At 39.3% G+C, this 57671-nt stretch carries 56 protein-coding genes, 3 pseudogenes and 1 riboswitch (1 of these 60 only partly in view); of the genes and pseudogenes, 13 read left to right on the top strand and 46 right to left on the bottom strand.

Annotated features, from left to right (window positions below):
- From J7E67_RS00585 to J7E67_RS00525, 13 genes are all read right to left on the bottom strand, one after another.
- A protein-coding gene (locus J7E67_RS00585; RefSeq protein WP_214730630.1) for an aromatic ring-hydroxylating oxygenase subunit alpha crosses the window boundary here: on the bottom strand, positions 1–207 show its beginning. It extends 1098 nt beyond the left edge of the window; 207 of the gene's 1305 nt are visible here — the first part of the coding sequence; the start codon lies at positions 205–207; the stop codon falls past the left edge of the window.
- A 103-nt stretch (positions 208–310) separates the two neighbouring features.
- On the bottom strand, positions 311–1093 hold the full coding sequence (nadX, locus tag J7E67_RS00580; protein WP_214730628.1) for an aspartate dehydrogenase: 783 nt from the start codon (positions 1091–1093) through the stop codon (positions 311–313).
- A 15-nt stretch (positions 1094–1108) separates the two neighbouring features.
- Positions 1109–2554 carry an aldehyde dehydrogenase family protein gene (locus tag J7E67_RS00575; RefSeq protein ID WP_214730626.1) on the bottom strand — a complete coding sequence of 482 codons (1446 nt, stop codon included), beginning with the start codon at positions 2552–2554 and terminating at the stop codon, positions 1109–1111.
- A 12-nt stretch (positions 2555–2566) separates the two neighbouring features.
- A complete protein-coding gene (locus J7E67_RS00570; RefSeq protein ID WP_251026475.1) occupies positions 2567–4258 on the bottom strand; it encodes a thiamine pyrophosphate-binding protein in 1692 nt (563 codons plus the stop codon).
- A gap of 22 nt (positions 4259–4280) precedes the next feature.
- Positions 4281–5072: an SDR family oxidoreductase gene (locus J7E67_RS00565; RefSeq protein WP_214730624.1), complete on the bottom strand. Its 792-nt coding sequence runs from the start codon at positions 5070–5072 to the stop codon at positions 4281–4283.
- 17 nt (positions 5073–5089) lie between these two features.
- Entirely contained in the window at positions 5090–6004 is a 915-nt protein-coding gene (locus tag J7E67_RS00560) for a VOC family protein (protein WP_214717844.1), read from the bottom strand.
- Between the two features lie 134 nt (positions 6005–6138).
- On the bottom strand, positions 6139–6672 hold the full coding sequence (locus tag J7E67_RS00555; RefSeq protein ID WP_214717842.1) for a cupin domain-containing protein: 534 nt from the start codon (positions 6670–6672) through the stop codon (positions 6139–6141).
- A gap of 160 nt (positions 6673–6832) precedes the next feature.
- Positions 6833–8110, bottom strand: a complete 1278-nt coding sequence (locus J7E67_RS00550; RefSeq protein WP_214730622.1) for an MFS transporter — start codon at positions 8108–8110, stop codon at positions 6833–6835.
- Between the two features lie 283 nt (positions 8111–8393).
- Positions 8394–9185 (bottom strand): IclR family transcriptional regulator, encoded by a 792-nt coding sequence (locus J7E67_RS00545; protein WP_214730620.1) that lies wholly within the window; start codon positions 9183–9185, stop codon positions 8394–8396.
- 86 nt (positions 9186–9271) lie between these two features.
- A complete protein-coding gene (locus J7E67_RS00540) occupies positions 9272–10072 on the bottom strand; it encodes an alpha/beta fold hydrolase (protein ID WP_214730618.1) in 801 nt (266 codons plus the stop codon).
- 211 nt (positions 10073–10283) lie between these two features.
- Positions 10284–10418: a YjcZ family sporulation protein gene (locus tag J7E67_RS00535; protein WP_214717830.1), complete on the bottom strand. Its 135-nt coding sequence runs from the start codon at positions 10416–10418 to the stop codon at positions 10284–10286.
- Positions 10419–10562: 144 nt separating this feature from the next.
- The gene (locus J7E67_RS00530) at positions 10563–11270 is read right to left on the bottom strand and encodes a DUF421 domain-containing protein (protein ID WP_251026474.1); all 708 of its coding nucleotides are present in this window, start codon (positions 11268–11270) and stop codon (positions 10563–10565) included.
- Positions 11271–11518: 248 nt separating this feature from the next.
- Entirely contained in the window at positions 11519–12322 is an 804-nt protein-coding gene (locus tag J7E67_RS00525) for a prohibitin family protein (protein WP_214717826.1), read from the bottom strand.
- Between the two features lie 336 nt (positions 12323–12658).
- Between J7E67_RS00525 and J7E67_RS00520 the strand changes: the two genes are divergently transcribed.
- Genes J7E67_RS00520 through J7E67_RS00510 form a run of 3 tightly spaced genes read left to right on the top strand, consistent with a single transcriptional unit; the run spans position 12659 to position 15047 of the window.
- Positions 12659–13672, top strand: coding sequence for a multicopper oxidase domain-containing protein (locus tag J7E67_RS00520; protein ID WP_214730616.1), 1014 nt, complete (start codon positions 12659–12661; stop codon positions 13670–13672).
- Positions 13673–13693: 21 nt separating this feature from the next.
- Positions 13694–14860, top strand: a complete 1167-nt coding sequence (locus J7E67_RS00515) for a ZIP family metal transporter (protein ID WP_214730708.1) — start codon at positions 13694–13696, stop codon at positions 14858–14860.
- Between the two features lie 16 nt (positions 14861–14876).
- On the top strand, positions 14877–15047 hold the full coding sequence (locus J7E67_RS00510; protein ID WP_088089754.1) for a twin-arginine translocase TatA/TatE family subunit: 171 nt from the start codon (positions 14877–14879) through the stop codon (positions 15045–15047).
- 70 nt (positions 15048–15117) lie between these two features.
- Here the strand turns inward: J7E67_RS00510 and J7E67_RS00505 are convergent, their stop codons facing one another.
- The 4 genes from J7E67_RS00505 to J7E67_RS00490 form a co-directional block, all read right to left on the bottom strand.
- Positions 15118–15804, bottom strand: coding sequence for a DsbA family protein (locus tag J7E67_RS00505; RefSeq protein WP_214730613.1), 687 nt, complete (start codon positions 15802–15804; stop codon positions 15118–15120).
- A gap of 48 nt (positions 15805–15852) precedes the next feature.
- Positions 15853–16257, bottom strand: coding sequence for a DoxX family protein (locus J7E67_RS00500; protein WP_214730611.1), 405 nt, complete (start codon positions 16255–16257; stop codon positions 15853–15855).
- A 216-nt stretch (positions 16258–16473) separates the two neighbouring features.
- Positions 16474–17334 carry a M56 family metallopeptidase gene (locus J7E67_RS00495; protein ID WP_214730609.1) on the bottom strand — a complete coding sequence of 287 codons (861 nt, stop codon included), beginning with the start codon at positions 17332–17334 and terminating at the stop codon, positions 16474–16476.
- 1 nt (position 17335) lies between these two features.
- A complete protein-coding gene (locus J7E67_RS00490) occupies positions 17336–17752 on the bottom strand; it encodes a BlaI/MecI/CopY family transcriptional regulator (protein WP_168240919.1) in 417 nt (138 codons plus the stop codon).
- Positions 17753–17985: 233 nt separating this feature from the next.
- Here J7E67_RS00490 and J7E67_RS00485 point away from each other — a divergent pair, with 233 nt between their 5' ends.
- On the top strand, positions 17986–18855 hold the full coding sequence (locus J7E67_RS00485) for a cation diffusion facilitator family transporter (protein ID WP_214730604.1): 870 nt from the start codon (positions 17986–17988) through the stop codon (positions 18853–18855).
- Between the two features lie 181 nt (positions 18856–19036).
- On the opposite strand, the gene J7E67_RS00480 is transcribed toward J7E67_RS00485, so the two are convergent.
- The 7 genes from J7E67_RS00480 to J7E67_RS00450 form a co-directional block, all read right to left on the bottom strand.
- Positions 19037–19465, bottom strand: a complete 429-nt coding sequence (locus J7E67_RS00480) for a protein-tyrosine phosphatase family protein (RefSeq protein WP_214730603.1) — start codon at positions 19463–19465, stop codon at positions 19037–19039.
- Between the two features lie 75 nt (positions 19466–19540).
- Complete coding sequence (gene arsC / locus J7E67_RS00475; protein ID WP_214730602.1) at positions 19541–19960, bottom strand: arsenate reductase (thioredoxin); 420 nt, start codon at positions 19958–19960, stop codon at positions 19541–19543.
- 11 nt (positions 19961–19971) lie between these two features.
- Positions 19972–20613, bottom strand: a complete 642-nt coding sequence (locus J7E67_RS00470; RefSeq protein WP_214730601.1) for an aquaporin — start codon at positions 20611–20613, stop codon at positions 19972–19974.
- A gap of 30 nt (positions 20614–20643) precedes the next feature.
- On the bottom strand, positions 20644–20991 hold the full coding sequence (locus J7E67_RS00465; protein WP_214717927.1) for an ArsR/SmtB family transcription factor: 348 nt from the start codon (positions 20989–20991) through the stop codon (positions 20644–20646).
- 292 nt (positions 20992–21283) lie between these two features.
- Complete coding sequence (locus J7E67_RS00460; protein ID WP_214730599.1) at positions 21284–22111, bottom strand: putative bifunctional diguanylate cyclase/phosphodiesterase; 828 nt, start codon at positions 22109–22111, stop codon at positions 21284–21286.
- Entirely contained in the window at positions 22086–23342 is a 1257-nt protein-coding gene (locus tag J7E67_RS00455) for a sensor domain-containing protein (protein ID WP_214730597.1), read from the bottom strand. The genes J7E67_RS00460 and J7E67_RS00455 overlap by 26 nt, the downstream gene beginning before the upstream one ends.
- 582 nt (positions 23343–23924) lie before the next feature.
- Positions 23925–24698: a phytanoyl-CoA dioxygenase family protein gene (locus J7E67_RS00450; RefSeq protein WP_214730595.1), complete on the bottom strand. Its 774-nt coding sequence runs from the start codon at positions 24696–24698 to the stop codon at positions 23925–23927.
- Between the two features lie 119 nt (positions 24699–24817).
- Between J7E67_RS00450 and J7E67_RS00445 the strand changes: the two genes are divergently transcribed.
- A complete protein-coding gene (locus J7E67_RS00445; RefSeq protein WP_214730593.1) occupies positions 24818–25711 on the top strand; it encodes an AraC family transcriptional regulator in 894 nt (297 codons plus the stop codon).
- Between the two features lie 65 nt (positions 25712–25776).
- Here the strand turns inward: J7E67_RS00445 and J7E67_RS00440 are convergent, their stop codons facing one another.
- A complete protein-coding gene (locus J7E67_RS00440) occupies positions 25777–26673 on the bottom strand; it encodes a DMT family transporter (RefSeq protein WP_214730591.1) in 897 nt (298 codons plus the stop codon).
- A 186-nt stretch (positions 26674–26859) separates the two neighbouring features.
- Positions 26860–27642 (bottom strand): LamB/YcsF family protein, encoded by a 783-nt coding sequence (locus J7E67_RS00435; protein WP_214717802.1) that lies wholly within the window; start codon positions 27640–27642, stop codon positions 26860–26862.
- A 272-nt stretch (positions 27643–27914) separates the two neighbouring features.
- Here J7E67_RS00435 and pxpB point away from each other — a divergent pair, with 272 nt between their 5' ends.
- The 3 genes from pxpB to J7E67_RS00420 all read left to right on the top strand — a co-directional run bounded on the left by pxpB (position 27915) and on the right by J7E67_RS00420 (position 31036).
- Positions 27915–28649, top strand: a complete 735-nt coding sequence (pxpB, locus tag J7E67_RS00430; protein ID WP_214730590.1) for a 5-oxoprolinase subunit PxpB — start codon at positions 27915–27917, stop codon at positions 28647–28649.
- Positions 28646–29641: a 5-oxoprolinase subunit C family protein gene (locus J7E67_RS00425; RefSeq protein ID WP_214730589.1), complete on the top strand. Its 996-nt coding sequence runs from the start codon at positions 28646–28648 to the stop codon at positions 29639–29641. The genes pxpB and J7E67_RS00425 overlap by 4 nt, the downstream gene beginning before the upstream one ends.
- A gap of 426 nt (positions 29642–30067) precedes the next feature.
- Positions 30068–31036: an SMP-30/gluconolactonase/LRE family protein gene (locus J7E67_RS00420; protein WP_214730588.1), complete on the top strand. Its 969-nt coding sequence runs from the start codon at positions 30068–30070 to the stop codon at positions 31034–31036.
- A gap of 375 nt (positions 31037–31411) precedes the next feature.
- On the opposite strand, the gene J7E67_RS00415 is transcribed toward J7E67_RS00420, so the two are convergent.
- From J7E67_RS00415 to J7E67_RS00395, 5 genes are all read right to left on the bottom strand, one after another.
- On the bottom strand, positions 31412–32419 hold the full coding sequence (locus J7E67_RS00415) for a MupG family TIM beta-alpha barrel fold protein (protein WP_214730587.1): 1008 nt from the start codon (positions 32417–32419) through the stop codon (positions 31412–31414).
- Positions 32416–33777 (bottom strand): PTS transporter subunit EIIC, encoded by a 1362-nt coding sequence (locus tag J7E67_RS00410; protein ID WP_214730586.1) that lies wholly within the window; start codon positions 33775–33777, stop codon positions 32416–32418. Before J7E67_RS00410 ends, J7E67_RS00415 begins: the two co-directional genes overlap by 4 nt.
- A 109-nt stretch (positions 33778–33886) precedes the next feature.
- A complete protein-coding gene (locus tag J7E67_RS00405; protein WP_214730585.1) occupies positions 33887–34741 on the bottom strand; it encodes a MurR/RpiR family transcriptional regulator in 855 nt (284 codons plus the stop codon).
- Between the two features lie 23 nt (positions 34742–34764).
- Complete coding sequence (murQ, locus tag J7E67_RS00400) at positions 34765–35673, bottom strand: N-acetylmuramic acid 6-phosphate etherase (RefSeq protein ID WP_214730583.1); 909 nt, start codon at positions 35671–35673, stop codon at positions 34765–34767.
- A gap of 150 nt (positions 35674–35823) precedes the next feature.
- Entirely contained in the window at positions 35824–36687 is an 864-nt protein-coding gene (locus J7E67_RS00395) for a Cof-type HAD-IIB family hydrolase (protein ID WP_214730581.1), read from the bottom strand.
- A gap of 190 nt (positions 36688–36877) precedes the next feature.
- Here J7E67_RS00395 and glcD point away from each other — a divergent pair, with 190 nt between their 5' ends.
- Together glcD and J7E67_RS00385 are read left to right on the top strand one after the other, a co-directional pair.
- Entirely contained in the window at positions 36878–38290 is a 1413-nt protein-coding gene (gene glcD, locus J7E67_RS00390) for a glycolate oxidase subunit GlcD (protein ID WP_214730579.1), read from the top strand.
- Positions 38287–39609 (top strand): (Fe-S)-binding protein, encoded by a 1323-nt coding sequence (locus J7E67_RS00385; protein ID WP_214730577.1) that lies wholly within the window; start codon positions 38287–38289, stop codon positions 39607–39609. Before glcD ends, J7E67_RS00385 begins: the two co-directional genes overlap by 4 nt.
- 141 nt (positions 39610–39750) lie before the next feature.
- Here J7E67_RS00385 and J7E67_RS00380 read toward each other — a convergent pair whose 3' ends face one another.
- The 4 genes from J7E67_RS00380 to solA all read right to left on the bottom strand — a co-directional run bounded on the left by J7E67_RS00380 (position 39751) and on the right by solA (position 45368).
- Positions 39751–40941, bottom strand: a complete 1191-nt coding sequence (locus J7E67_RS00380; RefSeq protein ID WP_214730575.1) for an AraC family transcriptional regulator — start codon at positions 40939–40941, stop codon at positions 39751–39753.
- A gap of 80 nt (positions 40942–41021) precedes the next feature.
- Positions 41022–42578: a histidine ammonia-lyase gene (hutH, locus tag J7E67_RS00375; protein WP_214730573.1), complete on the bottom strand. Its 1557-nt coding sequence runs from the start codon at positions 42576–42578 to the stop codon at positions 41022–41024.
- A 30-nt stretch (positions 42579–42608) separates the two neighbouring features.
- The gene (locus J7E67_RS00370) at positions 42609–43988 is read right to left on the bottom strand and encodes an MFS transporter (RefSeq protein WP_214730571.1); all 1380 of its coding nucleotides are present in this window, start codon (positions 43986–43988) and stop codon (positions 42609–42611) included.
- Positions 43989–44219: 231 nt separating this feature from the next.
- Positions 44220–45368 carry an N-methyl-L-tryptophan oxidase gene (gene solA, locus J7E67_RS00365; RefSeq protein ID WP_214730570.1) on the bottom strand — a complete coding sequence of 383 codons (1149 nt, stop codon included), beginning with the start codon at positions 45366–45368 and terminating at the stop codon, positions 44220–44222.
- A gap of 365 nt (positions 45369–45733) precedes the next feature.
- On the opposite strand from solA, the gene J7E67_RS00360 reads away from it, so the two are divergent.
- A complete protein-coding gene (locus J7E67_RS00360) occupies positions 45734–45991 on the top strand; it encodes an aspartyl-phosphate phosphatase Spo0E family protein (RefSeq protein WP_214717785.1) in 258 nt (85 codons plus the stop codon).
- Positions 45992–46210: 219 nt separating this feature from the next.
- Here the strand turns inward: J7E67_RS00360 and J7E67_RS00355 are convergent, their stop codons facing one another.
- The 11 genes and pseudogenes from J7E67_RS00355 to J7E67_RS00305 all read right to left on the bottom strand — a co-directional run.
- Complete coding sequence (locus tag J7E67_RS00355) at positions 46211–46354, bottom strand: GapA-binding peptide SR1P (RefSeq protein ID WP_214717777.1); 144 nt, start codon at positions 46352–46354, stop codon at positions 46211–46213.
- Positions 46355–46434: 80 nt separating this feature from the next.
- Positions 46435–46716: a 6-phosphofructokinase gene (locus J7E67_RS00350; protein ID WP_214730706.1), complete on the bottom strand. Its 282-nt coding sequence runs from the start codon at positions 46714–46716 to the stop codon at positions 46435–46437.
- Between the two features lie 156 nt (positions 46717–46872).
- Complete coding sequence (locus J7E67_RS00345; protein ID WP_214730568.1) at positions 46873–48201, bottom strand: MFS transporter; 1329 nt, start codon at positions 48199–48201, stop codon at positions 46873–46875.
- Between the two features lie 310 nt (positions 48202–48511).
- Positions 48512–49540: a zinc-dependent alcohol dehydrogenase gene (locus tag J7E67_RS00340; RefSeq protein ID WP_251026473.1), complete on the bottom strand. Its 1029-nt coding sequence runs from the start codon at positions 49538–49540 to the stop codon at positions 48512–48514.
- A 267-nt stretch (positions 49541–49807) separates the two neighbouring features.
- Positions 49808–50518 carry a FadR/GntR family transcriptional regulator gene (locus tag J7E67_RS00335; RefSeq protein WP_308161317.1) on the bottom strand — a complete coding sequence of 237 codons (711 nt, stop codon included), beginning with the start codon at positions 50516–50518 and terminating at the stop codon, positions 49808–49810.
- A gap of 235 nt (positions 50519–50753) precedes the next feature.
- Positions 50754–51512 carry an SDR family NAD(P)-dependent oxidoreductase gene (locus tag J7E67_RS00330; protein ID WP_214730566.1) on the bottom strand — a complete coding sequence of 253 codons (759 nt, stop codon included), beginning with the start codon at positions 51510–51512 and terminating at the stop codon, positions 50754–50756.
- Positions 51513–51545: 33 nt separating this feature from the next.
- A pseudogene (locus tag J7E67_RS00325) lies at positions 51546–52492 on the bottom strand (transketolase family protein).
- Positions 52492–53367, bottom strand: coding sequence for a transketolase (locus J7E67_RS00320; RefSeq protein WP_214730564.1), 876 nt, complete (start codon positions 53365–53367; stop codon positions 52492–52494). Before J7E67_RS00320 ends, J7E67_RS00325 begins: the two are co-directional and overlap by 1 nt.
- Before the next feature lie 272 nt (positions 53368–53639).
- Positions 53640–54299 (bottom strand): annotated as a pseudogene (locus J7E67_RS00315) (5'-methylthioadenosine/S-adenosylhomocysteine nucleosidase); the annotation flags it as partial.
- A riboswitch (purine riboswitch) is annotated at positions 54278–54389 on the bottom strand. Its footprint overlaps the pseudogene before it by 22 nt.
- A 65-nt stretch (positions 54390–54454) precedes the next feature.
- Positions 54455–55402 (bottom strand): magnesium/cobalt transporter CorA, encoded by a 948-nt coding sequence (gene corA, locus J7E67_RS00310; RefSeq protein ID WP_214717765.1) that lies wholly within the window; start codon positions 55400–55402, stop codon positions 54455–54457.
- Positions 55403–55525: 123 nt separating this feature from the next.
- A pseudogene (locus J7E67_RS00305) lies at positions 55526–55693 on the bottom strand (GNAT family N-acetyltransferase); the annotation flags it as partial.
- A 120-nt stretch (positions 55694–55813) separates the two neighbouring features.
- On the opposite strand from J7E67_RS00305, the gene J7E67_RS00300 reads away from it, so the two are divergent.
- Both J7E67_RS00300 and J7E67_RS00295 read left to right on the top strand, forming a co-directional pair.
- On the top strand, positions 55814–56104 hold the full coding sequence (locus J7E67_RS00300; protein ID WP_214730562.1) for a c-type cytochrome: 291 nt from the start codon (positions 55814–55816) through the stop codon (positions 56102–56104).
- Between the two features lie 244 nt (positions 56105–56348).
- On the top strand, positions 56349–56948 hold the full coding sequence (locus tag J7E67_RS00295) for a reverse transcriptase-like protein (protein ID WP_214730560.1): 600 nt from the start codon (positions 56349–56351) through the stop codon (positions 56946–56948).
- The last annotated feature ends 723 nt before the right edge of the window (positions 56949–57671 follow it).

The raw sequence follows: 57671 nt of genomic DNA, 5'->3' as shown, positions 1-57671 counted from the left end.
GAAATCATTTTTATTGGGGATTTCTGATTCATGACCAACAAACAGCCATGTTTTTAAAAACACCTTTTTATGTTCAATATCATAGATTTTTGGATTTCCTAATAGAGAGGCAGGAATCGCGCCAATTTCCGGCTGAACGGATTCACTTAAGTATTCAACTACATCTTTTTGCGACATGTCTTCTAGATTTATGTTTGTTTTAACCATCAACTATTCCCCCTAACACTATTTTTCCTATACTTTTTCCAGGAGAATGAGATCAAAAATCATCGGGTTTCCCCTGTTTTCTTCCATATAATAATTTTAACACTTATCCCACTTTAATGACCGCATCTTTATTTTTCAATGCGGACAGCACACTTAATGCAGCCAAGTAACTTGTTTTGGGATTATTAGGCATCGGATCATTTTCCACTTTTAGTGATAATGTTCCGAAAGACCCTGTTGCCTCAATCGAATGACTATTTTTCCTCGCAGTCGGATCAGAAATAATTTTCACACCTGTTTGCTCTGGTCCGAGGCCCGCCAAAGACAAGATGATCGATACATTAATATTCTTTGGGAATAATTCAATCGCTTCAGATGCAGAGCCCTCGAACATCACTTGTTCTTGGTCGGCAGGAGCACCAGGCAATGCTTGTGGCGGTTTCCTAGTAATAATGGAAACGGATTCTAGTTCACCGATCGATTTCGCCGCTTTTAGAATATCTAATCCGCCAATGGCACCCGATGGTAAATAAATTTTTGTACTGCTTTCTTGACATATTCTTTCTAGATTTTGAAAAAAATCTACATCGGCTAAGGCGCCAACACTGGTTAACACTAAATCTTTACCACTTGCTAAGATCGCCGCTGCATAATCTTTCACCACTTGAATGGTCGCCGCTTCAACAACAAGGTCAATATTAGACTGGATAAGTGATTGAATATCCGAATAGTTTTCTACTGCAAACTCAGCAGCAAGCTCCACGGCTGCTTGCTGATTCCGTGTATAAATACCTACAATTTTACCATCTGAAAGAAGACCATCAATATTGATGCTTTGAAGGAGGAACTTTCCAATATTTCCTCCGCCAATTAATCCTATTCTCATCTGACGCCCTCCTTCTTAATTGGCCAAACCGTATGAATCAGCAAAATATTCGAGTCCGCAATGTCTCGTCTCACGGGACAAGCCGCTTTCTTTTAGTCCAGGAAAATCAAGATGGAGATCCTGGAAAACCGTATGATTATTATGAAAGACGGCGCCTGCTTCTAATCGATCAGCTAATTTCACGGCGAGTAATTCATCCTCCGTCCAAACAGACGCTCTTAACCCGAATTCACTGTCATTAGCAAGCCGCACAACTTCATCTACATCTGAAAATGGCAAGATCGGAATAACCGGGCCGAATTGTTCGGCACGAACGATTTCACTCTGTTGGTCTACACCGGTAATGATCGTCGGCATAATAAAATATCCTTGTTCCCACGATTCCGGATCCAACTGAATTCCTCCCGTAATGACATTTGCCCCTGCTTCAACGGCACGATTGATCAGTCCGTTTACATAGTCATATTGGGATTTGTTATTTAAAGGACCCATCTCAACATCCGGTTGAATCCCATTCCCTACCCGAATGCGACTGAATTCCTTGGTCAATTTTTCAACGACTTCTTCATATCGAGATTCATGAACATAGATTCTTTTGATCGCGGAGCACACCTGCCCTGCAGCGCGAAGGACACCGAACCTGAGGCGCTTGATTGCTTCGTCATCCAATTTCGCATCAGCAAGAACAATCGCTGGATCATTTCCGCCCAGTTCCATGTATAGTTTCTTCACCGTACCGGAAGCGGCACGCATGATTTCCTTGCCCGTTTCGGTACTGCCAACGAACGCAATCGTGCGAACCCGTGGGTCAGAACAAAGTGCATCCCCAATCACACCGCCAGAACCAGTCACCACATTGATAACCCCATCTGGAAAATAGGAAGCTACTACTTTTAAGAAAGTCATAATCGTTAATGGACAGCTGGTTGCAGGCTTAACGACCACCGTATTTCCTGACAACACAGCGGGAATGACTCGCTTAAAGGTAAGAATTAGCGGTGAATTCCACGGCGAGATGATCGCTGCAACCCCGCGCGGACGCTTGCGGATTTGCACGTTTTGTTTGCCTGGTAAGCTTTCAGGTTTCCACCAGTCTAGTAATTCTTCTGCCCCTTGTTTCATAATATCGACTACTCGGAGCAAATCCTTTTTCGCTTCAACCAGGACCTTGCCATTCTCACGAACTAGTAAACTTACATTCTCTTCCACGATTGATTTAATCTCATCAGCTGCGAGCTTCATCCGGTTTGCCCGATCTTCAATTTCACTTTGAGACCAGCTTTCATATGCTTTAACCGCTGTTCCCACCGCTTGTTCTACATCCGCTTTTGAACATAAGGCAACTTCGCCGACTACTTCACTCGTATGTGCTGGATTGATGACATTTGCTGTTTTTTCCGCTTGAATCCACTGCCCGCCAATCAGATATTTTCCTGAAACATATGGATATGTTGATATCACGTTAATTCCTCCCTACAACTTTTTCGGTTTGAACGCATCTGCTGCACCTGGAGGACCTCCAAATGGTTTTGCCATTGGTCCGACCGCTTCCATATCGACAACAATCATGGTTGGTTTTTGGTTCGCAACTGCCTTCTCCAGCTCAGTGACAAATTCTGTGGCTGAACCGATCCGTGAGGCATCAAATCCCATCGATTGAGCTAATAAAACAAAGTCAGGACTCAATAAATCAACAGCAACCTGTCGACCATAGGCCGCATCTTGAATATTTCGGAGCACCCCATAACCAGCATCATCAAACAGGACCACAATCAACGGCAGTTTCTCTTGAGCAGCGGTAGCCATTTCGCCGACATTGACCATAAATCCGCCATCTCCAGCCATTAGCACAACCGGACGATCCTTAAAGCCCATTTGCGCACCGATTGCTGTTGGCAGCCCCTGACCGATCCCCCCGCCCGACGCGTGAATCGATGTTCTAGGTTCATAGATTTCAAATAAGCGGCTTCCCCACACATTCGCCTGAACGGTTACATCCCGGACTAAAATCGTGTTATCTGGTAACACTTTTCGCATGCCATCGAGAATTTGTTCATATGGGCCAAGTGTCGCTCGTAACTGGGTGCGCAATTCTTCACGAACAGACTGCACTTCATCAAGATAGGAAGGATCCGGAACGATTGATTTCTGCGATAATGCCTGATTTAATCCTTGTAAAACTTGTTTCGCGTCCCCTACAATTCCATAGGTGGCTTCATAGTTGCGATTAATCGCTTGCCAGTCTGCATCAATCGAGATATGTTCTTTTGGAACGGAGACTTTCCAGTTGGCTGTTTCATTCCCTCTAAACCTGACCCCAATACTGATCAATAGGTCAGCATCATTCAACAGGTTTTTCGTTAATTCATTTGCTGCAAAGTGACCGATACATTGTGGATGATTTTCAGGTATACTTCCTTTTCCAGATTGGCTTGTGATCACGGCCGCCCCAATCTTTTCTGCTAACTCTTGAACCTGTTTTGACGCACCAGAGGTAATCACTCCTCCTCCTGCCCAAATAACCGGCCGACGAGCATCACTAATTTTGGTTAATGCCTCTTCAGGAAAGGTTGGAATGGATTGATTGGTTGGAGCTGATATTCTAATCTCTTCAATCGAATGATTAGGAATAATGGCAGATTGAAAATCAATGGGGATTTCAAGTGTTACTGGTCCTGCCGGATAGGCAAACGCCTCTTTGATGGCTTGTCTGACGACTCCAGATGCCTGCTCTGGTCTTCTTAAGCGAACGGCTTTTTTACAAGACCCTTCCATCATCGACAACTGGTCTTTACATTCATGGATATAGCCTCTGCCTGTTCCTAAGTAAGGCGAAGCCACTTCACCGGTAAGATGAAGAACTGGTACACCTGCGGCCCATGCCTCGATTAAAGAACCTGCCGCATTTCCGGCACCTGTTCCTGTACTCGTAATCACGACTCCCAATTTACCCGTTGCTCTGGCATAGCCATCTGCCATATTTGCCGCGCCGCTCTCACCGCGCGAACAGACTAAATGAATGCTTCCTTCCCGGAGAATCGCATCATAGATCGGCATATTGTGGATACTGACAATTCCAAACGCTGTTTCTACTCCAGCACGAACAAGTTCTTGGACCACTGCGTCAGCTGTTGTAAATTCCATTTGCTTTAGTTCACTCATCATTCATTCCTGCCTTTATTTATATTTAAAGCGCTTTCCCGAGCGCTCCCGCTGTTTCAATTGTTGAACCCGATACGTAACTTGCTTGCTCTGAGGCTAAAAATAAAATCACACTGGCTACTTCTTCTGCTTCGCCAACTCTTCCTAAAGGGATATTTCGCTTTTTCGCTAAGTCTGCATAATAATCTTCAGCGTTGATATCAGGGGCATTTTCCAATCTTCTTCGCTCCCATTGATCGGTACGAATCAACCCTAAGCTCACTGAGTTGACTAAAATATTATCGGAAGCAAGCTCTTGCGATAGAGTCTTACTTAAATTCAATAATCCGGCTCTCGTTGCCGCCGTTGCAATCATATGTCTTTCCGGCTCTTTCGCTAATGTAGCATTGATATTTATGATGCGGCCGCCGCCATTCTTAACCAAATAAGGATGAACCGCCTTCACTGCATAAATAATTGCAAAGTATTTCAACTGGATTTGCTGCTCCCATTGTTCATCCGTCACATCAAAAAAGTAACCCATGACACTTTGTCCAGCAGCATTGACAAGGATATCAATCCCGCCAAAGTGTGTGGCTGTTCCGTTGATAAACGAGTTGACATCATCCTTATTAGTCACGTCACAGGTTGCTGCGAAAATCGAATCGGCTGTTCCAAATTTCAGCAGGTGATCATAGGCTTTTTCTTTCCGCTCGATATTTCTGCCGCAAACCGCGACGCGAGCACCTTCCTGAAGAAACATTTCTGCCGTCTTTAGGCCAACTCCAGAGGTTCCTCCCATGATGACCGCTACTTTATCCTTTAATCCTAAATCCATCCTGACACCCCTTCCAGCTATACCAAAGCTTTTACATCTACCCAACCTGGATCTGGCTCTCCACCCATCGCGGCCCGTGTTTCCGGCTTCGGAGGTCCGGCGATTCCCCATTGGTCCATTAAATGAGGCACTCGCTTCCAAACACGCGCTCTCCATTCTGACTCATCTTCAATCGTTTCCAAATAACAGGTATACTCCATCACAAACTTCCCTGGATCTTGGAAGTAACAAAAAATATTATTTCCAGGACCGTGGCGCCCTGGGCCCCAAATCTCTTGATAGCCTGCTTTTCTGACATTACTGATTCCTCGCATCACTTCATCCACCGTATCCACTTCGTAGGCAATATGATTAACGGAGGCGTGAGCATCCTGATTGAAGGCAATCGAGTGGTGTTTCCTGTTACAGCGTAAGAAGGACATTTGGTGCTCGCTCCAGTCGGTCACCTTAAACCCTAAGACATTCGTATAAAAGTCAGTAATCATATCAAGGTCTTTCGTATTCATGACGACATGGTTCAGTTTGACTGGATCGACATTTTTCTTGTTCCAAATCGAGGTATGAATTTCCACCCAGGCGGATAATTCGATACAGCGATTTTCTGGATCGACAAAACGCAAGCCATAGCCTTTTCCTTCCTCATCCAAATAACCAGGCGGGGAAACAATCTTCACACCTTTTGAAGCAAGGATTTCTGCTGCTCTGTCGACTGCGTTTTTATCCACCATACCGAATGCAATATGGTGCAGCCCTCTTTTTTCTCCTGCATGCAAGCTTAATATATGGTTTTCAGGGCCGGCCCCGCGAAAGTAAACAGACTGTTCATCTTGAGAAACTTTATCCAAGCCCCAAATTTTCTCATAAAATTCAGCTTGTTCCTTGAGAACGGGGGTAATTAAGCTTATATGCCTTAAATGTGTGATTCCTAACATCCTGCCACCTCATTTTTTCGTTTAAAGTCAACAAGGATGATCCCGCATGAAAATAAGAGGACCATCCCTGTCAAAGAACAAATTCTTAAGTTTCAGGGAGTATGTTCGCTGAGAAACATCTGCCTATTGAAAAATTATTTTCCGTTAATAATTGCTTCTCTCTCTTTAGCCCGCTTAAGACGAAGTTCCTCTAATGCGCTTCCTTTTGGATAGGTCGGTAAATTCGGCTTAACAGCACCCAGCATAACAAGCATTAATGCCTCTTCATCACTATCATTGCGCAGTCCGCGATAGACTCCAGGAGGAGAACTGATGCAATCTCTTTCATTTAAGACGATTTCATGGACTTCACTTTCACCCTCTTCTTGGATCAGTGCGGTCACACTGCCTTTAATGACAAAGAAAACTTCTTCCACATCATCATGTAAATGAAGCGGTCCCTTACAGCCAGCAGGTAAAACCATTGTACTTAATGTAAAGTGTTCTGCTTGAATGACATTGGCATCATTATTCGCTGTTGCGCCGCGGCCGATATATCTCATCTGTGCTCTACGATAAGCTGGGTCAACTTCCTCTTGAAATTTCAACACGTTCCAGTCTAAAGAGCGATCATTTAACCTCGCCACATATTTTTTCTCAAACGCTTCTACTGAAAATTTTTCAGACATTTACAACACTCCTTTTTTGATTATGTTTTATATATAAAACAATGTTTCCTTTATAGACTAATATTAAATCCCAATACTATAATTGTCAATTATAAATATTGAGAATATTTAATATTTGAAACTATGTTTTATATACGTAACAATTGAATAAATTAACATATTATACAGTCACCTGATTGGGAGGTAGATTCTCAATCTTTAGCTCTGCTGCTTCCCTTTTCAATGTAAATAGATACGCAATGAACCCAAGCGTAGCTGCGATAATCAACATCACAATGGAAGGTCCAAAGTCCCCACCGGCAATATCAACCATCCAGCCCATAATATAGCTTGAAAACCCGCCAAGAATGTTAGTAAATCCCATCAATCCCGCCGCACGTCCGGCTGTTTCAGGCGTCGAGAATTTAACCATGAATAAATTACTTAAATGGAATACCCCCCCTTGTGTACCCATCGCTAAGCCCATGCATACACCGGCCATAACTGGCTGCGGAGAAAGAATGGCCGCAGTTAAAAATGATGCCGTCAATAGAAATAGAATCGTCGCCAGTAAACCAGGACGCTTGGTTTTATCCGCTAAAAATCCGCAAATTAATACGAATCCTAAAGCAAACAGCCAAGATAATGAGGTAATTCCTGTCATTGCCTCCCTTGTGAAACCCTTCGCTCCGACTAAATAAGTAGGAAGCCAAATACTAATACCAAAAAATAAGAACGATGATACTAACATTCCGAACCAAACAATCCAATAACGGTAGTCTTGAACAAAGTTTTGTTTTTTTGTTGATACTTTGGAATCTGACTGGCGAATATACGCCAATTCCTTTGGATCTAATCGTGGATGTTCTTCAGGAGTATCACGAGTAAGGAAGATAAACATTGGAAGAACGATTAATAGATTAAACCCTGCTAAAATGAAAAAGGCGGCTTGCCAATGGAAGGTCGCAATCACAAGAGTTAAGATTATGGCTCCACATGCAGGTCCTAAATAGTTTCCTGCCAGCCATGAGGATTGTGCCCGGCCAAGTTCACGCTGATGAAACCAGTTGGAGATAAACTTTCCGCAAATCGGAATCATCATCCCCTCACCAATACCAAGGATGACACGGCTCAAGATAAACATTTCGTAGGAAGTGGATAAACCGCCAATAACCATGGTAATTGCCCATACAACAAGACCGATGATTCCTGTCTTTCTTGCACCAAGCTTGTCAATGATAAATCCCCAAAAGATATTAGATAAGGCATAGGCAATGGTAAAAATAAATGTGATCATCCCAATTTTCGCATTCTTATCTGCACCAGTTAATCCAAGATCGTTTAAGAAACCTTGATCCGTTTGAATAATTGAAATACCTAATTTATCTATTTGTCCAAAAAACCAAAAGACGAAAATAGGCATGGCAATATAAATCCAACGTTTATTCGTTCTCAGCATTAAAGAGCCCCCTTTTGTTTTAAATCAGATGAATACGCTTCCATAAAATTTTATTATTTTTTATATAATACTTCAATGGCCCAAACGGACTCCTTATCCCTCCTTTTCTATTTTTTGCAGTAAAGATTGTGTTTTATATACAAAACATAGTTTATTACTAAGTTTATTTTAAAGTTTTTATAATATTACGTCAACAAAAATCATCCATTTTGTTTCGCAAAATAAAACACGTTTTATATATAAAACAAATCAACAAAAAAAGCTTGCGAATTCCGCAAGCTTTTTAATCAATTTTTGAGTGGTAGCCCATAAAACCGGATAGTATTTCGGAAGCTTCCAGCACTTTAGGTAAGGCTATTTTTTCAATAAATTCTTGATTGAAGGTAGCTTCTGTTGCGACTACATTGATCGCTGCCCTGACTTGACCCGAGCGCTCAAAGATAGGAGCAGCAACCGATTGAATTCCATGATGGAATTCACCCTTGGTAATCGCATATCCCTTTTGCCGAATCGTAGCTAATTCTTGTTGAAAATCCATGTAATCTGTTTGCGTTCTTTCCGTATATGGTTTTAAATTGGAGCCAAATAATATTTGGTTTAATTTGTCTTGGGATTGATAGGCCAGCTGTACTTTTCCATTGGCGATCGCATGGGCGGGCAGTCTCAACCCAATATTCACATTAACTGCTGAGACTCCTCGGACTGGTGCACTGCCAACATAAACAACTTCTTGACCATCCAATATCGATAAATGACAGGATGCCCCAGTTTCATCCCTTAATTTTTCTAAGTATGGCTGTGCAATTTCAGGGAGTTTTAAGGTACTTAAATAGGCAAAGCCTAATTCCAACACCTTTGGGGTTAAACTGTAGCGCTTCGTATGTTCATCTTGATAGAGATATCCAAGTGTTTGGAGTGTATACAATAACCGGAACGGAACCGTTCGACTTACATCCAATTCTTTCGCGATTTCAACCAAGGATAATGTGGGGCGCTCTTCACTAAATAGCTTTAAAATTTCCAATCCTCGCACTAAGGCATTGGCATTATAGCGTTCCTTCTCATCTTTTGCCATCAGCATTTCACCATCTCATTGTTATTAATTTTCTTATACTACAATCATATCAAAGTTCATGCAAAGAGGGGTAATCTCGTCTTGATTTATACTTTCACCAAGGAGGTCAGAAAGTCTAGAACGATTGCATTAAAGTTATTGGGATCTTCTTGATAACACAAATGACCAGTCCCAGGGATGGTAACAAATGTTGAATCCTTAATGGCATCATGAAAAATCTGCGATTCACTAACCGGTGTTACTCTATCTAATTCTCCGCAAATAACAAGGGTAGGTGTAGTGATCGAAGATAGAATATCCATTTGATTTAAAGAAAAAAGTGAATAGGCGACAGAGCGGAATCCCATCGGTCTGATTTGCGAATAGATTCTTTCTGCCTCTTTCTTTATTTCCGGATCTGGCTGTGGTGAAAGAAGTTCCTTTACACGAAGCTTCGCCAGTTCTGCCGGATCTACTGTTTCAATATTATGTAGACGATTTTTTAATTTCCGTTCATTCTCTTCTTTACTCAGGGCCGCTGCCCCTCTTGTTGCATCTGAAATAATTAACGCATCAACCATTTCGGGAAAGCGGTAACTAAAATCGAGTGCAATTGCCGACCCCATTGAATGTCCTAGCAGCGTGACAGATTCATAGTTTAATTTTTCGATAAATCCTTTTAAAACGTCAGCAAATTGCTTAAATTCCTTAAATTCCACTTTTGGATCAGAACTTTTTCCATACCCAGGTGCATCCCATGCAATCACCGTGAATTGCTTAGATAAGCCCTTTAATTGCTTTTTCCATGATTGAGAGTTGTTCCCCATTCCATGTAAGATAATTAACGGGGCTCCCTCTCCTTCGGTTTCATAATGAATCATTAAATCTTCTACTTGTAAAAAAGGCATATTCTCCCTCCTAAATCCAATTGTTTTATAAGTAAAACATTGTTTTATATTTTCTATAATAAAACAACTGCAGGATAAGTCAACGGAATTTTCAGAAGTTCCTGAAATCTTTATAAAGTCTTCAAAATCCCATGGACGATATTAATGAAGTATAGTTTCAACCAAAAAAGCCCTTATAGGGCTTTTTTTAGTTAAGACTAATCGTATTTTCTTAGAAACAGATTGAGGCTCCAACGATTATTAACAAGATAAACAATACAACGATTAAAGCAAAACCGCCCCCGAAGCCGACACCGCCGTAGCCATAGCCACCACAAGAACCACCAAATCCACCATATCCAAACATTTTATACCCCTCCTTAGACTTATTCCCTACAATTTATGTTAAGAAATAAGAATCGGAAGGGCTCTTTCCCTAGGATTTTGATAAGGACAAACAAATTTCTATTTCATATAGAATATGTAGGCTCCCCAGCCAACTATACTTAATTTAATTATCTCTCCCTGGTTTGTAGTAATATGGATCGCCTTTATGTTCCTTCATTTCATTATTGTCTATAAATAACTTTCCATCTTCTAAAAAAGTTGCTAATAGAATATTCTCTACTTTTTCACCCGATTTTTCGAGCTCGTCAATTAGCCAACCACGATCTAATTGCAGATATTTTAAATTATGGTAAACAATTTGACCGTCCATGATCAGTGGGATAGGAAGATATTCTCTCTTTACCTGTAACTTTAAATCATTAGGTTGAACTGGTCGGTATTCCGACTTGGGGATAACACTAATACTTCCTGTTTCCTCCATCACTGCAATGGCAATGTTTTGAGTATCAGTGTACCCTTGTACTCTTAAATATGACAATAACTCAATTATTGTCATACGCACCTTTTTCAGCCCTTTTCGATCGATATCCCCGTTATGAATTAATACCGTTGGACTTTCATAAAGAATCCATCTTAATTTATTATGTAAGGATAAACGTATAAAGATTTTATATAGAATGACTGTGATTCCAGCATAGGTAATTGCCATTCCCATATTTTTAACCTCTATAGGGGAACTGATGATATTGGTTAGGACAAGAATATACAATAAATCGAAACTGTGCATTTGAGCTACAGCTTTTTTTCCCGTCAACCTTAAAAACAAATATCCTACCACAAAAACCAAAAATGCATGGTAAATTGTTTCCAAATTTGCATCTCTCCTTATAAATCCTAACAAGCGCCGTAACAGAACTAAAGTTATCTATAGTATTAGAAGTTTCATTCCTGTCTAAACCTCTTAAGAATGGTTGCAATACATATTGCGATCTCCGATTTCGCCTCGAACACTTTGGAAACGGCAATTCACCATAGAAAAAGAGAGGCCCATTGCCTCTCCTTTATCACAGTATATTGTTGAAGTATAATCAGCATGGTTTTCGAGAGACATATCCCAGCTTATTTTTTCGAAAGTCCCTCCACATCAACAAATGGAGTGGCTCCGCCTGTTACACTTGGCAAGCGGCCATCCCATTTTTCCAAAGCTTTTTCTTGGACTTCAATTTGCTTTAATTGGATTAATTCCGCCGTTACCTCTTGTTTTTTCAATCGTAAGGCTTCAGCCTCTGCACCAGCTTGAGCAATTTTCTGCTCGGCTTCGATTTTGATTCTTTCGAGATCTCTTTTTGCACGTAACGCATTTTGCTCCGCGGTTTGTTTCGATTCAATTGCTTTATTGAATTCTTCACTAAAAGCAAATTCTTTGATATTGATATCTTCAAGAATCATATAATATTTTGTTAATTTACTTGCGAGCATATCTTTCACTTTTGCTGATACTTCCGGTCGTTTGGAAATTAATTCTTCCGCTGTGTACTGGGCGGTGATTGCCTTTAGTGATTCGGCAATCGCTGGGTCAACGATTCGGGTACGATAATCCAAGCCGATTTCTTGATAGAGCTTATTCACCGCTTCTGGATCAGCAGAATAATTTACTGCCACCATGGCGGTGACCATTTGCAGGTCCTTTGAGGCAGCTGTTTGCGAGCTTTCTTCTTTTTGGACCCGGACTTCAATGGGTTGAACGGTTTGAATAAACGGAATCTTAAAATGAAATCCTTCCGTTAAAATCGTCGGTTTAACGGCCCCTAATTGTAGCAGAACTCCTCTATATCCAGAATCAACGGATGTACTAGAAAAAAAGCCAACCACGATAATAACCAGCGCAATAATTCCGCTTACTATAGATTTCGTATAGTACATTTTGATCCCCCCTTTAAGATAACCTTATGAAAATAGTTCCATATTTATACAGGGAACAAACAGGAGAAAGCAAAGAACTATTGCAATGTTAGCCGCGACTAATTATTTTATGATTTTCTATCCAACAAAAAAATGCCTATTTTCATTTAACTGAAAATAGGCATTAAGAACTGATTATTAGTATATGAAAAGTTATTCCAATGGTCAAACAATTATTTGAATGTTTTTAATAAAAACTTATATTTGGTTATTGACAATAAGTTTGTCTTTGTCATAGAGTATTGGCAAACACAAATAAATTTGCACGAAGGAAACTTTTTAAGAGGAGGTCAAAGAATGGCGGAAAATAAAATTTCTAGGCGAGATATTTTAAAAATGGGAACTACTGGAGCACTAGGGATAGCAGGCAGTATTTATTTAAATAAAGTGGCACCCTTTACAGGTGTAGTTCATGCAGAGAATCATGCTTCCAATCACAATAGTCATTCTGCAAATCACACCAATAAGTATGATTCTTCAAAAACAGAGGGTTATAAGATGGCTGAACGTCTTTTAACCGAATTTGATTATGGAAAAGCAACAAAACTTTCAGACGGTCGGACTTTACGTGAATATGAAGTTGTAGCGATTGACAAGGAAATTGAAATTGCAAAAGGAATTAAGTTTCCAGGGTGGACCTATAATGGGACGATTCCAGGTCCCACATTCCGTTGTACCGAAGGGGATCTTTTACGCTTTCATTTTATAAATGGAGGGAGTCATCCACACTCTATTCATTTTCATGGGATTCACCCCCCAGAAATGGATGGATTAGACCCTATCGCTCCTGGTAAATCATTTACCTATGAATTTGAAGCAAAGCCATATGGCTTACAACTTTATCATTGCCATGTTCTACCGCTACGACGACATATTCATAAAGGGTTATACGGTAATTTTATTATAGATCCAAAAACTCCAAGGGAACCTGCACTAGAATTAAATATGGTCATGAATGCTTTTGATTTAGATTTAGACGGTGCAAACGAATTTTATACGGTGAATGGGTACGCTTTTGCCTTTATGAATCATCCAATTAAAATCAAGAAGGATGAACTTGTCCGCATCTATTTAAGCAATTTAACCGAGTTTGACTTACTAAACTCCTTCCATTTACACGCAAATTATTTTACCTATATTCCAACTGGTAGAAACGACAATCCGACTCAATTTACTGATACCATCATGCAATGCCAAGGGGAACGTGGAATCATTGAAGTTCGCTTTCCGTACAAGGGAAAATATATGTTTCACGCTCATGTTAGTGAGTTTGCAGAACTTGGCTGGATGGGATTCTTTGAGGTTGAATAGAAAGGAGTGATCATCATGTTTATGAAATCAAAGTGGTTAATTACAGGTCTTATTCCACTTGTTCTGTTACTGCTTGTATTGGGGTGGGTATTTAAAAATGGGGCTGGAGTGGAACGAGATCCTGCTGCTCCAATAGAGGTTCTAAATGTTGAACAGATTAAAATTGTACCTTCAGGATTTGAGCTAGATGTCAGTAATACTGGCCCAGAGACATTGACCATATCTCAAGTGATTGTGGATGATTCTGTATGGAATTTTTCGATGACTCCAGATTCCACACTGAATAGGTTTGAAGAGGGAAAAGTAACGATTAATTATCCATGGGTTGAAGGTGACCCCCATACTATTCTATTAATATCTGAGAATGGAATCATAACGGAAGCTGGTATCGATGCAGCAACATTAACTCCCAAATTTTCATGGGATAATGTACTGAATTACGGATTTATTGGCTTCTATGTAGGGATTGTACCGATTACTCTTGGATTATTGTGGTTTCCATTTATGAAGCGTTTGAAAAAAAGTTGGATTAATGCCATTCTTGCTCTCACAGTTGGCCTCCTACTATTCTTATTTTTTGGTACGTTATTTGATGGATTTGAAATAGGAGCAGAAGCACCGTCAGTATTCCAAGGAAACATGGTTGTGATTATATGTACAGTTCTTTCATTTCTTTTACTGGTTGGATTTGATCAATATCAAAACCAAAGACAAAAACGAACGGGTTATTCTCCACTAGGAATTTCATTATTGATGGCCACAGGGATTGGCCTTCATAATTTTGGTGAAGGCTTGGCTATTGGATCTTCTTTTGCTCTCGGAGAAGCTGCATTGGGCACTTTTTTAGTAATCGGTTTTACTTTGCATAATATAACTGAAGGGATTGGGATTGCTGCTCCACTATTAAAAAGCAAGCCCAAATTTAGTTCATTTGTTTTATTAGGTACGATTGCGGGTGCTCCCGCCATTTTGGGAACTTGGTTCGGTGGTTTTATCTTCTCACCAATCTGGGGTGCAGTATTTTTAGGAATTGGTGCGGGTGCCATTTTACAGGTAATATTTGTTATCTCCAAAATGCTGATGGAAGAACAGAAAAAGAATAATGAACCAGTTGTATCATGGATGAATTTTTCTGGATTTACGCTTGGAATATTAATCATGTATTTTACGGCTTTTTTCGTAAAATAATCAGGAGGAATTTGAAATGGCTAATATAGGAATTGGTGGTGCATTATTGATATTTGTGATTGCATTAATTGTTTTTGGGCCGAAAAAACTCCCAGAGCTCGGTCGTGCCGTAGGATCTACACTTAGAGAATTTAAACAGTCAACAAAGGGCATAATGGATGATGACCACGATAAAGAAAAGAAATAAATTTACGAGGTGGCTCATCGATTAAGACGATGTACCACCTTTTTTGATGTATTACTTTTTATTCTAGAAATTACTCTTCCTTTGCTGCTTCGTTTACTCGCTTCTTGAAATCGTCATAGGTGTTCCCTTCAAATTTCATACCATTAATAAAAATCGAAGGGGTACTTGTAATACTTAACTTATTAGCAGCACTCATATCTTTTTCCCATGCCTCTTTTGATTGGTCATTTTTAAAGGCATTAACCACTCTTTTCACCTCTGCTTCAAAGACAATTTCGCTTAAAGTGTCCTTAAGAAAAGACTCTGAATATATATCCATTTGCTCTGCCTCAGTATCATCAGGCTGTTTTTCATATAATAGTTCATGGAACTTCCAAAACTTTTCATTTCCCAGTTCCTTAAAGACGGTTTCCGCAAATTTTGCAGAACGAGTAGAATCTACATTGATAAACGAATAATTCATGAAATAAAACGAAGCTTTTCCTGTATCGATAAAATCCTTTTCGATATTCGGGAGAAGTGTGTCATTAAAATTTTTACAATAAGGACATTTATAATCACCAAATTCAACTATTTTTACTGGGGAAGACTTCTCTCCTAAAAATGGCTGCCCCTCATAGTCTATTGCTTCTTTTTTAGCCGTATTTGATAAAAAAATTATACCGACTAGACAAACAGCTATTAAACCAATCACCCAAAATATAAATTTAGATGATTGATTTTTCGATTTTTTTGTTTTTTTGTTTCCTGAAGACATCTTTTCACCCTCTATTTAAGCTTTTAATCTCTCTATGAATTTACATCTTTATTGTGGATTTTTAGAGAACAATTTTGAATCAAGAGAAAGAGCAGAATTTGAATTTAGGAATATATATACTGCCATGACCGCAAAGGCAAGATCCAATTCAAACCCAGCACCTTGTCCATTTCCCATGAAACCTGCTGCCAATTTTACTTTCCAAATGGCTCCAATCATGATGAATACAAAGAGAGCTGCGATATATCGTGTTCCAAATCCAATTGTTAACAACAGTCCCCCTACTAATTCAATAATGGCGACTATGTACCCTATAAAACCTGGAATTCCTAAACTATCAAACCAACCTATAGTATTTTCAATCCCATTTTGAAACTTTGAAACACCATGAATAAAGAATGATACCCCTAAAAATAACCTTAGAATTAGTGTCCCGACTTCTGATTTTTTCAATTTACTTTCTCCTTTCAAAATCTAAATGTCTTTAATTTCACACTACTAACCGTAGTGTTAAAAGGTAACATATTCTCCCTTTTACATGAAATAACTTAATTAACACTACCTATTGTAGTGTTAATTGTTGTAATTGGTCAAGAGATAATATTTTTCTACATATTAATCTATTAACCAATCAATAAATAAAGGATTGGACTTTACCTCCAATCCTTGTTAGGCAATAACTAATAGGAATAATATTAAAATAAATACATTTAAAGAGATAACGATTGATCGTGTCTGAACTTTAACGGGAATGGATTGTTGCGGATTAATCAATTGTTGAAGCCTGTAATCGACTGTAGTATCCGCAAAATGCACAATTGCTGGAGTAAGATTTGAATTAACTTTTAGTTGCTTCTTCTTAATTAGCTTTAATAAAGCACTTCCTAATCCAAGTTCTGAACCCATCCGATTAATAGCATATTCATCTGCAACTAGTTCAATCATAATCCGATAATTCTGATAGGACCATCTCGTAAGAGGGATATACCATATAGATTCTGAAATGATTTGTAAAATAAAAACCTTAACTCCATCATAATACCTTTGGTGGGAAGTCTCGTGGTAGATGACTGCTTCTAATTCCTTTGAATCTAACATTTCAGTTAATGTGGTAGAAAGGACAATTACAGGTTTCAAAAACCCAAATGTAAATGCCAAAGGCTCTTTATAATCGATAACAACTATATCATCATTATTTCTATTATAGGTTTGATTCAATTGTTTGGATTTATCGTTATTAATAAGTAGTTGAATTTTATTTTGAAATGAACTTAATAGCAAGATTTGCTGAACGATTTTTTTACAAATGATGAAAACGGTATACAAAATATAAGCATTCACAATTAATAAGATTGCATAATAGGCAAATGTGCCTTTTTCAAATAGGCTAACGCAAAAATTAAAGATATTAAATAGCTCTAATGGGCCAAATAGAATATTTAATAGGTACATAGATATTTGAACAAACAAAATGATCGCAAAGAAAAGGGCTAAACCTAAAACGGCAATTGATTTATGTTTCCAGACCATTTTACTTTCTGCCCTTTTTTAATTGTTCAATTTTTTGTTCCAGTTTCTGAAGTAATCGATCATCAACTTCATTTAATGAATCCAGCATATGATTTACAACTAATCCCCCAAATTCGTCTAAAAGGTTATCTGTTAGTTTTTTAGATTGGTCGCTAATAAAATCCTCTTTGCTCTTTACAGGTTTAAAGAGAGATGTTCTTCCTTCCAATCTTTTGGTAAGTATGTTTTTATCGACAAGACGGTTCATAACCGTCATAACCGTATTAAAGTTTATCGGTTTTTCATTTTCTAATTTTTGTTGAACGTCCTTTATACTCTTTTCATTGCCGTCCCAAAGAATGTCCATTATTTTAGACTCAAGCGGACCGAAAAAACGATTAAGTCCTTCTTGGTCAAAACGAAAATTATTGATTGTCATATAACATCCTCCCATCCATTACATATTGTAGTGTAATATCTTATCTTTTTCAATTATTAATGGCTAATTAAAAAACTACCCCTCCTTCCTAAAACAATACTCCGAATAGTTGCCCCAGTGAAACTATTTTTCACTGCCATTACTTAGTTTGAAGGAAGACAAAAGGTTTCTCTAGACCCACTAGAAACTTTTATTCCATAATAGTAAAGGATGAAATAGTGGGTGATAGAAGTATGAATGAACAAGGATATTTGGATCTAAAAAGAGGAGAGCGAGGAGCGATAATAAGCATTATTGCTTACATATGCTTATCTTCATTAAAATTAGCAGTAGGTTTAATAGCTAACTCTGAAGCACTAAAAGCGGACGGTCTAAATAATGCAACAGATATAATTGCATCAATTGCTGTACTGATTGGTCTTAAATTATCACAACGTCCAGCTGATGATGACCATCCATATGGGCACTGGAAATCTGAAACAGTTGCCTCAATGGTCACTTCATTTATTATGATGGTTGTTGGAATACAAGTAACATATGAAGCGATTACTAGTATATTTAATGGAAGAAATGAATCTCCAGATTTGGTATCGGCATGGACAGGACTCTTTTGTGCTTTAGTTATGTATTTTGTTTATCGTTATAATAAAAAATTATCAAGGGAGATTAATAGCCAATCTGTTATGGCCGCAGCAAAGGATAACCTTTCAGATGCATGGGTCAGTGTAGGTACATTTATTGGTATCGTTGGTGCCCAGTTCAATCTTCCTTGGCTCGATCCAATTACTGCTATAATTGTTGGATTACTCATCTGTAAGACAGGTTGGGAGATTTTTAGAGATGCTTCCCATTATTTGACCGATGGATTTGACGAAAAACAAATAGAAACATATAAAGAAACAATCATTAATTGTTATGGTGTAAAAGGGGTTAAAGACATCAAAGCTCGGAATTACGGGAATAACGTAGTTGTGGACATTGTGATTCTGGTCAATTCCGATTTAGATATTCGCGGAGCCCATGATATTGCAACCAAGGTTGAAAATGAATTAATAAAAGAACATAATGTCTATGATGTTCATGTCCACGTTGAACCTAATTAAATTAAATTAAATGCAGAAAAGTAATAATGAGTTTGGAGCCTTTCTCCAAACTCATTATTGAAATAAAATCTATCAGCAACAAGATGAAGTTTTTATTTCTATATTCATTTACTTATCCTACTTATTTTTTATCAATTTGGAAATCAGAAAGTCTTATCCCATAAATGTTAGTGTTTTATTACTAAGAATTAGGAAAGATGCGTTGCAATGCTTCTTTCATCTGAGGTTTTACGTTAATTTTTGGACGAGCTGCCTTAGCAATTTTTTCTGCCTCATCAATTGTCTTCGCTTTACCTAATGACAATAAGGTTCCAACTGCAACTGTTCCCGCTCGGGTGCTTCCACCACCACAATGGAAATAAACTTTTTTGCCTTCGTTATAGGCACTTACAACATGCTCAATTGACTTTTTGATTGACTCGTCTTGATGCTCTGCATCATCAACGATTGGAATATGGATACGATCGTACCCTGACTTGTTCTCATGCGACTCCGCCCGCAAATCGTAAATAATATCGGCTTTTTCATTTTCCATCATGTCCTTCACATCATCTGCTCCGCCAAAATAAATATGATCTTTAATTAATTCGTTATAGTTTTTTGCAGCCATGGTTTTACTCCACCTTTAATGTTTACTTAGTAGCATTGATAAAAGTTTTTAGTTGTTACTCTTGGCTTTTAATTCTTACTCGCCAGTTTCACCAAAACGCTTAATACGTCCTCCGATTTCATCACGGACACGTTGGAAGAAAGCCCATTTTTCTTCTTCTGTACCTTGTGCTTTAGCTGGGTCATCAAATCCCCAATGAACTCGCTTTACTTTTTGTGGAGTAACAGGGCATTTGTCAGCCGCATCACCACATAATGTAACAACTAGATCGGCATTGTTTAAATATTCAGGGTCGATAATGTCAGAGGTATGACTTGAAATATCAATTCCAGCCTCTTTCATCGCTTTTACAGCATTGGGGTTAAGTCCATGTGCTTCGATCCCAGCACTGCGTACTTCCCACTCATCACCTAAGTGATTCTTAGCCCATCCTTCAGCCATTTGGCTTCTGCAAGAATTTCCTGTACATAAGAAGTAAAGTTTCTTTTTAGACATGATGTGCTCCTTTAATTTTCGTGTAGTAGTTTATAAATCATTGCCGCACAACCTGCTCCTAAAATAGTAGCGACAATATACACCCCTAGATGTTGTGTGGTACCTGATACGATGGCTGGACCAATAGATCTTGCAGGATTCATTGAAGCACCACTAATTGGACCAGCGAACATAGCTTCCAATCCTACCGTTGCACCAATGGCAATTCCTGCGAAGGATTTTACCGCTTTACCATGGACAGCAGAACCGAATATAACCATCATCAGGAAAAAAGTAAGGATAAATTCCAAAATAAACGATTGTGACCATGATCCTCTTGGTAAGGTGGTACCGAGCGTTGCAACGTTTCCAAATAAACAACACAACGTTGCACTTGCTGCAATCCCGGCAATGATTTGAATAATAATATAATAAAGTGCTTCTCTCTTCTTTATATCCCCATGAATTAAAAATCCAATGGTAACAGCTGGATTAAAGTGTGCACCAGATAGGTGACCAAACGAGAAAATTAGTGCCATTACAACTAGCCCAAATGTAAGGGCTACGCCTACATGAGTTAAACTTTTAGTAATCGAATCTATTACAACTGCACCCGTTCCAGCAAAAACAAGAAAATAAGTTCCTAAAAATTCGCTGATTAACTTTTTTTTCATTTTGTTTTAATCCCCTTGTTGATCATTTGCTTAGCATCCACAACGAAGCGTAGGATTGCTCTTTTCAATCTGTTTGATTTTCTCTGTCTGAACTGGCACATGCTCTAAAATTTCTTCTATAAGTCCATATAAATCACTTTGTGAATTCAAGGAATAATAGATCCACTGACCTCTGCGATCCTCTTTAACTAACCCTAAATCCTTCAGTTTTCGAAGATGCTGACTAATAGACGGCTGACTCATATCAAACACTTCAAGAAATTCACATACACAGCATTCTCTTTGTTTTAAAATCGTCACAATGGTCAAGCGTGTTTTATCCCCTAATAATTTTAAAACGTTGGCCGCTCGTTCTATTTCAACTATTGATTTCAACAGTTTGGACACCTCCCTGCATATAGGCAAATAATAATATACTTATTTAAAATCCATGTAAATTATGGTGTTTTAATATTCCGTTGAATCCAAGAAATTATACATATCCTCACAGTTTTCTAAACACATTCTTTTTATGTTATATCAAATTTATATATAATTATTTGCTTATATATTAGAACAACAAATAATGAATTTCAAGTATTCTAATGTAAAGTTAAAGTAAAGAAAAAAGATTGATAACCGTGGCTATCAATCCAATGCCATTCCTTCATGTCGGGGGGCAGACCGCTGCTTAGAAAAACTTCTCAACCAAATCGACTGAAGTGGGTCTGCTAAGATAGTAGCCTTGTATTTTATGGCAGCCAATGCTGCATAAAAATTGATATTGCTCCATTTCTTCCACACCTTCAGCGACCACATTCATACCAAGATTTCTGCCCATGGCCACTAACGCCCTGCAAACCGATTTTTGATTTTTATTATCTAGACCCTGGATAAAGGATTTATCAATTTTGATGGTATTAAACGGGTACTGAACCAGGTAACTAATCGATGAATAACCGATCCCAAAATCATCAAGAATGATATCAACCCCATATTCTTGCAGTTCACGCATCGTCTTCAATGTTTTCTGGACATCCGTCATCGCTGTTCTTTCGGTAATTTCTATTTTTAATAGTTCCGGTAGTAAATTATACTGATGTAACGTTCGTTTGATAGAATCAATGTAATCAGCTTGATGGATTTGTCTAGCCGGCACATTGATAGAAATATAAAAATCGGGTAAATCCTTATCCAACCATATCCGCCGCTGGTGGCAGACAGACGATAAAACCCAATTGCTAAGTTTAATAATCAGGTCAGATTCCTCGGCAATTTGAATAAATTCTACCGGTGGAATACTCCCCAAGACAGGATGCTTCCAACGGAGGAGTGCTTCAAGACCGATTGCTTTCTTGGCATAAACATCAAAAACGGGCTGATATTCTAAATACAACTCGTTTTGTTCAATCGCTCGATGAAGATATTGTTCAAGCAGCATTTTCCGTGACAGGCTTTTTGACATGCCGAGTTGATATTGCTGAATACCCGATTTATTCCTTCGCCAGGTACATCGCATGATCAGCCCTCATCATGAGCACTTCCCCATCTCGCCCATGTTCAGGGAAAATGCTTGTTCCAATACTTAAACTCACTCTATACTCATGTTCAAGCAGCGTGATCGGCTCTGCAACCACCTGGCTAATTTTTGCGGCCATTTCCTCAATCACATGACTATTCGGCAGATTTTTTAATAAAATGACAAATTCATCCCCGCCCTGACGTGAGACCACATCCTCAGGACGGATATGATTTTTTAACCGATTAGCGATGATTTTAATCAATCGATCACCCATTTTGTGACCGAGTGAATCATTGATATCCTTGAACCGATCAATATCGATGAATAAGATCCCAACGAACTGCTTTTTTCTCTTCGCTTCCAGGATGGCTGTTCGAAGCTGTTCATCAAATTCCCTGCGGTTCGGTAATCCTGTTAACGGGTCGTGAAAAGCTAGATAGGTTAATTCGGATTCGGTTCTTTTTCGATGATCAATATCCATCACAACCCGATCAAATCTCACTGGACCAATCGTTTGATCATCAAAAATGGGAACGATATAATCGAAAACCCACTTACCCACCCCATTTTGAGTTCGAATCCGGTATTCAAGCCTAACTGACTGTCCTTTGTCCAATAACTCCAACTGCTCCAGCACGACAGTTTTATCAAGGGGATGGAGGAGATCCATCCACAAATAGGGATTCTCAACAAACTCCGCCTCGGAATAACCCAAAATACGCTGGCAGGCTGAGGATATTTGCAGGGTCTCCATCGTTTTTGCATCGACAGACCATAAACAAATATCTATTTCTTTAAAAATTTTATCCCAATTGTTCGGATCAAAAGGTTGATGGATGAAAGCACTTTTTTCAGACTCTTCCAAAATAAAGCCACAAATCCCTTGAACCAATCCACGGATCTCAAGCGGGATCGAGATGATATTTAACGGGATACTTTCCCCGTTTTGATGCCTAATCTCAATCTGAAACTGAAGCCTTTCACCCGTTAGAACAGTCTTAAAATGCTCGATCGTTTTATCGATATATTCATCATCCAATTGAGAGAGAAAACTCCTTTTGAAATCTGTTTCTCGTTGATACCCTGTCAGCTGGATCGTTTCATCATTTGAAAAGACAATCGTACCTTCTAGATCAAGAATATAGCAGGGCACAGGTAGATGTAGCAGAACGGATTTAAAGGTTTGAATAAACAAACCTAAATCGGTGCTTTTTCCTTGATTTCTCATAAAGGTCTCCTCTCATTGCATTTTGCATAAATACTCGTTTTTTGTTGTCCAGATACTATTTATCATAAATGAAATGTTAGATTTATACTGTTTGAAATGTCACTCGTTTGAGGCAGATTTTCGACAAATTCGGTGTTCCCCAATGCAAAAAAAGCAGAGTGACACCAGTCTCCCTGCCTTACTTTATTATTTTAAGGGGGGTGGGGTCATACCCAACTAAATCACTCCCCAATGTAACCCTTCTACGTAACCCGCTTCTCTGCTCCTGACTCCTTTCGGTAACGTAGAACCCTTCTACGTTACCCACTTCTCTGCTCCTGACTCTTTTCGGTCACGTAAAACCCTTCTACGTTACCCACTTCTCTGCTCCTGACTCCTTTCGGTCACGTAGAACCCTTCTACGTTACCCGCTTCTCTGCTCCTGACTCTTTTCGGTCACGTAGAGCCCTTCTACGTTACCCGCTTCTCTGCTCCTGACTCTTTTCGGTCACGTAGTACCCTTCTACGTTACCCACTTCTCTGCTCCTGACTCTTTTCGGTCACGTAGACCTACCCTATTTGTAACTGTTTCCTCTCAATTCACTATTTTAAGGCAAAATTAGCGTGATAATCACGGAATGTTGGATTTTCTCCACAGACCATCAAGCCTTGCCCCCAGTTCACATGTACATCGGCGGACGGTTTATCGGCAGGATCACGATACTGGAATAATACGTTTCTGCGCGGACGGTTACTGCGATTACTATCCGAACCGTGTACCGTTAAATAATTAAAAAACAGTACATCCCCTGCTTCAGCAGGGCAGGGAGTCCCTATGGAAATCGGATATTCCTTATGATTTAAGTAGTGACTGCCTACATGAGAAAGTGGTCCTTCTTGATGAGATTTTGGTATCACCCTTAGGCATCCGTTTTCCAAGTCTGCATCATCAAGGTGAACACTAGCTGCCAGCATGGTATGACTTTCATGTGGGAAATACGGATGATCCTGATGCATTGGAAAAGCTGCTCCCTTTTCAGGTGGTTTAACCAGCATTTTGGAGTGATGTAATTGCACATTCGGTCCGATCAGCTTTTGCAAAATAGACACCATATTAGGATGAATAACCGCTCTTGAGAAAGACGCATCATGATAATGAACGTCATGAAATCCTTTTAACACAAGTTTCTTTAACTCGTTTGCGGGGATGTACTCCCCTTGCCAGGCATGATTTCGATCATGTTTAGTATTTGCTGCACGTTGAATAATGCGTTCAACCGCCGTTTTCATTTGCTCTACTTCCTTTTTAGAAAAAACCCCTTTAACAAGCAAGTATCCATTTTCTTTGTAAAAATCAGCATCCTTTGAAGTAATCATGATAATTTCCTCCTTTAAGATTAATAGTATAATTGTTATAATTTTAAGAAAATAATGGATTCCAGTCTTTATCAAAAGAGGCTGTTTTTTTGTCTTTTGAAGACATCGGAGGGATATTTTTGGTCGTCCAATCATGTAAACTCAGTGAAGGAATGTTGAATCAATATGCAATGCGTCCGATTGGAGAAGAAATTTCCTTTAAGGTGCATTATTGGGGAGTGAACCCGGAGCATTTTAACAATCCGGTACATAGGCATTCATTTTTTGAAGTTTGTTATGTTCTAAATGGAGAAGGACAGTATAAAGACCTGGATGTACAATATCCGTTAAAGAAAGGTACAGTATTTTTATCCCGTCCGAACATTCATCACCAAATTTTAAGCGAAACCGGACTTTTTCTTGTATTTGTTGCTTTCGAGATTTTACATGAACAATCAAAGGTTGATGCCATTCGCATGTATAATCTACTGGCGAAAACAAATAGAATTTGTACCAGTGTTGCTGATGATTCCCCAACGGCCTTACTATGGAGGGCATTGGTAGATTATACGTCAAACGGCGGTGCCAACGATTTTAACTTCATTACTAATATGGCACACACGCTCATCCTGTCCTTTAGCACTATGTTTTCCGAAACAAATCAGAGAAGTCGAAATCAAGAAAAAATGTTTTCGAATCGTTCTCCCACCCATTTATATCAAGCAATGCTGTTTATTCGTGATAATTTATCAGAACCATTGAAGCTAGAACATGTCGCCAACTATCTTCACATTTCTAGTCGTCATTTATCAAGACTCTTCTCCACTGAACTGTGTGAAAGTTTCTCCAATTATATTCGCAAGGAAAGAGTAAGAGAGGCGGCTCGCCTGCTTGAAATGACAAGCATTCCTATTAAAGAGATAGATGATGTGACCGGCTTTGGATCAGTGCATTCCTTTACACGCGTATTTACTACAATGATGAATGTTTCACCTGCTAAGTATCGCAATGATTATGTGAAAAAGAAAATATAGTCTAATAAAAATAAGCCCACCAAATCAAGTGGGCTTATTAAGGAATATTTAATTAGTCGATGATTTTATTTATTACTCATCCTTTTGTATTTAGGCTTATACCGGAAATTCACAAAATGAATGCTTGTAGCAACTAATAGCATCCCGACAATCAGTGTATAGGTCACCGTTTCTCCCAAGAAAAGCACGCTGAGGAGAACAGCAACAATAGGAATGAGAAACGTATAGGAACCAACTTTGCTTGCCTCACCCGCATTAACAAGCTTGTAGTAAAGGATGTAGGCATATGGGATGCCAATGGTCGCACCAAAGCAGAGCCCTACTATGTAATATCGATTCCATTCGATTGCTGACCAGCTTTCAAACACTGTGCCGGTGCTTAGGAGGAAAATACCTCCAATCACAGATTGAATCGCCACCATCCAAAATGCATTCACTTCTTTGCTTACTTTCTTTACGTAGATAACACCTGACGCCCAACTTACCGCTGTTAGTAACCCGAGTGTCACTCCGATTGCTGAGATATGAACGGTCAAACCATCGACACTAACAACTGCGATCCCAACAAATCCAAGCAACAACCCCATGATTTGGATTGGCGATAAATATTCTCCAAGGAAGAGCCAAGCGAAAAGACCAAGTAAAATCGGCTGGAAATAGACAAGTACGGAAAACAATCCACCCGGTAAATAGAGCAATCCTAATGTCTGAAGCCCGAAAAAAAGGATGGAGTTAAAGAAAGCCGCAATAAAGTACTTCTGCCAGTTATACCGCCAATTGATCGCCTTCCGCGTCTTCCAAATAATTAGTGTCAACAAGATTCCGCCTAACAGTGAACGCAGTCCTGCATAAAGCAATGGCGGTGAATAGGGTACTGCTAATTTATTGATTGGCCAGCTTGCACCCCAGATCAAAATGAGCACGAAAAGCGCTGCCTTCGATTTTGTAGACATATTCTCCATCCCCTTTTTCAACGACAAACAAGCAGGCCGAACTCGTCACCGTAAAGTTCAAAGAGACGACGCACTGATGCATCGCCTCACGATAGTATAGTACTTTGCAGACTCTGTTTATCGCAGTATCTTCTATAAGACTACGAAATGTTTAGCCTATTTTCAATAGATACGTTTTATAGCACACTGAATGCTTCATCTTCCATAGTAAACCTCCAAGTTACTGATTGCATCTACCGTAATATTGTTCTTGTCTAATGTTTCGTTAATATATTTGGCAAAGGCAAGGGCATGTGCACCATCACCGTGAATACAAATGGTATCTGCACGCAGCGAAACTTCTGTTTTTTGCTGAGATACTACTTTTCCTTCTGTCACTATTTTCACAATTTGCGCGACAGATTGTTCTTGATCTGTAATCAGCGCATCCATTTGTGAGCGAGAAGTCAAAGACCCGTCCGCTTGATACGTACGATCTGCAAATACCTCATGTGCCGTGCGTAAACCGATCTTCTCTCCGGCTTTTGTCAATTCACTGCCGGCAAGGCCGAATAATATTAAGGACGGGGATACGTCATAAACTGCTTGTGCAATGGCTTCGGCAAGTTTTCGATCCTTGGCAGCCATATTGTACAAAGCACCATGGGGTTTTACATGCTGCATTTTTTCATTGAACGTCATTAAAAATCCTTGCAATGCCCCAATTTGGTAGACGACCATGTCATATCCTTCTTGAGGTGTAATAGCCATTTCCCTTCGCCCGAATCCGTTTAAATCTGGCAAACTAGGATGTGCTCCAATTTTGACCCCATTGGCAATGGCCATCTTCACCGTTTCTCTCATCACACTTGGATCTCCGCTATGAAAACCGCAAGCAATATTTGCAGATGTAACGTATTTCAAAATTTCTTCCTGCTCCCCAAGCTTGTACCGGCCAAAACTCTCCCCTAAATCACAATTCAAATCCACTTGAAACATGTTTCTCCCCTCCATCTTGATCACTCGTCCACCAAACAAAAGCGCTTTCATGATTATGTAGTTTCGAAATTCGGAACTCTAGTTTTGAAACTTAAACCCATTCTAGCATAAATATTTTCAATTAAATATTGTTTACGAAATTGCCCAAAAATTATAAATATCATAATATTCTATATTCCTAGTCTTGTTTTTAAATATAAACTATAATGTTTGTAGTATCCGTTTAACAGAACTTGGTTACCGAAATTCGAAACTCCGAGGAGCTGTTTATAATGGCCCATCAGAAAAATAATGTTAACATAAGGTCTTTAGGGGACTCTGCTCTTGTGATTCAGTTAGGCGATGGAATGAGCCCCACCATCCATGAAAAGGTGAAAAATCTATCCAACTTATTAGAAAAAAAGCCGTTTACAGGATTAATTGAACCTGTACCGTCTTATAATAGCTTGACCATTTATTACAATCCTGTTGCCGTCTATTTGTCCAACCCTGATAATGAAGCAACAAGTCCTTTTAAAAAAGTAAGCACCTTAATTTTGGAGTTACTAGATCAATTAGGAACGAGTGAAAAACCCGAACAACGGCTAATAACCATCCCAGTCTTGTACGGAGGAGAATTTGGACCAGATTTAGAGTACGTAGCAATGTATCATGGACTTTCTGTTGAAAAAGTAATTCAAATTCATTCGTCAGCTGATTACTTAGTCTATATGATTGGCTTTGCGCCGGGGTTTCCGTTCATGGGGGGAATGGACGAAAGAATTGCCACACCACGTAAGGATTCACCACGCCTAGCCATCGCGCCGGGATCTGTTGGAATTGCTGGTAAACAAACAGGCATCTACCCGCTGGAAACACCAGGTGGATGGCAAATTATCGGCCGCACCCCGCTTGATTTGTTTCTTCCCGAACTTTCACCGCCAACGATGTTACAGTCTGGAGATAGAATCCGCTATGTACCAATTTCTCATGAAGAGTATGCTTCCTATAGGGAGATGAAACAATGAGCATTAAAGTGCATCAGCCTGGATTATTGACAACAATCCAAGATTTGGGGAGATTCGGTTCACAAAAATTTGGGGTACTCGTAAGTGGAGCAATGGATCCTATTTCTCTTAAAATCGCAAATTTACTCGTCGGAAATAACGAAGGAGAAGGCGCACTTGAAATTACCCTGTTTGGGACAACTCTCGAATTTGAAACGGATGAGTTAATTGCGATTACAGGTGGTGACCTGCAGCCTGCGATTGATGGAAATGTTGCACCGATGTGGCGGCCGATCCTGATTCGCAAAGGCTCTATTTTAAAATTTAAATCCGCCATTAATGGCTGTAGGGCCTACGTGGCATTCGCAGGCGGAATCGATGTTCCTGAAGTGATGGGAAGTAAAAGCACTTATCTTCGTGCGGCAATTGGAGGGTTTCACGGCAGAGCATTACAAAAAGGGGATGAGTTTGAGAGCGGAACCTTCAATAGAATCAGTCGGTCATTCGTTCATCAGCTCGAACAAATGACTACTCATTTTCCATGGTCAGTCAACTATTCAGAATTTATTAGATTCAATAAAACACAAACAATTAGGGTCTTACGAGGGGCAGAGTTCGAGCGTTTCGATACGGCTAGTCAGCAAACATTTTTTTCGGATCGGTACACGTTAACCACTCAGGCGGATCGGATGGGCTATCGGTTGGAAGGTGAATCCCTCCACTTATCAGAGAAGTTTGAGCTGCTATCAGAAGGAGTTACGTACGGGACCATTCAAGTACCTTCAAACGGACAGCCGATAATTTTAATGGTTGACCGACAAACGACAGGAGGATATCCCAAAATCGGTCAAGTCATTTCCATCGATCTGCCTTGTTTGGCCCAGATGCAGCCCAATTGTGAAATTGAGTTCAAGGAAGTTTCGCTTGAACAAGCAGAAATAGAACTAATCATGCAAGAGCAGAAGCTCCGTAAATTAGCGTTAGGTATTCGCTTTAAAGCACTTTATGAATGAGAGTACAGGTGCAGATGAAAATGTGGCTTTCAAGTTGATGGCGTTTATAAAAATGCATAAGCAAAGATTAGGAGAAATCCTAATCTTTTTTCATTTAATAACACTATCTTTCTTTGATTTGATGACAAAGAAAATAGATACAAACGATCGATTACGCGTAGATTACAAACTAAACTATTAGTTTAACAGAATAAACATGAATTAAATAGTAGTAAAATTACACTGAGTTCATGATAAAAACGAGTACTTTTTTATGTTGTAAATATTCAAAAGATTATGATAAATTGTTGTTGCGTACGTTACTTAATGAATTCTTCAGTCAGTTATTTGAGAGATCGGGTAGTATACAAATTAATTAAATAGAAAGCGTTTTAATTTATTAGAATTCCGAGAGATTCTTTTAGATAAAAAGGAGGCGTCTATTAAATGAGAAAAAGGGTATTAACAGTAACAGTATTAATATTAATCTCTCTAGTAACCGTAAGTGCCGTTGGAGCAAGAGCACTATATGTAACAAAACCGGTCCCATCGAAGGATAGACATTCTATTTCAGAAATTGTTTATCCTAAAAGCCTATGGGAAAAGGTCGTTACTGGTAGTGGGTTCATGGAAGGTATTAATTTTGACCGTAACGGAGAAATATGGATGGTCAGTCCGGCCACTGGAGAAATAATGAAGGTTGAAGGTTCAAAGGTTTCAATTGTTGGTGAAAAATATAAGGTTCCTGTTGGAGCAAAATTTCACAAAGATGGACGACTCTTTATCGCTGATGGTACAGGAGAACTTTATGCTTATAACACTACTACTGGTCAGCGTACTACCATTGTTAATTCGTACAATGGTACGTCATTAAAAGGACTTAATGATTTGGTTTTTGATACTTCCGGTGGACTTTATTTTACCGAGCCCACAGGATCTAGTGCAACAAAGCCAACAGGCCGTGTCTTCTATCTCCCGCCTGACGGTTCCGGATTGCAGCTTTTTCAAGAAAATATTGCTTATCCTAATGGAATAGCCATCTCAGCAGATGGACAACGTGTTTATATCTCTGAATTTGGCACAAATCGAATTATCTCTGTCCCATCAAAAAATGCTAAGGATCAACGTGAAGTTGCATTTGTTTTCGGTCAGTTTGAAGGCGGGATAGGTCCAGATGGTTTAGCTGTTGATACAGAGGGAAATCTTTACGTAGCACATTTCCAAGCAGGGGAAATTGTAGTACTTGACCCTAGTGGATTTAAATATGGGACGATTCGTCTTCCTGAAGGTGCGGGGACATTTTCCACGAACCTGACTTTTCACGATGGATACCTCTATGTAACAGAATCATTGAAAAATGAGGTTTGGCGTATTAAGGTGAAAAAGAATGGTTTGGAGCCATACGGATTACAATAGACTATTCATAGCAATTTTGTAGTCTTCCCATGCTATATATCTCTCGGTTTTTCTAGGGCTGTTGCTTAAACAGCTCCTTTTTTTCCCCCTTTCCGTAAAAAGAATGTACTTTACATTAAAGCAGATACGTTAAGTAAAAATACAAAAAACTTACTTATAACAATATGAAGTTTGAATAATTGATAGAAAAGAAGCTATACCTTTCTTGATGAGTTTGGTCGCTTTGACGGTTTATCTTTATCTTTATCTTTATCTTTATCTTTCAGTAACATTCAAAAAAGCTGAATCATGAAGTTGTTAGGCTAAACAACTTTTGATTCAGCTCTTTCTGTTAATGAACCCATTACCTCTGGTTTTTCATTTACTCTACGGGAATCATACCCTAATCAGTTTTACAAGTTGACCCGGTTGCACTAAGGAAAGCAGCTGCACATCCTCCTCCACTACCCTTCCAACCACATTAACTCGCTCATCGGACGGTAGGTCATGAAGCATGATTTGTACCTCTCCACGATATCGTCCATAGTGGTCATTATCTCTCGTAATCGTCCCCACCGGCCGTGCCACCGTATTCTCAGCGACGACCGAGCCTGAACTTCTCGTATCCATAAGCCTGAGAACGTCACGGGAAAAATCAGGGCGAAGCCGGAACTCCCCTTCTTGAGACCCTTCCACTCGGAGCGAAACCCGACCAAAACGGTCTAATTCCATTAATTTACTAAGAAGCTCCTCACTTACCTCCGGATCGCCGATATACACATCATCGACACCCGCCCGGAACAACTCCAGTGCCGCCAGATATGGATCGACTTCACGATGCGCTTCCAAGGTGGGCAGCCCTTCAAACAGAGGGCCGCGTTTCTCACCGTCTCCTGGAATATACGCACTTACTGGAATACCATACCGTCTAAAAAGTTCATTCTGTGATTCAAAGAACGATTCAGATAAGCCCGTTTCACGCCTTGGATAGAAATTATGCCAAGCCAGCAGCTGACCAGCCTCTAACCCGCCCTCAAGGAGAGCACGCACATCTTTCTCAAACAAAATACTGGCATTGAGAGCAAGTTTGAATTCCTTAGCCAGGGTCAAAATCGTATCATTTTCAAAAAAGTCATCCAAACGCAAACCGATGACTCCTAAGGATTTTAACGCAGATAAGCTTTCTAATCGTAAATGGGCAGGTGTTCGTGCCGATACATCCGCATAAACCTCTATTCCAGCTTCTTTTGCTGCTTTAAGCAACGATTTCGCCCGGCCCGCTAAATCGCCTGCCTCTTCAGGGATGTGAAGCGACGTAAACGCCCGCCTCACACCCATTTTTCCTGCGAGCACAATCCGTTCTTCTGCTAAAGGGTCATTTAAATAGAAGGAAATACCGATCAATCAAACTCACCGGCCATGTCATCATTGAAGCCAAATAAATAGGTGAACAAGAAACCAGCAGCATAAGAAATTAACACACCAAGCAGGTAAAGCAGGACTTGGCCAGAAACGACTAGGAAGGCAAGCGGTAAACCAGAAACCCCTACAGCAATTGTTGCTACATGGAAGACAGCCTGGAACGCACCGCCAACACCCGCACCTAAGCAGGCAGTTAAGAATGGACGGCCTAATGGTAAGGTCACACCGAAAATAAGTGGTTCGCCAATTCCAAGAATTCCTGCAGGCAGCCCCCCGCCAATCGCTCTTTTTAAGCGTTTTTTCTTCGTCTTAAAGTAAATTGCAAACGCAGCGCCGACTTGTGCTGCACCACCCATAGCCAAGATTGGCAGAAGCGGGTCATTTCCAAGCGTATTAATTAACTCCAAGTGAATTGGTGTTAAGCCTTGATGTAAACCAGTGACAACGAGCGGCAGGAAGGTTGCACCAAGCACAAAGCCAGCCACGACACCACCCACATCAAGCAGCGAAGTTAATCCTTTTGTAATCGCATCTGAAACGAAACCACCAAGCGGCATAAAAACAAGATAAGTTACAATACCAGTAAGCAATAAAGCAACCGTTGGCGTGATAAACAGGTCAAGCGATTGTGGAACATAACGACGAACTCGTTTTTCAACAAGGGCAATAAAGATGGCTGCAAAGAGAACTCCAATTAAGCCGCCCCGTCCAGGAAGTAAAGCGGTATCAAACAATTTGATTCCTGCAACAGCTGGGTTAATGATTAAAATACCGGCAATCGCCCCAAGTGCGGGTGAACCACCGAATTCTTTCGCTGCATTGGTACCAACTAAAATACCAAGGTAACCAAATAAACCGCTTCCAATAACGGACAAGATGGTCGCAAGTTGGGAATCTGCTGCTAACCATCCCGCTTGGACGATTGCTTTGGTGATCCCTGTAATCAATCCGGAAGCGACAAGTGCTGGGATTAATGGAATGAAAATACTTGAGATTTTTCGTAAAAATAGCTTAAATGGTGTGGCATTCTTTTTGTTAATTTCAGCCTTTTTGCTGGCTGCCTTTTCTTTCAAATCGATCCCGCCAGCAGCATCTATCAATCTACCAAACTCTTCTGTCACCCTGTTTACTTTTCCAGGGCCTAAGATAATTTGGAGTGTTTCTTCTTCTACCACTCCCATGACTCCGTCTATTTTCTTAATGGCAGCTTGGTTGACAATCGAATCATCCTTCGGTGTCACACGAAGTCTTGTCATACAATGAGTATAATTTTCAATATTCGCTGGGCCGCCTAATTGTTCAAGAATTTTTTCTGCTAAAATTTTATTCTCTCCAGCCATACTAATTCCCCTTCTCTCTGTTGTTTTTTCAAAAGTGAACTTCTTATTCCAAGTCAGTATTGCAGGACAATAAGAGATGGAATGGTGTTCACATCACCTCCTGAAAGGACTATTTCCCTTCTTTAATAAACCGGATCGCTTCTCTTGTTTTATCAATGGAATGAATCGTATCCTCATATTGAACGGTTGCCATCGATAAAAACAAAATATCCATGATATATAACTGCGCAAGGCGTGATGAAGTGGCTGCACTTCGAAACGGAGCCTCACCTGAATATGCGGTAAACAATTTAATATCTGCCAAAGCAGAGACCGATGATTGCCCATATTTCGTTAAACTAATTGTTTTAACGCCGCGCTCTTTTGCGAGTGCCATAACTTTAATCACCTCAGGTGTCTCTCCTGAGTGGGAAATTCCAAACACCAGATCATCCTTATTGGCATTGGCAATCAATGTGGCAACAAGATGTGTATCCGAAAAGGCGGTTGCATTTTTATGAACCCTAAGGAGCTTTTGCTGTGCGTCCCTAGCGATGATGTTTGAAGCCCCGATCCCAAAAAAATGAACATTTTGAGCAGTCGACAAGGTGTGAACAGCACGTTCCAATTCATCGTAATTGATCATCTCTTCCGAGTCGCGGATGCTTTGGATGCTATTACTCGTTGTCTTCTGAGCGATAGAGAAAAAAGATTCACCAGGCTCGATATCACGGTACCCTTGTTCAACTGGTTTCACAAGATCCCCAGCAATTCTTACTTTTAAATCTTGAAAGCCATTTAAGCCCAAGGACTTACACAGCCGAATCACAGCAGCACCACTTGTATTAGCCTGCAATCCGATGTCATGAACGGTACTGTTTAAAATCGCTTGAGGATTATCAAGAATAAATTCAGCAATTTTCCGCTCGGAAGTCGGAAGCTGTTCCAGCATATTTTGAATCATTTTTAAACCGCCTGCTGCCACACCAAAGACCACCTTTTTTAAAATTACTCTGCCACGATTTGGATTGCTTTTTTTACATAGCCATTCGCTTCTGTTAATAATCGTTCAGCTTCTTGTTTATTTCTATTCGTTTTTATCATGACGATTGCTGTTTTAACTTGCAGATCTGATGCCTCTAATGTCTCCAAAGCCTGTTGATAGGATACCCCGGTAATTTTACGGATGATGCCGATCGCTCGTTCCTTCAATTTTTGGTTGCTCACATGAACATCTACCATTAAATTCTCATAGGCTTTTCCTAAAAGAATCATCGAAGAAGTTGAAATCATGTTCAAAATCATTTTATGGGCGGTTCCTGATTTCAAGCGAGTTGAACCAGTTAGTACCTCTGGACCGACAATTACTTCGATGCTTTGGTCGGCTTCCTTACTAATCGCCGCATTTTTATTGCACGAAAGAGCAACCGTTTTCGCCCCAATGCTTCGTGCATAGCGAAGGGCACCAATGACATAAGGTGTCCGCCCACTCGCTGCAATTCCAATAACGGTATCATCTTTTGTCAGACCCAATTCCTTCAAATCGGCTACACCAAGATCAGGCTGATCCTCTGCTCCTTCGACTGCTTTCAAAAAGGCGCCTTCTCCCCCTGCCATAATCCCTTGGACCATTTCAGGGTCCGTGCTGAAGGTAGGCGGACATTCGACTGCATCTAGAACTCCTAATCTTCCGCTCGTGCCTGCACCTAAATAAATGAGTCGCCCGCCGTTTTTAAAGGATTCAAACACAAATTGAACCGCTGCCTCCACATCTGGTAACACATCCTTGACCGCTAATGCGACCAGTTGATCTTGCTCATTCATGATTCGTAATATTTCGATTGGTTTTGCTGTATCTATTTGCATCGACTGTTCATTTCGCGATTCTGTCGTTAATAATTCAAGATTTTCTGCCATTTTTTTGGATCCTCCTGTAAGTCTTTTCTGAGGTGAAAACGGTTACCCGTACATTTATTATATTACCTTTAAAATAACATTTCAAGATTTTTATTAAAATAGTAAAATGTTATTTTAAAACACTATTGTACTGAAATGTTTATTTGGACATTATTCAAGCAAATAGCGGCGGATCGCCTTAGCAACACCAACTTCATTATTCGTACCAGTCACCTGATCCGCTAATTGTCTCACCTTTTCGGGCGCATTTCCCATCGCAATTCCAAGGCCGGCAACCGAGAGCATGAGGGCGTCATTGTAATTATCACCAATCGCAGACGTTTGAGAGAGTGGAATCTTCAGCTCCTCGGTCAGTTTCATAAGGGCAGACGCCTTTGTCACACCAGTGGGGGTAATTTCTAAATTAACAAAGTTAAAACTGCTGCTAATTTCCATATCCACTGCCTGCTCTTTAAGCCGTTTGGTAAAATCAGCGAGCTTGTTCCCATCATCAAAGACAGCAATTTTTGTAATGTTCGGCTCCTGTTCCTTCAAGTATCGGTCAAAGTCTTCAACGACTTTCACCTCGCATCTTTCTCGAAAACTTTGACAATGTTGACGTTCTCCCCCTGATTTTTCAAGGGTGGGGATATTATTTTCAATCCATTTCTCGTTCCATTTATTCACCTGTGGGACCAGGAGCGTATCCCCCTCGTAAAAATGGGCATAGATGCCCTCCGCCTCACATAATTCCCAAAAGCTCAACAGCGGCTCGTATTGAAAAACTGATTGCTCGCTGACCTTTCCATTTTCATCGATTAGGATCGCCCCATTGTATGCAATGATTGGCTCCCCCTCAAGTCCAATCGTACGGGCAATCCATTGGGTTGAAAGCGGGGAACGCCCGCTGCAAATTACGACTTTCCCCCCTCGTTGGCGGTATTCGTGAATCGCCTCGATTGTTTCCACATCAATCTCTTTTTCATCATTTAATAACGTGCCATCTAAGTCCGTCGCTAATAGTCGATATTTCACCTATTATTTCCCCTTTGTAATTTTATTTTATTTTTAATATAATATTACTGAAATTTAATTTCAAATTATAGTGGTGCCTGACACCACTTTTTTAGGACGAAAATTTATATAATATTCTGATTTTCAAACAAGAATCACCTATACTGTAAGAAACATTAAAATAGACAAAAAAATGAAACGGGGAAACCAAATGCTCTCGAATACAGTAAAAGAAGAACTAATTTCCATTGTAACCAAGGAAAACTTCGACGATTCCCAAGTCGAACGCTTAGTTTACTCATATGATGCCACACCGAACTTCCAGTCGATGCCTGATGCGGTCATCAGCCCGAGGAATACGGCAGAAGTTTCTCAAATCCTAAAGGTATGTAATGAGCATAAGGTTCCGATTGTTCCGCGCGGTTCCGGGACCAACCTTTGTGCTGGGACATGCCCAACCGAGGGCGGGATTGTCCTGCTTTTTAAGCATATGAACCAAATCCTTGAAATTGATGAGGAAAATTTAACTGTCACCGTCCAGCCCGGTGTCATTACCCTTGATATGATTAATAAAGTGGAAGAAAAAGGGCTGTTCTATCCGCCCGATCCAAGCTCGATGAAGATTTCGACGATTGGCGGAAATATCAATGAGAACTCCGGTGGGTTGCGCGGACTTAAATACGGGGTGACACGCGATTATGTCATCGCCCTTGAAGTCGTTCTGCCAAATGGCGACATCATCAGGACCGGTGGAAAGCTGGCAAAGGATGTTGCTGGCTATGATTTAACCCGGCTGTTTGTGGGATCTGAAGGCACGCTCGTTGTCATTACCGAGGCCACACTCAAATTGATTCCGATGCCGGAGACGAAACAAACGATGCTAGCCCTTTACCAAGACCTATCCGCTGCCGCAAACTCGGTTTCAAAAATCATTGCTAATAAAATTATTCCTACAACACTGGAGTTCCTTGACCAGCCAACCTTAAAGGTGGTCGAGGAATTTGCTCAAATCGGGCTGCCTACCGATGTCAAGGCCGTTCTTTTAATCGAGCAGGACGGCCCGCCCGAAGTGGTCGAGCGTGATTTAATTAAAATGGCGGAAGTTTGTAAGCAAGAAAATGCGGTTTCGATTCAAGTCGCCGCTTCTGAGGCAGAAGCGGACGCACTTAGAACAGCACGACGGGCCGCCCTTTCTGCGATTGCACGCTTAAAACCGACGACGATACTCGAGGACGCGACGGTTCCTAGATCAGAAATTGCAAATATGGTGCAGGCGATCAATGAGATAACTGAAAAATACCAGCTGACCATTTGTACGTTTGGCCACGCCGGAGATGGAAACCTCCATCCAACCTGTGCAACAGATGCAAGAAATCATGAAGAAATGGAACGGGTCGAAAAAGCCTTTGAGGAAATTTTTGAAAAAGCGATTGATTTGGGCGGAACGATTACCGGGGAACATGGAGTCGGCGCGATGAAAGCCCCCTACCTTGAATGGAAATTGAAAGAAGAAGGAATTGCAGCAATGAAATCTATTAAACTAGCGTTTGACCCAAATAACATCATGAATCCTGGGAAGGTTTTTGCCAAAGACAGCAAGAAACGCGTGGTGATTACAAGATGACAACAGTGAAAGAAAAACAAACGATTCAAGAACAATTTAAAGCGCGGATGAACGAAGATGAACTGATCAACTGTATGCGCTGCGGCTTTTGCCTGCCAACCTGTCCGACCTATATTGAATCAGGATACAAAGAATCTCATTCTCCAAGAGGCCGGATCGCACTAATGAAGGCCGTTGTGGATGGGCTGATTGAGCCGGATGAGGATTTTGAGCGATCGCTTGAACTCTGTCTTGGCTGCCGCGCCTGTGAACCAGTCTGTCCTTCCGGCGTGAATTATGGCCATTTACTCGAAGAGGCTAGAGATATTATCCATCAAAACAAAAAGCACTCTCTGCCAGCGCGGGTTGTCAGAAAAACTGTTTTTCAAGAGCTGTTCCCGCACCAGAACCGCATGCGCGGGGTGGTCGGCTTAATCGGATTTTATCAGCGCTCCGGCATTCAAACGATTGCTCGAAAAATCGGCTTTTTAGGACTGTTACCAGACCAATTAGCCTCGATGGAAAAAATATTGCCAAATGTGCCAACGATGAAAGAGATGAAAAATCGGCCAACCTATTTACCAGCAATAGCTGAGAAGGTACACAGAGTTGCTTTTTTCAGCGGCTGTTTAATGGACACGATGTTCCTGAAGTCAAACGATGCCACCATGAAGCTGCTGCAAAAAGCCGGCTGTGAAGTGGTGATTCCGCGAAATCAAACGTGCTGCGGGGCGCTCCACGGTCATAGTGGAGAAAAAGAAGCAGCAAAAGACTTAGCCAAACGGAATATTAGGGCCTTTGAAGACCTTAACGTTGATTTCATCATTACCAACGCCGGTGGATGCGGCGCCTTCTTAGTCGATTATGATCATTTACTGAAAGATGATCCTGCTTGGAAAGACCGCGCTAGAGACTTTAAGGAAAAGATAAAAGATATTTCCGAAATATTAGCAGCCGTCGATTTTCATAAAAAGGTAACATTAGAACTTCCTGCTCAGGTGATCACCTACCAGGATTCTTGCCACCTAAGAAATGGCATGAAAACAGCCGCCGCACCAAGAAGACTCCTTCAAGCCATCCAAGGGGCAGAATATAAAGAAATGAAGGATGCCGATCGCTGCTGCGGTTCGGCCGGAATCTATAATATTGTCGAATCAGAGATGTCGATGGTAATGCTCGACGCAAAAATGATTGAGGCCAAAGCGACACACGCAACGACGATTGTCACCGCAAATCCAGGATGCTTATTACAGATGCAGCTTGGCATTGAACGAGAAGGCTTATCCTCTACAATGCGGGCGGTCCATATCGTGGACTTATTAGTTGAAGCGATGAAATAAGACTGCTCCATTAAAAAAGTATTTTCAAGTAACTGTACTTCAAATTTATACCTCGATTTGATATAAAATAGAAAAGGCAGAACCGCTTTTGAGAAGCTGTTCTGCCTTTATACTGTTTGGCGATAAAAATAATAGTACCATTCAATTTCTTGCTAATCGATAATCTGAAGGACTAAACTGCATATACTTTTTAAACATGCGGCTAAAATAATTGGCATCATGGAAACCTATTTTGGCAGCAATCTCACTTATTGGTAAATCAGTCATTTCTAAATACGACAAAGACATGTCAATTCTCATTCGATTTAAATAATCAATCAAACTAATCCCTACTTCTTTTTTAAACAAATGACTAAAATGATGCCGGCTTAAGCAGCAATATTGTGCTATTTCAATCAGCGAAATACTCTTCTGATGGTGTTCTTTAATATAACCGATAGCTTGTTGAATTACAGGACTTACTTCATTTAAATTCGTGTTTACTGATTGCTCGGTAAGCCAAACCGCATATTCACAAACCTGATTGACAAATTTATCGTAACGAATAATATGATACAAGTTTTGAATAAAATTAGTATTATTTGAATGGATGGTTATTGCATTTGCACCTGAATCTATCACCCGTTTAGACAATAATAAGACGATGGACACTACTTCTGTTTTGAAAATATCCTCATTAAAATGACTAGCCACAGCTAATTTTTCCAGGAGGCATTTCAAATTTTGAATGGTCCCTTCTACATCCCCAATTTTAACAAGTGACAGCAGCTCTGCCTTTTCTTCATTAAACGGATTGATTATTGGCTCCTCGTTATTTCGTTTCATTTCACAATGAAAGATTAATTGATTACCTTGAAAAAAGCGGCCTGTCATGGATTTCCTTGCTTCTAAAAACGATTGGTAAAGCGCATATGGATCCTGATAATATCTACCAATCCCTATGGATACTGACAGGTCAATAGAATTAGTAGCAAGTTGGATTTCTTTTGCCATATGAACCATTTTTCTATTAAACTCATTTACTGAATCCTGTTCCTCTAATTCTAAAAGAAGAGCTAGAACTCCCTCTTCAATCCAATTCCAAAGAAAAGGAATACGTACGGTTTCCTCAATTTTTTCCACTAGCTGCTGGCCAACTTTTTTTCTCCACTCCAAAGAATTCCCGCTTGCGCTTGCTATATCTGGATAACGATCGATTGAAATAATCATAACTAAATGTGGATGAATAGAAATCCCGAATTTTTGTTGTAACTCTGCAAATGTCCCTTCGTGAACAAGTGTTCCAGAGAGTAGAAGATGCGAAAAAGCAGCTCTGATTGGATCTTGCTTCATAATCATTCCCCTCGTTCATCCTGTCTTTCTAAGTTAAAGAAAAAGAAGAAGCTTCCTGTGGCTTCCTCCTTAAACAATTACTATTCTATTTCTCCAATTAACTCTTCGACTAGTGTCACGATTTCTCCTTCTTGAATATAGTGGAAAATGATTTCAATATCAGGATGGAAAAATCTGTCCTCTTGAACAGTTGGAATTTTCTCTCGAATAAACTGATGAACTTTTCCAGTGACGATTGATGGATTCAATGTTTCATAGAAATCTAAAGCCTGCGTGGCAAGCATCAGCTCAATCGCTAAAATATATTGAAGTTTCTTTGATATTTGATAGGCCTTTTTAGCTGCAAAATAGGCAAAACTCACCACATCTTCTTGATTCGCACAAGTGGACACATTATCAATTGTAGCGGGATGAGAAAGAACTCTGATTTCATTTAATAAGCCTGCAGCCGTATACTGTGGAATCATATAGCCATTATTCAAACCGGGATTGGCCACTAAAAAGTTCGGTAGTTCACTTACATGATAATTCACTAATCGATCAATCCTGCGTTCCGTTATCTTGGCTAAGTTAGCCATCGCGATACACATGGTATCTGCATCCATTCCTACGAATGAGCCATCGAAGTTTCCTCCCATTAGGGCAAGCCCATCTTCCCCTTCAGGCCAGATGATTGGGTTATCACTTGTGGACTGCATTTCATTCATCAGGTTTTCTAGCGTATTTTTTAATACCTTCTTTACTGCACCATGGACTTGTGGAATACAGCGTAAACTTAGAGCATCTTGTAATCGATGATCTTTGTAACTTTCGACAATTTCACTTCCACTCAGAATTGTCACTAAATTTCGGGCTGTTTTCCCCTGTTCCTCGTGTTTTTTTACGGAATGGAGTCGAGGATCAAAAGCTTTTATCGTACCTTTTAATGACTCAAACGACATGGCCCCCGAAATATCTGCTGTCTTCACAGCTTGAATCGCATTGTATAAGGCGAGCGTGGCGATTGCTGTAACCGAAGTCGTACCACTTATTAGTGCTAGTCCTTCTTTACAACCTAAAATAACCGGTTTTAGTCCTGCTTTCTCTAATGCATCACAACCTGAAAGGAGTTCACCGTTATACCAAGCTTTTCCTTCACCCATTAATACTAAAGCAATATGTGCTTCAGGAGCAAGGTAGGCCACTGAACCATCACCGGGTACAACCGGTAATATGTCATGATTTAATAATCCGGCCATAAGTTCTAAAACCTCTAAACTGACTCCTGAAAATCCATGCCCTAAATGGTTTAGGATCATTAGCTGAATCGCTCTAACCACTTCTTTTTCCAGTGGCTCACCTACCGAGACAGCATGTGATCGTACAATATTTCGTTGTAGTATTTCAGCATCGTTCTTCGAAATCACTTCTGTTACATTACTGCCAAATCCGGTTGTCACTCCATAAATCGCACGCTCTTCTTGTAAAAACTTTTCGATTAATCCACGTGATGTTTTTACCCTGTTACAATACGTATCCGTAAAGGAAACTTTTGCAGAATATCTAGCAACAGCGATCACCTCATGAAGCGAAAGCTCATGATCTCCAAGAATAACCTCTTTAATATCTCTTGGCTGTAAGTATTCATTCTTGGTCATTTAAAACACCTCATTATTCAAAAATAAAGCTTATGATAAATTTCTTTTGCTTGAAAGCGAAGAATCAATGATTGGAGAGTTCCCCGTTTCAAGTTCTGGTTTATTAACATCACTTATCGATAGATACTTTGTTTCTGGTGCCCATGCGATCGAGACAATTGTTCCAATCAATAGTATAACACTCATCGCAATCATCGATGGTCCCATCCCCCATGAACTAACACTAACTGGTAACAGAAAGGTTCCAATAGCAGAACCAATTCGGCTGACAGCCGTAGTTACGCCGACACCTGTGCCACGAATTTCTGTAGGGAAAAGTTCTGCAGGATAAACTAATGTAAGGTTTGATGCCGCAGACATAACAAAAGTAAATGTAGCAAAGATAATGATCGCCAACGTTTGCGAATCCTTAGGCAATACACTTAACAAAAATAAAGAAATGGTAAGAATGATAAAGGTAGAAATCGTGAAGTTTCTTCGCGTAAGCTTTTCCGTACACCAAACACCAACGATGGATCCAACTAGCAGGAAAATGTTCAGTTGCATATCAATACTAAACGTTTCTTCAAATCCCATTTTACTTAATATCGTAGGTAGAAAAGTATAGATGGCGAAATACGGAACAACCTGACATAAATAAAATAAAGATCCAAAGGTTGTCCGTTTCCAAAGATGTTTACTGAAAAGATCAACCATACGGAAAGCTGTTTTGGAATTTTCTTTAATTGTTTCATCCATGATGGCATTAGGTCCAATATATTTTCTTACGATGGCACGAGCCTCTTCCACACGTCCCATTTTAATTAACCAGAGTGGCGATTCAGGAGTTCCAATTCGTAAAATTAATAAAAGGAAAGCGGGAATGGCAGCACTCATAAGCATCCATCGCCAAGAATCCGGGCCTGATTTTTGTAAATAAAAACCTACAATATTTGAAACGACATAACCAACTGTCCAAAGTACATTTAAAGAAGAAAGCAATAATCCTCTATACTTTCTAGGGGCAAACTCAGCTAGTAAAGTCGATCCAACAGCGTAGTCTCCTCCTAATGCAATCCCGATCAATAAGCGTAAAATGAATAACGTCCATGGGTCATTGACAAAAAACTGTAAAGCAGAGGCAATCGTAATAATCAGAAAGTTAGCTAAGTAGATTTTTTGTCTGCCAATGCGATCAGATAATCCACCTAGAAATAGGCTCCCAAAAAAGAGACCAATTAAAGCCGAGCTTCCGATTAATCCTTCCCATATAGGTCCTAATTTCATTTCTGGTCCTAATAATGAAAGCGCCATTCCAATAATCCCTAAAGCAAAACCATCTGAAAAATTAGAACCGAAAGTAAGTGCAGTAATACGAAGATGAAATTTATTAAGCGGGGCATCATCCATTAAATATTTTTGATTGGTCATATAAAACTCCCTTTCAATATTTTTTGATTTTTCAGATAAATTTTTCCAAAAAAATAACTTCTCTTCCTTTCACCATTTTTAAGCGTTTACACTTTAACTAACTAAATTATAATGTTTTGAAATAAAGAAGGCTCTAGATAATCATTCGAACTTTTAGCACAATGTTGCTATTGTAAATTGATTACGTGTTCATAAAAAAGGAGGGAAACCGCATTTAAGGTTCCCCCCTTATTAATTATTAAATTCATTTGAAAATCGATGAAGTGAAAACATGGAGATATCATCATTTGTTTTACCTTCCGTAACTAGATCACAAATGATTTTTCCTACAATGCTGGCAAATTTAAAGCCATGTCCTGAAAAACCAGCTGCGATAATGACATTTGAAAATATAGGGTGACGGTCAATAATAAAATGCTCATCCGGTGTAAGTGTATAAAGACAGGTTTTACCTTTAATCAGAGGACCATTGGCTTTTGGCAGATACTTCTTAATAAAGTTTCGAGCCTCGTACTCATCAGTTGAATTCACACCGTATTCCCGATTGAAACAATCCGGATCTACCTTTTCGCCTCCATCATGTCTTCCGATTTTTACCCCACTTCCATTGATATTTGGAAAGCCATAATAGTGTTCATTTAATAAATCGATCGTGAAAGCCGGAAAATGACTGGCATCATAAAGAAGATTATCACATTCAAACCATGAGACAGTCTTACGTGTCGGCTGAAGAGGAATGTCTAATCCTGTTCCCTCGAGGATTTTTCCTGTCCAAGCTCCTGAACAGACCACCACATAATCAGCAACATATTGTTCGCTAGTTGTTTGTACAATGGCACCTTCACCAAACTTATCTATTTTCTCCACTTTTGTAAATGGCACCAATGTCATCCCATTCGCTAAGCCAAGTCGGCGATAGGCTCGAATGCATTCTTCACTAAATAACACTCCTGAATTTTTTTCTAAACATCCTACGGATCCTTCTGGTATCTTGAAGCCTGGCCACCGAACATTTATCTCATCACATGATAGTATTTCAAGAGGTAAAGAAAATTCTTTTGCACTTTTGACAACTTCCTCGATAAATAAAGAGCCCTCTGCACCGACACACAATACTCCTGTAGGAGAAAACAAATCCATTCCTGATTCTTGTTCTAATTCTCGCCATAATGCTTGAGCTCGGAGTGCAAGCGGAACATATTTCCTTCCTTCTCCATAGGCATGGCGAATGATTCTAGTATCCCCATGATGGCTGCCCAAGCTATGGGGGGGATCATTAGAATCAATTAATAAGGTTCTTTTTCCAAGCTTTGATAAATAATACCCTGCAGCCATGCCCATAGACCCTGCGCCTACAATAATCACATCATAGTGGTCCATCAAACTATCACGTATCCTTCCATACACTTTTTTAAGTATAAAATAATAATATCAGAAATCTCTTTCTTAATAGAAGAAACTCGGTCTTATTAATCTCCAGAAGAGCTTACTATCTACCTATTAGTTGTTGGAACACTCCTGCAAATTTTAGTCTTAAAGTCCTTCAACTCTTTAAGGGACTACAAAATGAGTGAATTCAACAGGCCATGTTGTCGAAAATCTACAAGCCTCGTCTATTTTTGTCTCCTTTTATCTTCTTTTATCTTCTTTTATCGAATCTAATCCATATCAGTTAATAAATGCTATAATTCATTCAACTCTACTAGAATCTACGTTTACTGAAATTTTATAAGGAGTAATCGGCAATGAGACTAGAACAATGTGAAGCTGCTATTAAAGAGAAAAAAAAGGAAATGATTAAATTAGGAATGACAAAAGGACTTCAAAATGAAGAAACCATCTATTGCAGCCAAGAACTAGACAAACTGCTTAACGAATATAATAGGTTATTATTAGACGATAAACATTCTAAACCCCTAAATCCTTATTTTGACCTTTTCACAATATTTACAACACACGTACATAGGATTTTATCTATTCCTTACGGATCTTTTTTTATTTAATTGCAATAGTCGTATACCTCAACTTAAGTCCTTTGAGAACCGTTTCTAAATGTGTTTGAATTCGTTAATAATTTAGAGAGAATGCACCCATGGCATTCTCTCTCTTTTTTGTCTTTTTTTAATCAAGGGCTTTTAAGTGCCCTCCCAATAAAAAAAGACAAAGAGCAGCTTGCTCTCGTCTTTAGCTATATATAAAACCTAAAAGTTCCTAGATCAAAATCAATCTTCTTTCTTCCCTTCAGAACAATCCGTACACATTCCATACCATGTTTTAACGCCTTCTGGGTTATCAACTATGTCAATCACTTCTCCACATACCTGACATATGATGGTACCTTGTTTTACTATTAATTGCTCAACCATAATTGTTTGCCCCCTTAACTTTTGTTTGATAAAAACATTTTTGGTAACCATTTAAATAATCCTGATTTAATGGCTATTTCCTAGTGCAACAGCGTTTCTAGTAATCTATATTTATCCTGCTTATCAGCCCGTTCGGCATGGACATGTTCAAGTTCTCTATGGATGATTTTATTTTCTTTCATTCCTACTGTATGACCGGAGTGTCCATTCACCAACAGTTCTACGGCCGTAACTCCCATTTTGGTTGCTAATACCCGATCAAATGCTGATGGGTTTCCGCCTCTTTGTATGAAACCCAATACAGTAGTTCTTACACTAATGTTTAACTTCTCTTCAATGTAGCGTTGTAATTCCTGGGGCATCTCCACCACTTGTTAAGACCCCTAGTTTTTTCATTATTAATACACCTCTTACACAATAAGAATTTTAATAGGTTAGAAGGAAATTCCAGCAGCCAGATTAACGTAACCGCCGGAATTTTATTTAAGGTAGAATCATGGAATGATGAAATTTTTGTTTTAACTAGATTTTTTTAGACTTAGGTCATTCTTATTTAGAGCCCTTCCTGACTGTTTCACCAAGAAAACAACAATACAGGAGCTAATAATCATGCTGACACCTAAGAAAATCATCGCTGTATTAAAGGACCCTGTTGTATCCTTTATATATCCCACAATGTATGGTCCAAAGAATCCACCAAGATTTCCTACACTGTTGATGAGTGCAATTGCCCCTGCTGCAGCGGCCTCCGTTAAGAAAGATGGCGGAATGGACCAGAATGGAGAGTAGGCACCAAATGCTCCACATAAGGCGATTGTTAGGAAAACAAAGGATAAAACAATACTGGTATTTGCAACTAAGCTGCTAATAACCATTGCAACGGCACTTGTTGTTAAACATGCCGCAACATGCCAACGTCTCTCGTTCTTCTTGTCGGAATGGTTACCAACTAGAATCATCGTCACCATGGCACAAACATACATAAGCCCTAAAACCCAACCCATAGATTGGGTACTTAGTGATGTTGTCTCCGTTAATCCTTGAGAAATGGTTGGTAAAAACATGACAATTCCGTAATAACCAATCATCCAGCAAAAATACCCTACCGATAAGATAAGAACATCACGATCCTTTAAAGCCTGCGAGAAAGTGTAGTGTTTTACTTGCTGTTTTTCCAGTTTCTCTTTTGTTGTAACGTCAATTAACCATTGTTTCTCGTCTTTGTTCAACCATTTTACACCTTCAATTTTATCATCAAGATAGTAAAAACATACAACACCTAAGATGACCGCTGGAATCGCTTCCAAGACAAACAGCCATTGCCATCCAGCTAAACCTAACCAGTCGACACCTAGTAAGAAAGTAGAGAGTGGAGCACCTAAGGCATTCGCACCTGGTATCGCCAGCATGAATCCTGCAATCGCTTTAGCATGATGCTTTGTTTGATAAAAACCACTTAAGTAAAAGACCATACATGGATAAAAACTAGCTTCAGCAACCCCTAATAGAAATCGTGCTGTATAAAATTGCATGGGAGTTTGTACGAAAGCCATTAAAACGGCAATTATAGCCCATGTAACCATGATTCTACTAATCCATTTTCTTGCTCCAACTTTCGTCATCATCGCGCTTCCCGGTACTTCTAAAAGGAAATAACCAAGGAAAAAGATCCCTGCTCCAAATCCAAAAACCGCATTTGAAAAACCTAAGTCTTCGTTCATTTGCAGTGCAGCGAATCCAATATTTACCCTATCAAGTATTGATATTGTAAAACATAGAAATAGAAATGGGATTAATCTTAACGTAACCTTTTTAGTAGTTGAACGCTCTAATTGTAGTAGATCCAAAATAATTCCCCCTTATGTGTTCATGCCTTCCTTTTTACAAGCTTTCATTTAGAGTTTGATGGTCTATCAAATTCCTTTTGACAATGAAGCTACGAATCTCCCTGAAAAGGTTTAAAAATTTTGATAATTAAAAATATAGCAACCCCTTACATAAAACGCTTTCAAAAAATACTTTTTATTCCACTCGGTTTAGCGAAACAAAAGATGGAGTATGTCCAATCGATTCCTCAAATGTTTTCCCATAATAATTATCTTACTATACGATAAAGTAAAGACCTGATGTATGTAAAGCAATATAGTGTGGGATATATTAGAATTTCAGCAATACTTTTACCACATTTTCCAATTTTTCATCAACAATTTTCATGGCATTCTTGATATCTTCAATGGGTACAACCTTTGAAATGAGCAAAGACGTATCAAACATATTGGCTGCTATTGCCTCTGCTGCAATCTCGAAATCATTTCTCACATACATATTGGAACCAATTAATTGGATTTCCTTATTTTGAATGTAGGAAATATCAATTTCTGGTTTCTTTCCAAAAAGAGCAACTTCAGAAATCTTTCCGCCCCTTCTAACCATTTTGAAAGAATCATTTAGCACGGATTGGATTCCAACCGCAATGAATACTGTATCTACACCATCACCATTGGTCTCGTCCAAAATTCTTTGAACTGCATCCTCATGAATCGTATGGATTGGAGACGTGGCTCCTAATTTTTTGGCAATATCTAAATTAAAATCAACAGCATCTGTTATAAAGATCTTGGTTGCACCTGAGTTTTTTGCTGCTAGCAATAGTCCCAAACCAATTGGACCTGCTCCAAGGATCGCCACTTTATCGCCCAGACCTACTCTAGCCTTTCTGACAGCATGGACACCAACAGCAAGCGGCTCAATCAGGGCTCCCTGTTCAAAGGATACATTATCAGGCAACTTTACGATTGTGTTTTCAGGAACTACAATAAATTCGCCAAAGGAACCGATCCATTCCTGTGTACCTAAAACCTTCTTTTCTTTACAAATATGATAATTTCCGGCTTGACAGTGTCTGCAAACTCCACAGCCATAATGGGGCTCAACAGTGACGCGATTGCCCACCGAGACACTTTTTACTTCTGAACCTATTTCGATTACCATACCAGCAAGCTCATGTCCTGAGATGACTGGTGGAATTCGAAAAGGATGGGTTCCGTGGTAAGCATGAATTTCCGAACCGCATATTCCAGTTACCTTGACTTGAATCTTGACTTCATTCGCTTGCTTGATATCTGGGATGCCAACCTCTTGTAATTCTACTGAGAATGGTTTATCAATGACTGCTGCTCTCATCATCTTCCCCCTTTCTTAACCGATGAAATTCTTTACACTCACCCTGCCTGTCTGTCTCTTGTCATCTTGTTCACTTGTCTACTAATGTACCTTATATTAGTAATATACTTTTACTTGAATTGTTTGTCAATAAGATTATTGAAATGAATCCAATTCCAAAGAAAAATAAAAATCCCCCACCATTTTTTTAGGTAGGGGATTTAAAGTGTAAGTTTCTATTTACATACTGTTTAATGCCATCAAACTATTATCGGCACGGAATTTTCTTGTTTAATCTTTCCAATATCGATCATATAAGTTTTGCATATGTTTAGTCATAATTTCTACTGCTTCTTTTTCGTTATGATTCTCAATCGCTTTAATAATTAATTGATGCTCTTTAAAATTAACGTCTCGATAGTCTGGGCGAGTTACGGTTCGATCTCGAATAAATTTCCACATTTCTTGTTGTTTCATAGCATTACTAATAGCCGCCATGATGTTAATAAATAAATCATTATGTGAGGCCTTTGCAATACCATTATGTAATTTCTCATCTGTTTCTGGTACATATACGCCAGCCTTGGTTTCGTCCTCCATCTGTTTGATGGTCGAACGAAGCTCCTCTATGTCATCATCAGTAGCCCTTTGCGCTGCATATCTTACAATCAAAGGCTCGATATTCATCCTTGCTTCAACAATGTCCTCTGGAGTGATTGATTCAAAAAAGATGGCGGATTGAGAATTTTCAGCTGCAGTATGATTACTTTTAACAAAAGCACCTTCGCCTTGACGGGAATAAATAACACCATTCAATTCCAATGCACTAAGGGCCTGTCTAATAGGGGCACGGCTTACACCAAACTGTTCGCATAGCTCTCTTTCAGCTGGCAGTTTATCACCTATTTTAAATGAACCCGATTGGATTTCTGAAAGAATTTGATTATAAATTTGCATATATAATTTTTTGCTAGATACTGGATTAAAATTAATAATAACCACTTCTCTCTATATATTGTTCATTATATTTTAGGTAATTAGATATAAATAATTATATATATATCTATTTGAAAGGGCAACAAGCTTAATTCTTATGATGGAAACAGCACGGGCTGACGGAAAAGCTTTTAACAAAAGCCGAACAGACTCATTTTTTTCCATTGAAATTTCCTTATTTCCATATAACGCTAATACAGGCATACCAGTTTGGAATGCCTGTAAAGGATAACTATGTAGACTAATCCATGTGCGAACCACCGTTTATATCTACTTCTTCACCAGTAATATAGGATGCTTCTTCTGAAACTAAGAATGCGATGGTTGCTGCAATTTCCTTCGTTTCACCAGGTCTTCCCATAGGGATTCCTGCTACAACTTCCTTTGCCTGATCTTCAGGAAGCGATTTCCATATGTCCGTATTAACAAGTCCTGGTGCTACACAGTTTACTGTAATACCATCCAGTGCAACCTCGTGGGCAAGGTTCTTGGAGAATCCTAATACGGCTGCCTTTGAAGCGGAATAGTGCGGCCCTCCAAATACTCCTCCCCCTCGTTTCGCTGAAACGGAAGAAAGACTAATGATTCTACCATACTTTTGTTTTTTCATCGTTTCTAGTACGGATTGAGTGCATAAGAATAATCCAAACATGTTAACATTAAATACTCTTGATATGTCCTCAAGTGTCATATCTTGAACGGTTACTTTTTGTGAAATCCCTGCGTTATTGACAAGGATATCGATTCGGCCAAATGTTTGAAGAACCTTCTCCACCATGGCATCATTCGATTCTTTGCTGGTCACATTCAATTCTACCCCTAACGCTTTTCCGCCAGCTTCTGTAATCGCATGAACTGTATCCTGAATTCCGTCCATATTTATATCAGCAACAACAACGGATGCTCCCTGTTTTGCAAGGGTTAAAGCGATCGTACGTCCTATCCCCTTTTTAGAACCACTGCCAGTAACGATTGCTACTCTATTATTTAATTCAAACATTGTTTCTCCCTCTTCGTGATTTATTATTCCTTACTAAAGTATTTCCTTTGCTGTTCTTACAATATCTTCTATCGTAATTCCATTAAGCTCTAACAATTTTTCATATGGGGCCGATTGTCCGAACTGATCTTGTACCCCGATTCTTCTCACAATACCCTTTCCTTCTTCTGCCACTACTTCACATACGGCACTTCCAAGACCATTTAAAATATTATGATCTTCTACCGTAATGATCTTGCCGATATTTAGACATTCAACGACTGCTTCTCGATCAAGAGGTTTAATCGTATGCATATCTAATAGCTTGACAGAAATCCCTTCTTTTTCTAATTGCTTTACTGCTTCTAATCCGAGACACACGGTATCCCCATTCGCAATAATCGCGATATCTTTCCCGTCCTTGATCTTTTTTGCTTTCCCAATGGTAAATTCTTCATTTTCATCATATAGAATTGGAACCGTATCTCTCGTAAAACGAAGGTAGACTGGTCCATACATTTTGGCTGCTTGTTCGACTAATTTTCTAGTAGAATAATAGTCAGCACCCATAATGACTGTCATATTAGGAATCGTTCTTAGCACTCCCATGCCTCTATACTTTGATGACTTGCACCATCATTAGCTGGCGTAAGTCCCCCATGAGAACAAGCAATTTTTACATTTAAGTTGGGGTAACAAATTTCTTGTCGAATCTGCTCAGCCATTCTTAATGAACCAAATACTGCATAAGTGCTTACAAAAGGAATTTTGCCAGTTGTCGCTAATCCTGCAGCTAATCCAGCACCATTTTGCTCAGCAATCCCAACATTAACATGTTGATTAGGTAATTGCTTTGCGAATTCTGTCGTCTTACATGACTTGCCAATATCAAAATCAACAACATAAATATTTTTATTCTTTTTTCCTAATTTTACAATTCCATCACCGAAGGCTTCTCTGGTAGCTTTTTTCTGGAAAACATCTTTTTCGATAACACTCATTATTTTAACCCCCCAGCAATTTCTTCTATTGCATGAAGATACTCAGCATCATTTGGAGCAACACCATGCCAACCACAAACATCTTCCATAAAGGATACGCCCTTACCTTTTATCGTGTCGCATACGATGCATTTCGGCTTTCCATTTTTCGCTTCTCTTATATCATCTAATGTATGAACGATCTCTTCCATTGAATGTCCATCAATTCTTCTTGTTTCAAAACCAAAGGCTTGAAACTTTTTTTCTAAATCTTGATTGGGCATAATTTCATCCGTTGTACCATCAATTTGCAATCCATTATCATCAACAAATACAACTAAATTATCTAATTGATACTTAACCGCACTTTGTGCCGCTTCCCATATTTGTCCTTCTTGACACTCTCCATCTCCTACAATAGCGAAAACTCTATAATCCTTAGAATCTCTTTTTCCCCCTAGTGCCATTCCAACTGCACAAGAAAGTCCCTGTCCTAGAGACCCAGTAGAAATATCAATGCCAGGGCACTTTTTCATATCGGGATGACCTTGAAATGGAGAGCCATACTGTCTTAACGTGTAAATGGTTTCATACGGAACATACCCTCGTAAAGCTAATGCTGAATATTGAATAGGACAAACATGCCCTTTTGATAAAACAAACCGGTCACGGTCTTCCCATTGGGGATTAGTCGGATCAATGTTCATTTCCCTAAAATAAAGTGCCGCTACTACATCAGCTGCTGATAGGGAACCACCTGGATGCCCAGATTTTGCTTCATGAATCATCGTAATAGCCGTTTTTCTAAGCTCAATCGCTTTTTGCTTTAATTCTTCAACACTACAATCTTTCATACCAGCCACCTCATTAAATTTTGACTTACTTTTTTTAGACATTAACTAAAAGCATCACAGTATATCTATATTGTCTACTTGTCTACTAAGGTACCTTATGGTTTTAGTATGCCTCTATTTAACCAATTGTCAATACACATTTTTATAATAATCACATGTCCTCGAAACGTTTTATCGGCAAAAAAAAGAAGAAGTTATCATATAGATAAGTCTTCTTCTTCAAATTGGTTGATGGGAAAATAAATAACCTAAATTCCACTTAAAGCAAACACCCTCATCTACTTGGACAAGGGTGTTTGTTAAGTTTTACGATATTATTTGCTTTGAATAGTAGAAATGTATTTTTTAACTACTTCATAAACATATTCTTGATTGACTGCTGCTGTATCCGGGTTGTAGTTACCACCATTTGTTTTATTATTTGATAGTACTCGAATACCCAAGAATGGTACATCATAAGCTTTGGCCATTTGTGCTGCTGCGGCACCTTCCATTTCTTCTACAGATGTACCGTAATTCGTATGGAACCATTTAATTCGATCAACTTCATTATTCCAAACGTCTGCTGAACCGATCGTACCCTCGACAACTTCACCCTTAGTGTAGGTATCTTTTACTGCATTAGCAGCTGCAAGTAAATCCTTATCGCCCTCGTAGTAACGGATTTTTTCAGCATTAGGATCTGACCCGCTTCCTTCAGAAGCCATTAAGTCCATCGAGATCCATTGAGTGAGATCCATTCCCTCGTTTTCATTCTTACTTTCTGTTTTTAAGGAACCGATATTTGTCGTTCTTTTTCCTAAAACAATATCAAATACATGTAATTTCGGATCATGTCCGCCAAATGTACCCTGGTTGGTGATAGCGATCGGGTTATATTTTTCAATCGCCACTGCTGTAGCGGCTGCTGTATTTTCCATTCCCTTACCTGTTTTAGCAACGATTACAGGATAATTGTCCAGCTTTCCTTTGTAGAGGGTGCCGGGAGGCAATACTTAGGGAACCAGGTAGAAACACTCAGACCATATTACCGAGTATATACGAGTAATGATATTTAAGATGATTACTATGATAATATAGCAAATATAAAATTTTACTCTTTCTGAAATTACTTAATATTGGTTGTTTGTTACTTTTTAAATAACCAGCCTTTTTTGTAAAACCAAAAAATCATTACAATTACAATGATCGCCATAACTCCTAGAGTGATAAAATAGCCGTATTGCCAATGTAACTCTGGCATATGATCAAAATTCATTCCGTACACGCCTACAATAAATGTAAGTGGCATAAAAATGGTTGTTATAACGGTAAGTGTCATCATAATGGAGTTCATGCGATTGGATTGAATGGACATGTAATTCTCCCTCATATCAGAAGTAACGTCTTGATTAGACGCAACTATATCCGTTAACTTCATCAAGTGATCATATATATCGGAAAAATAATGGTGAATTTGCTTTGTTTCCTGAATCCGCTTAGAGTTTATCATCCGATATAACAAATCTCTCATCGGAATGATCGTTTTTCGCAAACGAATCAGTTCTCTGCGAATCTCATAAACCTCTTCGATGATTTTTTTGCTGCTGGCTTCCTTCTCTTCATATTCATTTAGTTTATCCTCAATTTGATGCAAAATTGGAAAATAGCAATCCACTAATTCATCAATAATGCTATGGAGAACAAATAACGGTCCAACCTTTTCCATTTCCTTACTTGCAAATAATTTTTGCTTAACCATATCTATTGCCTCATCCTTCTCCTTATGAAAGGACACGACATAGTTTTCTCCTACAAAAACATCTATCTCCTCGCACCTTATTGTTTTACTTAATGAATGTAAAACAAAGAAAAGGACACCATCATAATAATTCATATTGGGGCGCTGGATAAAATGCAGACAATCCTCAATCGCCAAGGGATGAAAGTGGAAAAATTCACTTAACAACTTTGTTTCCACATTAGTTGGTTCCTCAAAATCCACCCAATAAAATTTGAACCGATCTGACCTTAGATCCTCCAACTTTACATCAATTATCAACTGATTATCTTGTGTAATAGCATAGGTAAAAATCATTCATAAACCTCACTTTATTGATTTTAGCCTTTCCAATTTTACCACTAGAAACTTATCACTCTTCGATAAATTTCGGGTGGTGACCAAAGGCACTGGTATATCCAGAGGGAAACTTTCGAACCATTAGCTTCCCTGTATTTCCTTAATACTCTTTCCAGATAAAAATGCATGACCAGTCGTTAGTTTGGCTATCGTTTGGAATCCATATTTCAAGTAAACCTTTTCGACTCTCTCATTGATCGGAAAAACCCAGAAATTCTCCACTCCTTGATTCTTTACTTCCTCTTGCAACAACCTTATCATGAAACATTTCTCATTTGTTCAAAATTGAGCCGATTTTTCACCTCTAAACTCAATTAAGATAGATATAAGGAACATTTCTACTATTATATTGTGTTTGGAGGAGACATCGTGAATCGACTATGGGTTGCTTCGGCGTTAACGCTGTTAGTTTTACCCGGCTGTTCATCCGATAAATCTAGTACAGCCATGGATGGAGAATCGATCTATAACGAAAGTTGTGCAGCTTGTCATGGCGAAAAATTACAAGGGGCTGTCGGCCCGACTGTGGCAAATATGAAAAGTAAGTATTCAGAAGCTGACGTCCTGAAAATCATCAACGAAGGTACGAAGAAAATGCCAGGCAATCTATTAGATAAAGAAAAATCAGAGATTGTCACGAAATGGCTAATGGAGCAATAAATACTATATCGATGCGTAGATTAGGAGGAATCCTAATCTTTTTTCGTTACTTGGATAAATATTACTAAAATAGTATAATTTATATATCATCGCAAAAAAAAGAACAGAAGAAATATAGAACGCAGGTGAGAGTGACTTTGTTGATCAAAAAGGACGGACCCTTGAAGAATACGTAACTGAAGATATCGTCCTCGCAACGTTGCGGATCACAAAAGAGAAATTGGTGGGGTTGTGTAAAAACCGAATGCCTTTTGAAAGAGTTGGAGAAAAGGACTTTTTTCATATTCAGGATATCCTTGACCATTATCGGAAGGGGCCTGTGGTCATACTGAAAGGAACATCTTCGGCTAGAAGTTCAAAGAAAAAGTATTTAATGCCGTTGTGTCTAAATATTCCTAAAGAGGTTCCCTTTATTATCGTTGATGGTTCTTACAATTTTAATAATCACAATGCGGGGACAGGTTTGGTTCTGATTGAAAATCGTGATACAGCAACTGGTATCTCCAATGTCAGAAATATCAAAACAGCTAAATCTATTGTTTGTGAATTCCTAGCACTACTGGATGCATTAAGACTGATTAAAAAGCAAAAGATTAACAAAGTCATTATCGTGACAGACCAGGAAGCATGGTCTAAAGGAATCGCTATTGATGTAAATGCTTATGAAGGTTCGGTTAAACCCTATATAAAAGAGTTTAATCAATTATGGAATGAGTTAAAGGGGAAAACTGAGGTTAAGTTTGTTGGAGAACTGAGCAATGGGAAAAAGAATGTCCTTTATAAAAAAGCTCATACCTTAAGCCGAGCATATAAAAAAGCTGCGATTGATCATTTGAATCTATAGTAAAATTAGGGTGTTGAACTAAAAAGGGCAATGTGAGAGAAAAACTTTGAGGAAAGTATCCATTCTACTTGTATTATTTGGAATTATTTAACATTAAAATTGAAATAAAGTAACTTAAACCTCCCGTTGGGGGGTTTTTGGGTTGTATTTAAGACTCTATGTAAGTCTGAAATAGATCTTTTTATCAAGAAATTTTGATTTGTGTTTTTTTAGGTGGGTTTTGTGCCATTTTCAGTTGGTTTTGTGCCATTTTAAACACCTTTTGTGCCATTTTCGGTTGGTTTTGTGCCATTAGACAATATATGTAAATTATCGATCTGAAATTGAACTTAATTTTTCAGAAAATTGATATAACACAGCAAAAAGCTTCTAGTCCAAACTAGAAGCTTTTCTACTTTACCGCTTTAACTGAGCGGAGACAGACCCCCACATATCAATTAGATGTAATCACAGTTTCCTTCTTGTCTATTGATGTAATAATTACCTTATACGAATCATTCTTTATAATTGCCTTGGTTTCTTTACTCGTTGGAATACTTGAATGGTGTTATTATTCTTTGGTTTTCGTTAAAGATTAGCCGTATACCCTTTCTAGAGAAACAGCTACATTCCCATTCCGGGAAAACCGCCCATTCCCATTCCGGGTTGACCACCCATTCCCATTCCTGGTGAACCGCCCATCCCCATGCCTGGTGAACCGCTCATTCCCATTCCTGGAAAACC

The organism is Bacillus sp. ISL-46 (assembly GCF_018613205.1).
Note: the sequence above shows the minus strand (reverse complement) of the source record. Positions and strands in the feature narration are given on the sequence as shown.

Coding starts and splice junctions, on each gene's coding strand:
- J7E67_RS00330 (WP_214730566.1), bottom strand. CDS start 51,512: ATGTTTGAATTAAATAATAGAGTAGCAATCGTTACTGGCAGTGGTTCT.
- J7E67_RS00525 (WP_214717826.1), bottom strand. CDS start 12,322: ATGTACTATACGAAATCTATAGTAAGCGGAATTATTGCGCTGGTTATT.
- J7E67_RS00485 (WP_214730604.1), top strand. CDS start 17,986: ATGAATGAACAAGGATATTTGGATCTAAAAAGAGGAGAGCGAGGAGCG.
- J7E67_RS00560 (WP_214717844.1), bottom strand. CDS start 6,004: ATGTTAGGAATCACACATTTAAGGCATATAAGCTTAATTACCCCCGTT.
- J7E67_RS00520 (WP_214730616.1), top strand. CDS start 12,659: ATGGCGGAAAATAAAATTTCTAGGCGAGATATTTTAAAAATGGGAACT.
- J7E67_RS00535 (WP_214717830.1), bottom strand. CDS start 10,418: ATGTTTGGATATGGTGGATTTGGTGGTTCTTGTGGTGGCTATGGCTAC.
- arsC (WP_214730602.1), bottom strand. CDS start 19,960: ATGTCTAAAAAGAAACTTTACTTCTTATGTACAGGAAATTCTTGCAGA.
- J7E67_RS00555 (WP_214717842.1), bottom strand. CDS start 6,672: ATGTCTGAAAAATTTTCAGTAGAAGCGTTTGAGAAAAAATATGTGGCG.
- J7E67_RS00570 (WP_251026475.1), bottom strand. CDS start 4,258: ATGATGAGTGAACTAAAGCAAATGGAATTTACAACAGCTGACGCAGTG.
- J7E67_RS00350 (WP_214730706.1), bottom strand. CDS start 46,716: ATGCCCCAGGAATTACAACGCTACATTGAAGAGAAGTTAAACATTAGT.
- glcD (WP_214730579.1), top strand. CDS start 36,878: ATGCTCTCGAATACAGTAAAAGAAGAACTAATTTCCATTGTAACCAAG.
- J7E67_RS00450 (WP_214730595.1), bottom strand. CDS start 24,698: ATGATTACTTCAAAGGATGCTGATTTTTACAAAGAAAATGGATACTTG.
- J7E67_RS00435 (WP_214717802.1), bottom strand. CDS start 27,642: ATGTTTCAAGTGGATTTGAATTGTGATTTAGGGGAGAGTTTTGGCCGG.
- J7E67_RS00470 (WP_214730601.1), bottom strand. CDS start 20,613: ATGAAAAAAAAGTTAATCAGCGAATTTTTAGGAACTTATTTTCTTGTT.
- nadX (WP_214730628.1), bottom strand. CDS start 1,093: ATGAGAATAGGATTAATTGGCGGAGGAAATATTGGAAAGTTCCTCCTT.
- J7E67_RS00340 (WP_251026473.1), bottom strand. CDS start 49,540: ATGATGAGAGCAGCAGTCATTGATAAACCATTCTCAGTAGAATTACAA.
- J7E67_RS00380 (WP_214730575.1), bottom strand. CDS start 40,941: ATGAAGCAAGATCCAATCAGAGCTGCTTTTTCGCATCTTCTACTCTCT.
- J7E67_RS00505 (WP_214730613.1), bottom strand. CDS start 15,804: ATGTCTTCAGGAAACAAAAAAACAAAAAAATCGAAAAATCAATCATCT.
- hutH (WP_214730573.1), bottom strand. CDS start 42,578: ATGACCAAGAATGAATACTTACAGCCAAGAGATATTAAAGAGGTTATT.
- J7E67_RS00550 (WP_214730622.1), bottom strand. CDS start 8,110: ATGCTGAGAACGAATAAACGTTGGATTTATATTGCCATGCCTATTTTC.
- solA (WP_214730570.1), bottom strand. CDS start 45,368: ATGGACCACTATGATGTGATTATTGTAGGCGCAGGGTCTATGGGCATG.
- J7E67_RS00370 (WP_214730571.1), bottom strand. CDS start 43,988: ATGACCAATCAAAAATATTTAATGGATGATGCCCCGCTTAATAAATTT.
- J7E67_RS00355 (WP_214717777.1), bottom strand. CDS start 46,354: ATGGTTGAGCAATTAATAGTAAAACAAGGTACCATCATATGTCAGGTA.
- J7E67_RS00320 (WP_214730564.1), bottom strand. CDS start 53,367: ATGTCTAAAAAAAGTAAGTCAAAATTTAATGAGGTGGCTGGTATGAAA.
- corA (WP_214717765.1), bottom strand. CDS start 55,402: ATGATTTTTACCTATGCTATTACACAAGATAATCAGTTGATAATTGAT.
- pxpB (WP_214730590.1), top strand. CDS start 27,915: ATGGCCCATCAGAAAAATAATGTTAACATAAGGTCTTTAGGGGACTCT.
- J7E67_RS00420 (WP_214730588.1), top strand. CDS start 30,068: ATGAGAAAAAGGGTATTAACAGTAACAGTATTAATATTAATCTCTCTA.
- J7E67_RS00385 (WP_214730577.1), top strand. CDS start 38,287: ATGACAACAGTGAAAGAAAAACAAACGATTCAAGAACAATTTAAAGCG.
- J7E67_RS00540 (WP_214730618.1), bottom strand. CDS start 10,072: ATGCCTTTTTTACAAGTAGAAGATTTAATGATTCATTATGAAACCGAA.
- J7E67_RS00440 (WP_214730591.1), bottom strand. CDS start 26,673: ATGGAGAATATGTCTACAAAATCGAAGGCAGCGCTTTTCGTGCTCATT.
- J7E67_RS00360 (WP_214717785.1), top strand. CDS start 45,734: ATGAGACTAGAACAATGTGAAGCTGCTATTAAAGAGAAAAAAAAGGAA.
- J7E67_RS00480 (WP_214730603.1), bottom strand. CDS start 19,465: ATGGCTGCAAAAAACTATAACGAATTAATTAAAGATCATATTTATTTT.
- J7E67_RS00515 (WP_214730708.1), top strand. CDS start 13,694: ATGAAATCAAAGTGGTTAATTACAGGTCTTATTCCACTTGTTCTGTTA.
- J7E67_RS00455 (WP_214730597.1), bottom strand. CDS start 23,342: ATGAGAAATCAAGGAAAAAGCACCGATTTAGGTTTGTTTATTCAAACC.
- J7E67_RS00425 (WP_214730589.1), top strand. CDS start 28,646: ATGAGCATTAAAGTGCATCAGCCTGGATTATTGACAACAATCCAAGAT.
- J7E67_RS00565 (WP_214730624.1), bottom strand. CDS start 5,072: ATGGATTTAGGATTAAAGGATAAAGTAGCGGTCATCATGGGAGGAACC.
- J7E67_RS00410 (WP_214730586.1), bottom strand. CDS start 33,777: ATGGCTGGAGAGAATAAAATTTTAGCAGAAAAAATTCTTGAACAATTA.
- murQ (WP_214730583.1), bottom strand. CDS start 35,673: ATGGCAGAAAATCTTGAATTATTAACGACAGAATCGCGAAATGAACAG.
- J7E67_RS00495 (WP_214730609.1), bottom strand. CDS start 17,334: ATGGTCTGGAAACATAAATCAATTGCCGTTTTAGGTTTAGCCCTTTTC.
- J7E67_RS00490 (WP_168240919.1), bottom strand. CDS start 17,752: ATGACAATCAATAATTTTCGTTTTGACCAAGAAGGACTTAATCGTTTT.
- J7E67_RS00460 (WP_214730599.1), bottom strand. CDS start 22,111: ATGCGATGTACCTGGCGAAGGAATAAATCGGGTATTCAGCAATATCAA.
- J7E67_RS00545 (WP_214730620.1), bottom strand. CDS start 9,185: ATGGCAAAAGATGAGAAGGAACGCTATAATGCCAATGCCTTAGTGCGA.
- J7E67_RS00295 (WP_214730560.1), top strand. CDS start 56,349: ATGCCTTTTGAAAGAGTTGGAGAAAAGGACTTTTTTCATATTCAGGAT.
- J7E67_RS00510 (WP_088089754.1), top strand. CDS start 14,877: ATGGCTAATATAGGAATTGGTGGTGCATTATTGATATTTGTGATTGCA.